Genomic DNA, 57671 nt, shown 5'->3' with positions numbered 1-57671 from the left:
AAGGGTGAGCTGATTTTAAAATATGATGCTTGGTAGGATTGATCAATAGCTCTTTTTGCTGTGCAAACCGCCCCAGAGGATAAAAATCACACCTGAATGCACTGCTGCAATTTTAGAGATCACTGCATCTGTAAACTCCATCCAACCAATTTTAGCATGGCTATTTGCCTCAGCAGCTCTTACCGTAAGTGTTGCATTTAATAGCAACACGCCCTGTTTGGCCCAAGAGGTCAAATTTCCATGACTAGGCATTGGAAGGCCGATGTCTGTTGCCAGTTCTTTAAAAATGTTTTTAAGAGAGGGGGGAAGGGCAATCCCTTTATTGACCGAAAAAGCAAGTCCATGCGCTTGTCCTGGTCCATGATAGGGATCCTGACCCAGGATCACCACCTTGACGTTTTCAAAAGGTGTTTGTTCAAAAGCATTGAAAATGAGTGGCCCTGAAGGGTAGATGGTTCTTTTAAGTTCCTTTTCTGCTTTTAAGAAATCCACAATCCCTGTAAAATAGGGCTTATCAAATTCTGATTGTAATACTTTTTTCCAGCTAGGGGCGATCTGTACATTCATATTCCAAAAGTAGGTAATTCACAGATTAAAATGGGGCTCAAGTGCCAGAATCCCTTTAATATTTACATTTTGCTATGCGGGCACTTCCCCCTATGACACCCAGTATTTAACAAATTAGCCGTACATTTGCGGTATTAGAATCATTAACAAAAAACTTTTAATACGTCTACTGCATGCAGGTTCCTACAATGGCAGAAATGGTGATGAATAGTGAGACACCGGAAGTTCTTTTCTGGGTTGGATGTGCGGGTAGCTTTGATCAGCGTGCACAAAATATCACCAGAGCATTTGCAACAATATTAAATAAGACAGGTATCAAATATGCAGTGCTTGGCAAAGAAGAAAGCTGTACAGGGGATCCTGCCAGAAGGGCTGGCAATGAATTCCTGTTTCAGATGATGGCTTATGGAAATATCCAGATACTCAATGGATATCAAGTAAAGAAAATTGTAACGACCTGTCCCCATTGTTTTAATATCCTTAAAAATGAATATCCCGCATTAGGTGGTCATTATGAAGTCATCCATCACAGTGTATTTTTACAACAACTCCTAGATGAGGGCCGTATAGTACTAAAAGAGGGTGGCAATTTTAAAGGAAAAAAAATAACTTACCACGATAGTTGCTATTTAGGCAGAGCCAATAATATTTATGAAGCACCCAGAAAAGTACTGGAAGCCCTGGATGCTGAACTGGTAGAAATGAAAAACTGTCGCAGCAAAGGCATGTGTTGCGGTGCCGGTGGTGCGCAAATGTTTAAGGAGGAGGAGAAAGGCGATAAACGTATTAATATTGCCCGGGCAGAACAGGCCCTTGAAACAGAGGCGAGTATTGTGGCATCCGCTTGTCCATTTTGCAATACGATGATGGTGGATGGCATTAAAAGTAAGCAACAGGAAGAAAATGTCATCGTAAAAGACATTGCCGAGCTGATTGCAGAATCATTAAATTAGCTATTAAGATTACGAAGAAGATGGATGTAAACTATATACAACATATCCCTGTTACTTTCCCCGAAAGTTCCAAGGTGTGGATTTACCAGAGTAGCAGAAAGCTGACCATATCCGAAGCACTGGAACTTGAGAATGATATCCAGGTATTTGCCGCAGACTGGAATACCCACGGAAGAGCCAATAGTGCCTATATCAACTTATTCTTTGGTCAGTTTTTGGTTATTATGGCCGATGAAACGGGGGGGCCGATTAGTGGTTGCAGTACCGATAGCTCTATCCGGTTTGTAAAACAGTTGGAAAAGAAATTTGGGGTACAGTTTTTTGACAGGCAACTGCTGGCCTTTATTATAAAAGACCAGGTGCAGCTATTGCCCATGAATCAATTGGATTATGCAATTAGTCAAGGGTTTCTTACCAAGGAAACACTTTATTTTAATAATCTGGTGGCCAATAAAAAAGACTGGACAGAAAAATGGCTGGTTCCTATTAAGGATAGCTGGCTTGCGTCCAGATTGCAATTAGGTTAATTGTATTGGTGCTAATTTATCAATTAAGAATGCTATTGGTCCACTGAGCGAGCCGCTTTTAATCCTTTACCTAATGGGCAATTTGTGCTACTTAGTGAAAATGTTTAGGGCTTCCCCTTTAGACATGTCCTTATAATTGACAAACCAATCGTTTAAGGGTTTGCCCCCAATAGTAAGGTGATCGATATTTTTGCCACTGCCTTTTTTATTGATGGTAAAGGTTTTCCCGTTGCCAAGTTTTATTTCGATTTTGTCAAATATAGGCACTGATACAATATATTGTGGATCTGCAGGAGAATAAGGATAGATGCCCATCGCATTAAAGACATACCAGCCTGTTAGAGAACCGTGGTCATCCATTCCCGGAAGGGCAAGGCCTTCTGGGCCCATCCCGAAATAATCTGACAATAGTTTGGAGAGAATTGCCTGGGATTTTTCTGGCTTATTTACAAAGTAATAAAGATAGGGATAGTTAAAGTCCGGCTGATTGCCCATACAGAACTGTCCTAGAAAGCAGGATAGATTATCCTTGGCATATCCGCCCCAGGGAATGGTGAATAGGGAGTCGACTTTACGTTCAAAATCTGCAGGACTTTTAAAGAGTGAAATTAGGCCTTTGGTGTCCTGTGGTACAAAAAAGGAAGCCTGCCAGGCGTTTGCCTCCCGGTACATGAATTCGTAATAAGGGTATCCCGGATCAAACGGGGCATACCAGGAGCCGTCGGCCAGACGGCCTCGCATCAGCTCAGTCTCGGGATCAAACACATTTTTATAGTTTTGACTGCGCTTCAACATTGATTTATACGTTGAAGAGTCTCCTAATGCCTTTGCCATAAGTGCGATAGAATAATCCGAATAAGCAAATTCAAGCGTTTTGGTAGTTCCTGCAGTGGATACAGTCTCTGTTACCGGATTAAGAATATTGGCTTCAGGAACGTAGCCTAATTTAAGATACTGGCCGTTGTGAGGTCTGGGACCGCGCACCCCTTCACCCGTTGGCGTATTGGCATTATCTAGCATGAGCTGATAGGCTTTTTTGACATCATAGTCCTTAATGCCACGCAGATAAGCACCCGTGATAAAAGAAGAAGCAAAATCTCCATGAAAGGAGGTGGGCAGAAAGCCGCCTGAATGTTCACCGGTCAGAATAAGGGATTTGATGATGTCGTTACTGACTTTAGGCAATACCATATCAAGCATTACAAGCTGCGTGCGAAAAACGTCCCAAAAAGCAGGACTTGAGTATGTATCAAATCCTGGGATTGTATCTTGTTTTTCAATGGAAGGCTTAGAATGATTACCTGGCTCTCTTCTGCTTCGGTGGTAAATAGCTGTTTTGCCGTCCGCATCACTGGTGATACTTGGGTACCAGAATTGGCGGTAAAGACAGGAATAGAAGAGCATCTTTTGTCTTTCGGTGCCACCTGTCACTTTTACCTTATCAAGTAGCTTTTCCCAGCTATTGTCAGCATTTTTGTACACTTCGGAGAAGCTTTTGTTGGCGATTTCTGTCGTATAATTGAGCTTTGCTCCTTCAGGACTTACTCTGGAAATGCCTATTTTGACTTCTAAGGGTTTATTTGATTTTTCAAAACTAACAACTGGGATATCAATATCGCCTGTTAGTTTATGCTGACCACCTGCGCCTTGGCCGCTACGTGGAATATCTGGCTGGGTTGGATTACGTTTGTAAATATTAAAACTATCAATCTTAAGATTAGTGACGGCATAAAAATACAAGCCTCCCTGCCTACCCGTCACAATATTATCCCCCGTTTTATTAAATTTCCAGATGCTACTGCCTCCTCCTGAATGAACAAGGTCGAAAGCGAGTTTTTTATCCTGGCCATCCAAGTAAGTATATTTATGAAAGGCGCATCTTTTAGTGGCCGTTAGTTCAGCTTTGATATGGTAGCGATCCAATACCACGCTATAATAGCCCGGGTGGGCTGATTCGTTGGAATGGCTATATTTGGATGCGAAATCATCTGCCGTAAAATTATTGCCTTCTAGCGGCATAATAGGAATATTAAGTTGTCCCCAATCTGTGCCGCTCGTTTGGGCGAAGGCTTTGATGGTATTTACTTCATATTCATAGCCGCTACCACTGCCATAAGTAGTAACAGGCACGACCTGAACCATAGCGAATGGTACTGTTGCTGCTGGACCAGTGAGGCCGTTCCAGGTTCGCCAAGGAGGATTATAACCAAGTTCTGCGGAGTCAGTAAGTGCAGTAGTACCTAATAATGGATTTACGTATTTAGTTAAATGCAGACCTGGCTGACGACAGGATAATGCGGTAATTATGAAAAGAAAGTAAATGATATAGGGGGATTTTTCATTTTTATTTTGTGTTGAGGTCAAATCTGGAATGGATCGTTATATCAATAATTATGGTCAATGGAAAATGCAATTCTCTTGCTATATTAAATCTTCTTCTGTTTTTTCTTATCAAACCTGCACTGAATTGTCGTACTGTTCTTTTATGTGTACCCTTTATATAGGCTAACCTCTATTGGCCTAATGTATTTTTATTTTCACTTCGATTAACCTAAAACTAGACAAAGCCTGAAATACAGGCTGTCAGCAACACGCAATGAATTATACCAGGTCATTGTTAACGAAATGGGAAAAAATAGCAAAGAGTAGCGGTCGGTCAATTGTAGGGGGACATATTGAGTATCTTTAAAACTTCTTTAATGCAAAGGTTTGCATTAAAGAAGTTTATGATTTGGCATTTTTTCAGTATACAACATCCATCATTATGTTTTTAAAAAGATCTTCATCTAAACAAAATCAAATAATGCACATGCCCTCAAATAAGGTTCAATTGGGTCGGTTGATAACTGCACTTTTATTGGCCTTAATTTGTCAATTAAGTTTTGGTCAATCAGGCTCAAAGAGCCATTTGTTTTCCAAAACAGACACCGCATTTGTGCCCAAGGAAATCCAAGATCCTGAATGCCTGGGGATCAACAAAGAACCTTATCATGCGACATTAATGCCATATGCATCACAAAAGAAGCATTAGTCGCTAATAGACGTAAATCTTCTTTTGCTATTAGTTTAAATGGTACCTGGAAGTTTAATTGGGCTTCCTGGCCACAGATGCGCCCGGAAAATTTCTATAAACCAGATTATGATGTATCCAAATGGGATAATATTGCTGTGCCTTCCAATTGGGGATTAAAAGGATATGGGACACCAGATTATAGCAACTTCACTTATATCTTTAAAAAGGACTTTCCTAGGGTAATGAGCACGCCGCCCGTGAGTTATACAACTTATGAACAAAGGGATCCTGTAGGAAGTTACAGACGAGATTTTGAAATTCCTGCAAACTGGAATGGAAGAAGGATATTTGTAACCTTTGATGGCGTGGATGCGGGCTTTTTTCTTTGGGTCAATGGACAAAAAGTTGGTTACAGTGTGAACAGCCGCAATGCGGCCGAATTTGATTTAACCAAATATGTCCATCCTGGCAAAAATATGATCGCAGTTGAAGTTTACCGGTTTACCACGGGAAGCTACATGGAGGATCAGGATATGTGGAAATTAAGCGGTATTTACAGAAATGTTACCCTATGGAGCAGCCCGCAGGAACATATTAGGGATTTTTTCATCAAAACAGACCTGGATAAAGAATATAAAAATGCAGTGGTAAAAGTGGCTACTAAGGTAAAAAACTTTGGAACTGAGACTATTCCAGCAAGACAGTTAAAAGCTGTTTTATATGATGGGAATAAAGAAGTAAAGGGTGCGAGTGCTACAGTTAATATTCCTTCTTTGGCTCCAGGCCAGGAAGTAAAACTGTCAACTTCCTTTGATGTTAAAAAGCCAGAAAAGTGGACAGCCGAGACGCCTAAATTATATACGACCGTTTTGACTTTGAAGGAAGGAAGTGAAGTAAAAGAAACCATCTCCTCCCGTACGGGCTTTAGAAAGATTGAAATAAAGGGTCGGTTATTTTTGGTTAACGGTGTTCCAATTAAATTGAAAGGGGTTAACCGCCATGAAAACTGGCCTGATGATGGACATGCCATTACAGAAGATCAGATGGTCAAGGATATACTACTCATCAAGCAAGCGAATTGTAATCACGTAAGAACCTGTCACTATTCTGATGATCCCAGATGGTACGAACTATGTGATGAATATGGTATTTATTTAGTAGCTGAAGCAAATTTGGAAAGTCACGGATCTTGGGATGAGTTTAATGAAGATCCCCGAGTAAAAGCTGCATTAATAGATCGCAATGTGGCTAATGTTGAGAATTTTAAAAATCACCCTTCAGTTATTATTTGGTCCTTAGGGAACGAATGTGGGAGCGGAGGGAGCAATTTTAGGGCTATTTTGAAAGCCATCAGAGATATTGATCCAACCAGACCGACGCATTATCAAGGGTTTGGAATTGGTAAAAATAATCCTGCTGATATAGATAGTGAAATGTATACTGGTGTGGGAGATCTAGAAAAGCATGCAAAAGATTCTACTTTGACCAAACCTTTCTATTTGTGTGAATATGCGCACGCTATGTTTAATTCCATGGGTGCAGTAGCGATATATAATGATCTCTTTGATAAATACCCTTCCTTATTAGGCGGCGCAATATGGGAATGGCAGGATCAAGGTATTTATAATGATCGTGATCCTAATCATCATATTACAGCCTATGGCGGTGGATTTGGAGATGTTCCAAATGACCGTTACTTTATACACAAAGGTGTAGTGTTTTCTGACCGTACTTTAAAACCGCATTATCCTGAGTTGAAACATGCCTACCAATGGATAACCATTACAGAAAAAGACCGTCAGAAAAAAGAATTTACCGTCAAAAACAGATATCAGTTTACCAATTTGGACAGCTTGACCGCCAAGTGGCTGTTGAGTGAAAATGGTAAAACCATTGCTTCAGGACCATTAAAAGTAGGTAGTATTGCTCCTGGACAAGACAAAGTGATCAAAGTACCTTATTCAGTCAATCCCAAACCTGGAGCGGAATACTTTTTAAGGATTTCCTTTGATTTGTCGGATAATCAGCTTTGGGCCAAAAAAGGTTTTGAAGTCGCTGAACAGCAGTTCGAGTTAGGAACACCAGAAGCCGCTCCCACACAGGACCTGGGTGCTGCTTTGACCTTACAGGATGATCAAAATAATATTAAGATCAAAGGAGCAGGTTTTTCGGTTGTCTTTGATAAGAAACCAGGTACTTTCTCACAGATGCAGCGCGGTGGTCAACAATTATTAAAAGACAATGGAGGACCAATGTTGCATTTGTGGAGAGCTCCACATCGCAAAGATGATATGTGGGCCTATCCTGACTGGGAGAAAAACGGACTCAATCATATGAGGTGGAACGCTGACAAGGTGACTGTCAAACAAGTGAAAGATAATGTCATCAAGATTGATGCACAATTGACCGGAAATGGCAGAAATAACTTCGTTGTACATCAGCATGTAATCTATACGGTAAATGGCAATGGAGTCATTAAATCTGACAATGATATAAAATTCAGTGATCAAAATGTTGTATTAGCCAGATTAGGGGTTAGATTGTTTTTAAATAAGGATTTAAATGAATTTAATTATCTGGGTCGAGGTCCTATGGAAAATTATGCGGATCGAAAAAGAGGCTCGGATGTGGGCAATTTCGCTAGCACTGTTATGGCACAGATGACAGGGTATGAGAAGCCAATGGAATGCGGCAATCATGAAGATGTACGTTGGGCGAAGGTAACTGGTGCAAGTGGCTCAGGTATAGAAGTTCGTGAACTTGAAACGAATCATTTACAAGTATCTGCTTTGCCTTACAGCGATGAGCAAATGCAGCCGGTTGAATATAAAATTGATCTGCCTACGCCAGATGCAACTGTTTTATGCGTGTCTAAAAAAACGTTAGGTGTGGGTTCATATGGTTGTGGACCGCGTCCATTACCGCAATTCGTCGTGCATTCAAAAGATACCAATTTCAGTTATGAAATTGATTTGTTAAGCAAATAGGTGGGATGTCAAAATGGAACTCCGCCTCTAATTATTTAGTGGCGGAGTTTTATTCTTGGATATGCAAACAATATAATGGTGCTAATTTATTTCAGGTTTTGGTAAAGATTTATTGAATGTCTTCTCTTTTCGATTTATTGGAATAGATAGCGATTTGAATCATATTTTCTTTCCGTTAGAACTAAATATTACCAGCGTTTCTAAATAGCCCGTTTTCGATGTTTTGCTTAATTAAAAAGTATTCCATTACAAATGCACTGTCTTATTAATTTAAGTTTCTCTAATTATGAAGTTATTAAACTTGTTGTTTATCAGTTGTTTATTTCTACTCCTTCAACCGCATTTGGCAGTTGGACAGTCCCGCTCGATACATTCAGGGGATATTTATAGTCTAGTATCTAAGGCAAATAGTAAGGTGGTAGACGTAAGGAATTCCGCCATGGTTGAAGGTGCGCTGGTAGATGACTGCGCAAATACGGGATCAGCTGCGCAGCGGTGGGTTGTCAGGGAACTAGGGAGCAATGTGTATACCTTTACAAATGTCGCAAGCGGTCTGCTTTTACATCTGGCTGGTCATTCCGGGTCTTCAGTATTGCAGGTAGATCAGCAAAAGGACGTCAATAATAATGGGAGCAAATGGCAACTTAAAAAAGCCGGCAAGGGGTATTATTATTTACAGCCTGAAGGGGCAAAACTAGCCATGGGCGTGAGCGCAAATGGCGATAGTGACGCGGGCAGTTTAACAGTCTCTGACTTTTCCCGGCAGGATGCTGAGAAATGGAAATTAGAAAAGCAATCTTCACAAGACGCCCCACCTACTGCTGCAATAGCAGATAAGATTTTTGATGCGTGGTATAAGACCTATAATGTTCAAAGTCGTAAAGGATTCTGGGATAAAGCGGAGATGATGGAGGTATTACTGGACGCCTTTGAGGTGACAAAAAATGAAAAATATATACATCTTTTTGATACTATGTATACTAATTTTATAGGTCATAATAAGGAAGATTGGATGTATAATAATTATAATGATGATATCACCTGGGCTGTACTATTTAGTGTCCGAGGATATCTGCTGGGAGGCAATAAAACGTATTTAGAAAAGGCAAAAGATCAGTTTGATAAGATGTACGCCAGGGCTTTTACCAATACTTATGGTGGCGGATTGATCTGGTATGAAACCAAAACGTCCAAGAATGCCTGTATTAATGGTCCTGCTATTGTAGCCTGTTGTTATTTGGCCCGAGCTACCGGAGACAGCACTTATTACAATAAAGCCATTGCCTTATATTCCTGGTCAAAACTATATCTATTGAATGCAAAGACCGGGAAAGTCAATGATGCAATTGACTTTGACAGGCAGGGGAATATCAAAACCAGTTATTGGAGTTCCACCTACAATCAAGGTACTTACCTGGGAGCTGCAACTATGCTGTATCAGTATACAAAGGAAAAAAGCTATCTTCAGGAAGCGGAAAACATTGCCAGGTATACCAGGGATAGCATGTTTAACGGCCAGGTTATAAATACTGAAGATAATGGTAATGATTTACCAGGTTTTAAAGGCATTTGGGCCAGGTATGCGCGTATGTATACAATGGAACTCAAAAAAGATGATTTGAAAGACTGGATGCTGCTAAACGCAAAAGTTGCCTATAACAACCGTAATTCCAGCAATCTGATTCAAACCAAATGGGGAACCAGGACACCGGAAGGGAAACCACGCTCTGCCTTTGGCTGCTCAACTGCAGTATCCTTATTATTTAATTGTTTGCCTTTTCGCCGGTAAAACAAAGTGACTCATATAATGAAATGAAAAAGGTCCGTAGACGGCCCTTTAGTCCGCAAAGCACAAGAGGTCCATCTTTTTAAAGGGACCTCTTGTGCTTTTGGCAGGCAATTACCGGTTTAGGTAAAATATAGGGGGCTTTATAGCTATACTGGTGCAATGAATTAATGCGGCTCTAATAATTGAGCTGTTGATTGATCATTGGTTAATTATTGATAGAAATATCTGCTTTATCTGCCTCCATACTGTCTTCCTTTTCCTGTTCACTTTCCTGAAGTTTTCGATAAGCCATATAAAAAACGGCGCCTAAATTTTCATAAGGTGGTACATAATCCACAAATCGGTTGTCACTGCTTAGTTTCTTTTCAAAACCACTCCACATTTTCACCCAATTGAGGTCCTGTCCCTTTTTAAGGGTATTGAGTATGCCCATGATGAGTGTAAGATTCAAATTACCCACACCGGTTTGCTTACTGGAGATAATCTGGGCTTCGGGGGCTTTGTTTAGTACATCACTGAGCGATTGAAAGCTCCCGCAGCTACCCAGAAGTACGACTCTGGCAGAAGGCACTAATTGTTTAATAGTGGTTGGTAAATAATAACTATGGCCTCTGTGCAGGACCATGGTCGGATGTAGATCCTTTTCAATCAGGTAATCATCCAGTGCCTGTTGTGCTTTATCATCCAGTGCCTGGAGTTCATCCAGGGGTTTATTGGTATAAATTGTAATTGGGGTGCCGGAGGTCGACGAGACCGTTGACCAGTATTTATTGGAGGTGGATTTCCAGCCTGCTCTGTTAACCGCACTCATAAAGTTCCGATAATTTGCGTTGCCATCTGCATCGCCGTAGGTGAACTGTTGGATAATGATACGGCCACTGGTGTCTTCCAGGTCCTTGATAGGCATAAAATACACAGGCCCTATCCCAAGGCTTGTGGAAAGATCAATTTTATTTTTCGGATCCATCGAAAGAAAGAGCGTTTTTAGAATCTCATAAATATTAAATTTCTTTGAATTGCCCACAGTTTTGGCTTGCTGCAGCTGGTTTTGCACTTCATGGACCACGAGTTTGCTCATTTTAGGGTCATCAATAGAGGCATAGCTTCCTGCCACATCTACGGCGTCCTCCAAAGAATCTTTTCCCACACCTTTATCTAAATTACGAACAAAGGCCAGCATTAGCTGCTGCGCGCTTTCTGGGGCCATCCGTCCCAAAAAATCATCCAGAGTGTTGTAGTTGGCGGCCATTTTGATCCATTTCTTATACTTGTCAAAGTGGACGCTGGTTAGCAGGCTGTCGCTGGTAAAGCCTTTACCAGCTTTTGCCAGAGCAGGTTATAAATCCCATAATCTTTTCCATTGATATAACTGGAAGTATAGATTTCCAGTTCACTGTTAACAATGAGGTAATACAAGTCAATTGCGGACAGAGGTCTCAGACAGGCATACCGGACTGAATTGGATCTTTCATGCAAGCCATTGACCTTATTGATAAAGGTGTTGATACCTACTGCATGTAATCTGTCCTGCATTTGCTGCAAGGCTAAAGGGGTGTCTTTATGTTGCAGCATGGCCGCATAATGGATCTCTGTTTGTACCAGCAGCTTATAATATTTAACCTGATTGTCCAAAACCCCACGAATCTGATCCAAATCAATTTTGCCAGCCAGAATATCATCCAAAAATGGCATTAACTGTGGCCCGCTTAATTTTCCGGACGCGTCATGAGCGGTGGCCATGCGGGCAATTAAATTAACCAATGGATCCTGACTTTTGCGGATGATTTCACCCAAAGGGGTGGTAGAGCCTGCATAATCATATAAAGAACCGGCATCTTTTCTGGCAATGACACTGACCATGCTATCTGTCGCTGGAAAATCATTATTCTGACTGAGAATATATAAAGCTTTACGTGGATGGGCATGGATCTCTTTGCCCAGCAGGATGTATTGAAAATGATCCTTACCCACATTGTCCTTTAATGCAAAATTAAAGGCAAGTAAAGTACCTACCTCCGGTTTATTGGCTTTTAAAATTGGACTGATATCCCTTTGTTTGATTTGTAGTGCCATGCCGTCCTGATAACCTTTAATGGTGTTAGCCAGTAAGGCACCTGTGATATCCCTGGCTAAATAGGCGGTTTTGTAGTTTTGCAGCAGCTCCTGCAAGCCCCTTAAAAACCGGATCTTGCTATTGTTATCCAAATCAGCCTTTTCAATAGCTTGTTGTACCTTATCTACCTGCTGGTTAATTGCCTTCGTCGCTACCTGATTTAAGGCCTTATTATCCTTATAGGGAGTGAACTGATCATCTTTAATGCCATCGGCTGCACATACAGATAATTGCGCCTGATCTACTTTGCTGTGGAAGCTCTGTCTGGAAAATGGAATCTTTTGCGCACGCGCCAGGGCGAGACCTGTCAAAAGAAGCAAAGGCACGGCAACTACTGAAATTACGGAGCCTGTATTGAATTTACGCATGATCTCGTAATTTTTAGGTGTTTATTTATTTAGAGGTGTTATTTAGCTATTTAAAGATACGTGTTTTGTAAGAAAAGAGGGGCATTATGGAGTTATTCGGCTAAATCTTATTTTGAGGTGCCAGTTATATTATATTATGTAACTTTGGCATATGAAAGCGAAAAGTCCTTCAGATCCAAATGAAGTTCTTTTGGGTCTGACCCGGATGATGGTTCCCCGGGATCTATTAGAGTTTTTCGACGTGGTCGAAGTAAAGGAACTACCTTCAGAATGGCAACTCTTACTTGAAGAGAAAAAGGAATTAATACCAACAGCTCTTAAAGATGAGTTTCATGTTGTTCTTGATGGTTTTTGTAATCCACTGCACATATTGAGCCATGGATTCAGTTTGAAGCCAGTGTATTTAGTTTTACGTCGTAGGCGATGGAAGGTAGCAGGGACAGATACTCATTTCAGTAATGAATATGGTATTACTGATAAACCAGCCAAGATTACAAACGAAATGGCAGGCTTTTTTAAAAGGTAGAATAGAAGCCCACCCAATAAACATCAGTTGTGTTGCTTTTATGTTTGGCATAAAGCCGCGGACACCTCATTTTTGGTACAAGCATTATTTTAGTGGCTTTCCCGAAAAAGTAGCCTCAAAAACCTGGTGGGAAAAGACGATTAAGATTGCTGATAAATCTACGGGAGAAGTTATAAAGGAAAAGCAAGTCCCTTTGGCCAAGCAAGAGAACGTAGGAACTCATATGACTATAGATGAGAAGATGATAGGTAAAAAGATGTATACGGTCATGACCAATCTTAAGTCAACGAAACTTGCATTTATAGCGGAAAGTCAGAACGGGGAAGAGCTGAAACAGGCTATACGCGAGTATTTCCCTGAAACCAAACGGCAAGAAGTCACTTCCATCAGTAGCGATATGAGTCCAACTTATAAAAGGATAAGCAAGGAATTATTCCCCAATGCAGTTGTATCGATTGATAAGTTCCATGTTATTATGCACATACTGGATGCATTACAAACGGTCCGCAAACAAGTCAAAGCAGCAGTAATTTTGGAGCAGGAGCAGCGAGAGGCTGCGGCAGCACAAAAGGCGAAAGAAGAGGCAAAACAGAAAAATAAGTCAGCGGCCAATAGCAAAACCGAGGCCGTTTCAAACGAATCTCAGATGAAAGAAGTACCATCTAAAGAGTCCATAGAAGAGCCAACAGCCAATGGCCCCATTGAAGGCGTTTCTGAACTGGAGTATCTGGAGAGATCCAGATATATACTCTGTAAAAGAGAAGCTGTTTGGGAGTTAGAAGATAAAGCCATCATGGGCTATCTCTTTGATCGTTACCCCATATTGGGGAAAGCATATGCGTTAACTGAAAAAATAAGAAACTGGTACGACAAAAAGAATATCAGAAAAGACATAGACTTCGTAGAACGTGATCTTTATGACTGGTTTGACGACGTAATTGCGTCAAAAATTCCTGCATTTAGGGCCGTTCGCAGGATGATGGAGAAGCATTATGATGACATCATAAACTACTTTAGGGAAGGACATACTAATGCTAAAGCTGAGAATATGAATGGCAAAATTCAGCGGTTTATGGCTAACAACTTTGGAATCCGAGATCGAAGTTTTTTCTTTTTCCGATTAGTTGGCTATTTTTCTTAATATAACTGGCACCTCAAAATAAGATTTAGCCAGTTATTCGGGTGGTAGCCGGTCAGGTTGGTTTAAATAACAGGGCAATAACTAGCATAAACGCCCGCTCCCAAAAAAGCATCCCTGTCGCAGCGGTTAATCTGCAGCAGGGATGCTTTTGATACTTTTATTTGGAGCGAATAATTAAGTGTTAATTCATGGAATATCACTATTGGCCATTCATAGAAATGGCTGCTTTGTCCGCCTCAATACTATCTGCTTTTTCCTGTTCTTTATCCTGTAATTTACGGTAGGCCATATAGAACACAGCACCTAAATTTTCATAAGGAGGGACATAATCCACGAAACGGTTGTCACTGCTTAATTTTTTGGTAAAACCTGTCCACATCTTAACCCAGTTAAGATCCTGACCCTGTTTAAGCGTACTTAGCATCCCCATAATTAAGGTAAGGTTAAGATTACCCACGCCTGTTTGTTTGCTGGAGATAATCTGCGCCTCAGGTGCTTTATTGAGCACTTTACTGAGTGACTGGAAACTGCCGCAGCTACCTAGTAAAACGACTCTGGCTGTAGGCACCAGTTGTTCAATGGTACTCTCCAGGTAATAGCTATGCCCTCTGTGCAGCACCATGGTCGGATGGATGTCATTTTCAAGTAAATAATTATTTAATTCTTGTTGTGCTTTATCATCCAGCGCCTGTAATTCATCGAGGGGTTTATTGGTATAAATCGTAATAGGGGTACCAGAAGTGGAGCTCACCGTAGACCAGTATTTATTAGAAGTTGATTTCCAACCAGCGCCACTGACGGCATTCATGAAATTGCCGTAATTAGCTCTTCCGTCCTCATCACCATAAGTAAACTGTTGAATGATAATTCGTCCGCTACTGTCTTTAAGGTCTTTAATCGGCATAAAATAAACCGGTCCAATACCCAGACTGGCAGACAGATCAATTTTATTATCCGGATTCATAGAAAGAAACAAAGTATTCAGGATATCATAAATATTGAACTTCTTTGTATTTCCTTCGGCCTTGGCCTGCTGGAGTTGTCTTTGCACTTCATGGAGTACCAGTTGGCTCATTTTGGGATCATCGATAGAAGCGTAACTACCCGCCACATCAACAGCGTCCTCTAAAGAGTCCTTACCAACGCCTTTGTCCAGACCCCGAACGAAGGCCAGCATAAGCTGCTGGGCATTTTTTGGTGCCATACGGCCCAAAAAATTATCCAGCGTGTTATAGTTGGCGGCCATTTTGATCCATTTCTTATACTTATCAAAATAAACATTCATTAAAAGACTGTCGCTGGAAAAATCCTTGCCTGCTTTTTGCCAAAGCAGGTTGTAAACTCCATAGTCTTTACCATTCACATAGCTGGAAGTGTAAATAATATCCTCACTGGTAATGGTCAGGTAATACAGATCCAGGGCAGATAATGGTTTTAAGCAGGCGTAGCGAACCGCATTGGGCTTTTCATGCAGCCCATTAATTTTATTGATAAAATTATCGACACCTACCTGGTGAATTTTCTTTTGGATCTGAACCATCGCCATGGGCGTATCGCGTTTCATGACACGGGCAGCATAATGAATCTCTGTTTGTACCAGAAGTTTAAAATAGGCCACCGGATCATCCATTTTTTTCTCAATGTCCTCCATTTCAAGATTGCCTGCATTGATTTCATCTAAGAATGGCATCAGTTGTCTGCCGATAAACTGACCAGATGGGCTTCTGGCAGAAGCAATGCGCGCAATCAGATTGACCAGCGGATCCTGGCTCTTGCGGATGGCTTCTCCCAGGTCGGTATAAGAGGCGGCATAGGTATAAACGGCGTCAGCATCTCTTCTGGCAACGACACTCACAACGCTGTCGGTAGCAGGAAAATCATTGTTCTTGCTCAATATATATAATGCCTTGTCTGGATGAGAGCCAATTTCCTTATCCAGTAAGATATATTGAAAATTTGGCTGGCCCGGATTGTTTTTAAAGGCAAAGTTAATGGCGAGTAGCGAAGCGACCTCTGCCTTGTTTTCTCTCAAAATGGGCCCAATGTCCTTATGCTTGATTTCGAGTTCCATGGCATCCTGGTAACCGCGTATGGTATTGGCTAACAGGGCACCTGTGATATCTTTTGACAGAAATGAGTTTTTATAAGCATATAATAGTTCATACAGTCCTCTTAAAAACCGGATCTTGCCGTTGTTATCCAGATCTGCCTTTTCAATGGCTTTTTGGACTTTATCCACTTGCTTCGTAATCGCCTTGGTTGATAGTTTATTTAATGCTTCGTTATCCGAATATGGAGTAAACTTATCATCTTTGGTGCCGTCTGCTGCACATACGGATAACTGTGCTTTATCCACCTGGGCGTGAAACCCTTGCCTGGAAAAAGGAATCTCCTGAGCAGATGCTTTATGTATAGCGCTCAAACTCAATAGGGTTGCAACAAACAAGGTTAGCGTTGTATCTGAACATGTAAATAATCGCTTCATCTAAATTGAATTGTTCTATTGTATTATATATTATATTAAAATTATTTTTAAAAAACAGTAGCATCTGTTTAGGATCGTTAATTAACAAGACGGGGAGAAAGGAAAAGGTTAGCAGCAGAATAATCCGAGCTGTTTACAATTTTATATCCTACTATCCCAGTCAAAATGAACCAGAAAGACATAATTCAGACCAGAAAACACCAAAAAAGTTTAGCTTTCAGGTTATTAGTGGAAAAGTACTATCCAAAAATATCCATTGCGTCAAAAGTTCTTTAAGAATACTGCTTTTTAGGCAAATTTATATTTTCCCGATTACTGCAAAAATACGACCAAATCAGCGTATATGCAATCATAGCAGGGCAATTAACGATCCAGGTCTCAAAATGAAGTACTTTAGATCGATTAACAATTAGATAATACCGAATTAAGTGCCATTCATGAATTAGCTTTTAATTTTGTATCAATAAATTATAAATAATGGAGACAACAGGACGAAAGATTTTAATCGTAGATGACGAACCGGATATCCTGGAAATCATTGGTTACCAATTGAAAAAAGAAGGATTTGATGTGTATGAGGCAACGGAAGGTAACAGAGCCATTGAAATGGCTAAACAAATAAAACCGGATCTCATCATACTAGATAGAATGATGCCCGGTAAAAACGGGCTGGAAGTGCTGGAGATTCTGCGGGCCCAACCAGCATTTGAGGATACACTCATCATTTTTCTGACCGCCGTAGGCGGGGATATCCATGAAATTGAAGGTCTTGAAGGGGGAGCAGATGATTATGTGACCAAGCCGATTAAGCCTAAGTTGTTGATTAGTAGGGTAAACGCATTGCTTCGGCGGAGCCCCAAGGTAGAAGATGATAAAGTTCTGGAAATTAACCATGTAAAAATTGATCCTGTTCAATTTATTGTGTATATTAGTGGGCAACCCAAATTATTGGCTAAGAAGGAATTTGCATTATTATATCTGCTGGCTTCCAAACCGGGTCGGGTTTTCTTAAGAACGGAGATTCTCCATAAAGTGTGGGGAACGGATGTTATTGTAGGAGACAGGACCATAGATGTACATATTCGCAAAATTCGTCAGAAACTGGATTTGGATTGTATCACAACCGTCAAGGGAGTCGGTTATAAATTTGAACTTCCGTCTTAATCACCTTAAAATGCGCTTAAGATAGCGTCAAAATATGGCACGCACAAAGAATTTTACGCCAGCGCAGCTGGCTTTATTTACGGCCCTTCTGATCAGCGTAGCTGTTGGTATTTGCTTTCTGTTTTTCAGGATCCTTTGGTGGCATGCAGCTATTGCAACGCTCTGTGTATTCCTGTGTAATTATTTTATTTTCCGGGAAGTGCTACGGCGCTTTGTGTTCAGAAAGATCAAGCTGATTTATAAATTAATCTATCAGACCAAAGCCAGTAAAAGGGAAGAAATGTATTACAAGCATATTCTGCCCCAAAAATCCATCCAGGAAGTTGAAGATGATGTGACTGCCTGGGCCAATAAGCGAAGTGAAGAGTTGGAATCCCTCCGTTTTATGGAACAGTACCGGAAGGAATTTTTACAGAATTTCTCCCATGAAATCAAAACCCCCATATTTGCGGTGCAGGGCTATCTAAATATTCTGTCTTCTGGCGATATCGAGGATCCGGAGAAAATAAAGGAATATTTGGCTAAGGCCGAACATAATGTGGATAGAATGGCACATCTGGTCAGCGATATTGATGAAATCTCCAAACTCGAATCGGGGCAGCAAAAGCTGGAAAGGTCAGATTTTATTATCCAGGACGTGATTAAAGAAGTTCTGGAGAACCTGCATTTGCATATTGAAGGCAAAGAACTTCAATTTGGGATTAAAAGAGGCTGTGAATCACCTGTTCACGTCTATGCGGATAAAGAAAAGATCCGTCAGGTGATTATAAATCTGGTTACCAATGCTGCAAAATATGCCAGCAGCATCGGGGAAGTGACCGCCAGTGTTTATAAAATGGATGAAAGCAGGGTGCTGGTTGAAATCTCAGATAACGGGATAGGTATTGCAGAGGAACACCTGCCACGTATATTTGAAAGATTTTACCGTACAGATAGTGGCCGCAGCAGAAACAGTGGTGGTACAGGTCTTGGCCTGGCGATCTGCAAACATATTATTGAAGCCCATGGTCAGACCATCCATGTGCGCAGTAAACAAAATGTAGGTACAACGGTAGGCTTTACGCTGCCTGCCAGAAAAGAGGATGTCCAGACTTTTAAGATGCAGCGAGGTGAAAATGAGGGGTAGCATAAGATAGTTGTCCGCTCAGGCTGCTAATATCTGAAAATAAAATGCTCAAAAATGGATCTTATATTAATAAAGGTTAATTACAGCCCAAATAATTAACAACAACGAAAATGATCATAGGACAGGCGCGCTAATCCAGATGTAAGAGTCTATTTTAGCGCGCCTGTCCTATGGTGCTTATTTAAGTTAGCCTTCAAGAGTGAAGCGCAGTGCAATTAAATGGCACATTCAAATTATTGTGCATGCTGTTCACCCTGATTTCTATGAAAGGCTTCTTTCATCGCCTTAATCTTCTTTTCAAACTGTTCAATACTTAAAGCCTGATCCACCGTAAATTCACCAATTCTTGTACGTCTAAGGCTACTGAGGTAGCCACCCGTTTGTAAATGAGCACCAAAATCATTTGCCAGCGTCCGGATATAGGTTCCGGTTGTACAGACGACTCTAAAATGAACGGTCGGTAATTGGACATGATCAATATCTGTCATCTCAAATGCCTCGATGGTGATTTTTCGGGGATCCAGTTTAATCTCTTCCCCTTTCTGGCAGCAAGATAGGCGGGTTTGCCGTCCTTTTTGATGGCAGAATGTATCGGCGGGGTCTGGAAAATTTCACCGGTAAACGCTTTTGTTGCAGCTATTAAATCCTCTTTTGTGATATGTTGATAATCTTTAATATTTTCCGGAGTGCTTTCCAAATCGTAAGTTGGGGTAGTGGCCCCTAGTTCAAAGCTACCAGTATATTCCTTGATCTGGGCCATAAACGTATTGATCCTTTTGGTAAAAGCGCCGGTGCAGATAATCAGTAGACCTGTGGCCAAGGGATCCAGCGTTCCCGCATGGCCCACTTTGGAGACGCCCGTCAAAATACGGATCTTTTTGACTGCATCAAAAGAAGTCCAGTGTAAGGGCTTATCTAGTAAAATAACCTGACCATCCAAAAATGGCTGCATGGCCGGGTGAATTGGTTTTTGCCGCATAATAATATTATATAATCGCTTAATTGAATTTTATTGCTTTGACTGGCTGGATTTTTTTGACGAAAAATGTAGGAATGAGTAATGCCAGATAACAGACGACAAAAGTGCCGCAGGTGATGACTATAACCTGATACCAATTGATCATAACGGGGCTATCCGAATATAATAGGCCGATTCGTCCAGTTTTAGCAGTCCTGTGTACTGTTGCAACCAACAAATGCCCACACCGAAAATAAGCCCAAAGAGCACACCACGAATGGCGATCAGCGAAGAGTGGTATAAAAATACTTTTTGGATAACCCAATTGCTGCTGCCAAGTGACTTTAATATGCCAGTCATGGGGTACGTTCAAGAACCAGGATTAGCAGACAGGTAATCAGGTTTATCACAGCTACAATGGCCATGATAATATAAATAACCTGTTTGTTAACATCCTGAATATTCAGCCAATCAAAAATATTAGGGTAGACTTCCTGAATGGTTTTGGCAACCCAGGTATCTGGCAGTGCCCGGTAAAGATCAGCTGCCGTACTGTTCATGAGCCCAGGGTCTTTTAAGAAGACCTCATAACCGCCAATCTCGTTTTTATTCCAGTTATTAATTCTGCGAATGAGTCTGAGATCTGCCAGGGCAAAGAGTTTATCATACTCCTCGATGCCGGTTTTGTAAAAACCAACTACTTCCAGATGGCGTTTTTGGGCCGGCTGGTTAGCACTGGATATAAAATAAACGGAAACGGTATCACCTAGTTTGATTTTTAGTTCTTCTGCAATCGGCTGAGAAATAACGATTTGTTTACTGTATAAACTATCTGTAAAGGATAACCACTTACCTCCGGTCAAAAATCGTTGCAGATTGGAAAAATCATAATCTGCCCCTACGCCTTTGATCAGGATGCCTTCAATGTCTTTTTTGTGTTCTATGACCGCAGACTTAGTGGCAAAGGCCTGGTATTGTTTAATATTGGGGTTTTGTTGCAAAATAGAATCTACGCTTTCATTTTGCTCCAAAGGGGTCTCTTCGGCAACTAGTGCTTTTAAGGGCTCGAACTGCTGAACCCGGATATGCCCCCAGAAATTATAGATCTTGTCGGAGATCGCATGTTGGAAGCCATTAACGAAGGAAGAGGAGATAATCATGGCCGCTACACTGATGGCAGTAGCCACCGTTGCCAGCCGGATGATAAATCTGGAAAATGACTTTTGGTGGTTAAAGGCAATACGCCTGGCTATAAAAGAGGCTACATTCATGTAGATACTTGCTTGGATTGACTTTGTTGAATCTGATTTAAATTAACGCTAAACTAAACTTAAACTAAACCTAAACTAAATCCTTAAACTTAAACGTTTCTAAAGTAAAATAATTTTATATTCGTCAGGCCGGTGCGAAGGTAATAAATATGACAGCAAAGCGTATAATTAGCTTCCGGCAAATTTTTCGCTATTATTGCCTAGAAATGTAGATCCTGGCATTGTATCACAGGACCGATATTTCCTCGCTTTTTTGTTGAAAATATAACGTGAAACAAGCCTAAAATAGCTTATTTATGTATTCAATATATAAAAAATATTTATAAATACGCTGACTATCAATCAAGTGAAAGGGATTGTCATGCAGCGACTAAGGCCACTGTTTTTAATCGGTACGCTGTTATTTATTGCTTTAAATGGCAGGGCGCAGGTTAAGATCGGTGGATATCCGTCCCTTTCAGCGGATAACCCGGATATCCATGGGGTTATTTTCTCTAAGGCCGGCAATCAGCTGAGTTACCCTGAAATGACCCTAGGTAGCACAGAGGCGTTAGCACTAAGCTTTGATGATTTTGACGCACGCTTAAAAAACTATAGCTACACGTATATTCGCTGTGATCAAAACTGGCAGCCAGTCTTACAATCTTCCTTTGATTATATCCAGGGATTTACTGATATGCGAATAAGGGACGCCAAGTTCAGCTCCATTAGCCGTACCAGATATGTACATTATGCGGCTACGCTTCCTACCAGCGAGTCCCAGATCAAAAAGAGTGGCAATTACTTATTAAAAGTATACCTGGATGGAGATACTTCCAAACTGGCCTTTGAAAGAAGAATGCTGGTAGTAGCGCCCAAAGTGAGTGTAGCGGCAAGCGTCGTGCGGCCTAGTGGGCAGTCGCCCACAGGCGATCAGCAAAAATTAAACCTTTCTATCAGTGTAAACAGACTTCGTTTACAAAACCCAGGGATCAGATTAAAGTGGTGGTTTTGCAAAATTACCGTTGGGACAATGCCGTTCATGAGCTGCAACCGGCCTTTATGCGTGGCACGACCTATGAATACAATAGTGAAAGAGATTTGCTTTTTGCAGCAGGTAAGGAATTTCGGTGGGCAGATCTTAAAAGTTTTCGTTTTCAGAGTGATCGGGTAGCCGGGGTTAGCGTTTCTGACGGCAAGCCTGCAGGCTATGACGTCCTCTTAAAAACCGACCCGAGTCGTAACGAGTCCCAGTATATGCCTTATGTAGATTATGACGGGTTTTACCAGATCGCTTCGACTGAAAATATTCAGGTAGCTTATCAGGGAGATTATGGACTCGTACGTTTTAGTTATAAAACGGCTACCGGACAGCCCTATAGTGGCCGGGATCTGTATGTATTAGGCCAGTTTAACCAGTATAGAAAGGATGATAACAGCCGTTTGGTGTATAATCCGGCAAAAGGCCTATACGAGAAAACCCTGCTGTTAAAGCAGGGTTATTATAGTTATTTATATGGGACGGCTGAATCCACGAACCAGCCTTCTAAAACTGATCTGACAGAAGGCAATTACTGGGAAACTGAAAATAAGTATACCATATTGGTTTACTATCAGTCTTATACAGATAGAGCACCAGAGCTGGTCGCCTGCACAACGGTTAGTTCCAGATAGGCGCACAGGTTAAAAAAGCAAGGTAGCAAAGCAAACAAGACTTCATGTCTTGTTTGCTTTGCTACATGTTATAATCCTTTTTCAGCACGCTCTTGATAAACTGCATGTTCCATTCCACAAATCTCAGCCAGTCCTTTCATTCTTCCGACAAATGAATAGCCCGGAAAACTGTCAATGGCTGCATCAATTTGCAATTGATGACCATGGTCAGGCCGCATGGGGATAGATCGATTTTCGACATGCTGCAGCTCTGTGGCCAGCTTTATGATGGTATAAAGATTGGCGTCTCCCGCCAGATGGTCGGCCTCAAAGAAATTGCCGCCCTGGTCTCTGGCTGTGCTTCTTAAATGCAGAAAATAAATTCTGGAGCCAAATTCTTTGAACATTTTAGGTAGATCATTCTCTTTGCGGGCACCAAATGAACCGGTGCAAAAACAAAGTCCTACATGTTGAGAAGTCGTATTTTCCAGCAGCGCCCTGATATGGTCCGCATGACTCATAATACGAGGCAGTCCCAGTACAGGAAATGGAGGGTCATCTGGGTGGATAGCCATTTTTACCCCGCTTTTTTCAAGAGCGGGGCTGATCTCATTTAAGAACTGGAATAAATGGGATTGTAAGGTCTTTTCATCGATCCCTTCAAATTCTTTGAGTAAAGCAAGGATGTTTTCTCTGGAAAAGGCCTCTTTGCTGCCGGGTAGTCCTTGCATGCAGCTGCTGGCCAGCCGGGCTTTGTTTTCTTCAGAGAGCTTTTCAAAATAAGCCTTAGCTGCTTCTGTCTGCTCGGTCGTATAGTCTTTTTCTACACCTGGCCTTTTAAGAATAAAAAGGTCAAAAGCGCGGAACGCATCCCACTCAAATCGTAGGGCGGTTCCCGTTTTTGTTGGATAATGCAGGTCTGTTCTAAGCCAGTCCAGTACCGGCATAAAATTATAAGTCACCACCTGGATGCCGTTTTCGCCCAGATTTTGGAGGCTGATTTTATAATTATCGATCCACCTTTGAAAATTGCCGTTTCTTCTCTTTATATCTTCATGAACAGGTAAAGACTCCACCACTTGCCAGACCATACCGGCAGCTTCTACCTCGTGTTTGCGTTTTTTAATTTCCTGATCCGTCCAGATTTCCCCTACGGGAATATGATGAAGTGCTGTTACGACGCCGGTGCAACCGGCCTGAGCGATGTCTTGTAAGCTTACCCCATCCTGAGGGCCGTACCAACGCATTGTTTTTTGTAACATAATGGCTTTAAATAAATAGTAATAATAAAATAGTCAAACTTGAACCCATAAAATCCTACTAATCAGGCAGGAAGTGTGGTCAATGCAGGGTTGCCCTATTTAAAGGACTGTCCCTTATTGGCCTTATTAGATCCCGCCATAGACGGTGTAACCACCATCTACAGTAACGGTAATGCCGGTTACAAATTTAGAAGCATCGCTGAGCAGATAAATTAAAGCACCATTTAACTCTTCAGGTTTACCAAAACGACCATATGGGGTGGCCCGGATGATTTTCTCACCACGCTCCGTCAGGGAGCCGTCCTCATTGGTCAACATTCTGCGGTTTTGTTCTGTTAGAAAAAAACCTGGAGTGATGGAATTGACCCTGATTTTGCCAGCATGCCTGGTGGCAGCTTCTACGCCCAGCCATTCAGTATACTGATCTATGGCCGCTTTGCCCATACTATAGCCCAGCACACGCGTCAGGACTTTTTTGGAACTAACGGAGGATATATTGACAATGCTGCCGCCTTTTTCCAGCATGGAAGCGCCCAGGATATGGGTAGGAACGACACTGCCCCATAAATTTAGATCCATGGCTTTTTTTGTCGCTGCTATATTCAGATCAAATATGTCCTGATCTGGAGTTAAAAGCGCTTCAGGGACATTACCGCCAGCGGCATTGACCAGCCCGTCAATCGTGCCATATGTGGCCAGGATCTGGTCGCGGGCATTGATTAGCTGGGCTTCTTCCATCACGTCTGCCTGCAAGGCCAGTGCCTGGCCGCCCAGGGCCAGCACCTCATTTTTTTTCTGTTCCAGACGCTCCTGATTGCGTCCAATGATCACCACACGGGCTCCCGCCTTGGCAATTGCCAATACAAAAGAGCCGCCAAGAATACCGGTGCCGCCAGTAACGACAACCACCTTATCTTTTAATGAAAATGCATTCATAATAATACTTAATTTGTTTGAATAGTTGTTTGGATTTAATAATAGTTTTGTTTGAAGGCAGGTTGCCATCGTTTAAAGAAGTGGGGGACAGGTACTTCCAATTCAATGCAACGACTGCTTTTTAATGATTTATTTAGTTGCTTTAGCGATCAGTTTATTGTGTTCCAGCCAATGTTTGAGTCGCTTCATCCAGTCATCGGGAGACTGCTTATTATGGCCGCCAAACCCATGTCCGCCGTTTTGATATATGTGTAGCTCCACGGGTACGTGATGTGTCTGTAAGGCTTCAACATAACGCAGACTATTGGCGGGTGGGACGCCATTGTCATCATCTGCCAGTACAATAAAAGTCCTGGGTGTGCTGTCAGTAACCTGTAATTCACAAGAAAACTGGTCGACGAGTGCCTGATTGGGGGTATTGCCAAGTAAGGCCTTTCTGGACCCCATGTGCGTGATTTCTTTTTGCATAGAAATCACCGGATAACCCAGTATGGAAAAGTCTGGTCTAAGGCTGGTATGTAAAGGGCGGGCATTACCTAGCACGTCTTTGTTATAAAGCGTTGAAAGACTAGCGGCCAGATGGCCACCTGCAGAAAAGCCCATAATGCCGATTTTGTCAGGCGATACATCCCATTTACCCGCTTCACTTCTGATGAGGGCAATAGCCCGCTCCGCATCCATCAAAGGGCCAACAGACTTATCCTCCATTATCTGATCAGCAGGCAGACGGTATTTTAAAACGAATGCCGTCAGTCCCCAGCTAGCCATCCGCTTTGCGATGGCTGTGCCTTCCTTATTAAAAGCCAGTATGCCATATCCGCCACCAGGGCAGATGATGACAGCCGCATGGGCATTGATGCCAGAAGTCGGTTTAAATACCGTTAGCGTAGGCGTAGTGACCTTACTCACACGGATTACACCGTCCTTGCCGGTGGTGGCGACTTCCTTATAATCTGTAGCGGTTTTACTGCCAGGTATACTATTGGTATAAAGCGTAATCACTTGTTGTGCTTTTGGTCCATTGGAGCGCATTAGACTGCTCCCTAATGTCATGGCCAGCCCCATGGCTGCCGAGAGACAAAAAAGGGAATCTTAGGTCTTTTCATGATTTTGTCATTAATAAGAAAAGCGTCCCGGGCTATATATAATTACTTAAAAACCGCCCGGGACAATTTATATTTTTATATTTAAAGATCCGTAATCAATTTATAACGTGGAACCAGGGCTTTCATGCAAAGCCATGCGATCAGATAAGCTACCGAGCAAATCGCAAACATGATTGTATAGCCAGTTGAAAGGTGACCTGCCTTGTCGTAGGCATCAAAAATCCAGCCGCCAATCTTACTGATCACAACGCCGCCCAGGCCGCCAGCAAGACCACCAATACCAGTTACTGTACCTACTGCTTTTTAGGGAACATATCCGATACGGTGGTAAAGATATTCGCAGACCAGGCCTGATGGGCAGAGGCGCCGATACCGATAAAAATACTGGAATCCAAAATCCGTAATGTCCCAAGGGTTGCGCCAGCAGTACCAATAAAGGAAATAATGCAATAATAAACATAGCCCGCATACGACCATCATAAGGTGAATACCCCTTATTAATAAAATATTTTGGGAAATAACCGCCGCCAATGCTGCCAAACATGGTCATCGTATACAGTACGGCCAGTGGCAGCATAATGGCTTCGCCATTGATGCCGTACTGAGCGTCCAGATAGGCTGGTAGCCAAAATAGGAAAAACCACCAGACGCCATCCGTCATAAATTTGCCAATGGCAAATGCCCAAGTCTGCTTGTAACCCAAAAGCGTGGTCCATTTGACTTTATGGCCGGCATTTTCTTTAATTTTCTCCACACCTTTTTCAGCGTCATCACTGTTGATATATGCCAGTTCGGCCTGAGACAATCTTTTTTGTTTTTCAGGCTTGTCATAATAGACCCACCAGAATATCAGCCAGAGAAAGCCCATGGCGCCAATAGAAATAAAGGCTGCCTGCCAACCCCAATGCGTCTCAATCCAGGGCACTGTCAAGGGTGCCAGTACGGCACCGATATTGGCCCCTGAATTAAAGATTCCGGTTGCATAAGCGCGGTCTTTTTTAGGGAAATATTCGGCCGTTGCCTTTATGGCTGCCGGAAAGTTACCTGCCTCGCCAATGGCAAGTACAGAGCGGGAAACTAAGAAACCAAATACAGAGATAGGGAAAAGTGTCAGTCCTACAAAACCAAAGAAACTAACCAGGGCTTCACCCATAGGTATGGCCAGCGCATGCAGCATGGCGCCAAGCGACCAGATAATCAGCGCCCAGCTATATCCTTTTTTAGTGCCTATTCTGTCGATAATTCTGCCGGCAAATAGTAAGGCAAAGGCATAAACAAACTGAAAGATGGCCGTAATATTGGCATAATCAGTATTGGTCCAATGGTATTCTTTGGATAAGGTCGGTTGTAATAGACTAAGAACCTGTCTATCTAAGTAGTTAATTGTGGTAGCTGCAAACAGTAGTGCACATATTGTCCACCGGTACTTGCCCACTTGCTTCTGTACTTGACTTGTCATTATAAATTGTTTTTAATCGTTTGGGTGAGTGCCAGAATTTTTTAGTTGTATTGGTTAAAGTTGCATAATCTTCATTTTCTAATACATCGTTGGTGATCAGCTTACTGCCCATTCCAACCGCAGTAACACCTGCCTTAAACCAGCCCTGAATATTTTCCTGTTCCAGTGATACGCCGCCGGTGGGCATAAAGAGCAAATCTGGAAATAAGGGCTTAATGGCGGAAACATAGCCAGGTCCCAGCAAATTTCCAGGGAATAATTTGACAAATCCAACCCCGTTTTGCGCTGCCAGATTGATTTCTGAAGCGGACATACAACCAGGAATCCAGGTTAGGTTATGCTTTTGGACATAATCACTGATTGGTTGGTAAAAACAAGGGGAAATTAAAAAGTCTGCACCTGCCTCGTGATAATCCTTTGCCTGGTGCTCATTTTTAATTGTGCCAATGCCCAGCAGCATATCCGGCATAGAGGCATTTCTGAGCGCCAGCATTGCTTTGAAATTTTCAAGTGCTTCCTGGCCGCGGTTGGTATATTCCACTACCCGGATACCTGCAGCATAAAGCGCCTGCAAGGCAGATAAGGAAACTTCCCGGCGCTTATGAAAATACAGGGGCAGCATTGCTTGCTGGCTGATTTTTTCAAAAACTGCTTTTGCATTGTTAGAAATAGTAGACATAATTTTAAGTTCGTTCTATTTTTATAATAATTAAATTCAATGTATAAGCTAACTGCTTTTTAAGGACTGCATTCTTTTTTCCACCATTTGCAGACTTTGTTTGGTATGGTCGCCATTTTCATAAAATTTTCCAGTGGCGGCAGCCGTTGCAAAATCTACCTTGTCCTGGCCGGTCAGCCCGGCGTACTGGCCGTATAATAAGCCAGCCATAAAACAGTCCCCGGAACCGGCCCGATCAGTAATGCCGCTATAATCCTTTTGCGGGGAACAAAAAAGTGTACCCTCCTGATAAAGCGCGCCAAAATAACGCACAGCTGCCTCGTTCTCAGGTGCATTGAAGCGGAAAGTATATCCCACCTTTTTACAATTGGGGAAGGCCTTGATTACGCGCTCGGCGCTGTCTTTGGCGAAGGCTGCCAGAGGCTCAGGATCCATGGTTTGATCAGCTTTGGGGGCTGGACGAATGCCCAGCATCTGGCCGGCGGCCCAGATGTTGCCCATGATAAAATCTGCATATTGGGCAATTTCTGGCATGATGTCAATAGGTGATTTGCCGTATTGCCATAACTTGGACCGGTAGTTCAGGTCCAGTGAAACAGGAATTTGTCGATGAGCAGCTGCTTTTACCAGCTCCAGGCAGAGTGCGGCCGCTGAACTGGAGACGGCTGGTGAAATAGCCGTTAAATGTAGATGTCGAGTGTTATTTAGATAACTGTCAAAATCAATATCCTTTGACTGCAAAAGGGCAAAAGATGAATAAGCTCTGTCATAGACGACCCCCGCACTTTTAAGATCTGCTCCTGGAGTCAGATAATAAGTGCCGATTCTTCCTTCTTTTGTGAGGATATAATCGGTACTTACCTGGGCAGATTTAAGATAATTTCTGACTAAATCACTGACTGGATTTTGAGGAAGGGCAGTGCCGACCGCTGCTGGTAATTGCCACCCGGCAAGTGCCATGGCAACATTGAGCTCTGCACCACCCACGTAAGAAGACATGTTCCCCTGACCGGGCCAGCCGGTTTCAGGGGAAAGCCTGAGTAAAAGTTCTCCAAAACAAAGAATCTGCTGCATCAATAATGGGGCGTTTTAATGATGGTGTGTGTTTAATTTATTTATTTTCAATGAGATGAGACCAGCCAAAATAATTGGCTGCATTATTAAAACAGATATCTTTGATGATCTGGCTAATCCAGTTTAACTGTTCAGCTGGTAATTCGCCGTTTTCAACTTCTGTGCCGAACAAATTACAAAGAATTCTTCTAAAATACTCATGTCTGGGGTAAGAAAGAAAACTTCTGGAGTCGGTCAGCATGCCAACAAAGCGGCTGACTAGTCCCATATTGGAAAGGGCGTTGAGTTGACTTATCATGCCGTTTTTCTGATCCAGGAACCACCAGGCGGCGCCGAACTGAATTTTACCGACAGTTTTGCCATCATTAAAATTACCGGCCATGGTCGCAAAAATCTCATTGTCCGCCGGATTTAGGTTATAAATAATGGTCTTTGTTAATTGGTCGGCATCATCCAGGGTTCTTAAAAATTTGGAGAGCGCTACTGCTTGTTTAAAGTCTCCAATTGAATCGCATCCAACGTCGGCACCCATTTGCTGTAATAGACGGGTATTGTTGTTGCGAAGGGCTCCTAAATGGAATTGTTGTACCCAGCCTTTTTCATGATCCCACTTGGCAAATTGCAGTAACATGGCGGACTTAAATTTACGGTTTTGATCCAGATTAATGGTCTGACCAGCGCGTAACTGCTTGAAAACGATTTCAATCTCGTCGGTTGTAAAGTCCTCTGCATAGATTTCTTCAAGACCGTGATCAGAGACACTACAACCCATACTGGCAAAGAAATCATGGCGGCTTTTAAGCTGCTTAAGATAATCTGGATAGGTATTGATCTTGCTGTCCGTTACTTTTTCTAATAAGCTGACAAAATGATTAAATGCTGCCGGATCTTCTGGCGCCATGGCTTTATCTGGCCGAAAGGCAGGTAGAACCGGGATTTCAAAACCGTCGTCTTTTAATTTTTGGTGCCATTTCAGATCATCAGTCGGGTCATCCGTCGTACAAACAGTCTTGACGCCCATTTTTCTGAGCAGATTCTTTACGCTGTATTCGGGGTTCTAAGCAGGGCGGAAGCTTTTTCATAGATGGCATCTGCCGAATTTTCGTTTAAAAGATCGGTAATGCCAAAATAACGTTGTAGCTCCAGATGCGTCCAGTGGTATAATGGATTGCGCATGGTATAAGGCACTGTTCTTGCCCACTGCAGAAATTTTTCTTTCGCTGGTTTATTACCCGTCATATAGGACTCATCAATGCCATTTGCCCGCATGGCTCTCCACTTATAGTGGTCACCACCCAGCCAGGCTTCGGTAATGTCACTGAATTGGTAATCTTCTGCAATTTGCTGAGGAGAAAGGTGACAGTGGTAGTCAATAATAGGCATATCCACCGCTGCCTCATGATAAAGCTTCTTTGCAGTTTCTGTCTCAAGTAAGAAGTCTTTGTCTAAAAAAGGTTTCATCTGTCTGTTTTTTTCTTTTTGAGATTCCTTTGCCTTTTAGCGGGCTTAAATAATTTTAAATTTAAGATCCTTTGAATACATAGTATATATTATAGTATATAATAATGCACCGCTCTAGACGCTGGAATGGTCTGAAAATTAAATGATGCTCAATAACTAAATACTATTCGTTATTTTATTATGGTCAGCAATTTACAAAACATCATAGAACAACAAGGTGGTGCACTTGTATTTATTTACGCAACCGTTACCGGAAAACCAGGGAAGGGGCTTATATTTGGGCATAAATCTGGTGAATCTAAGGAGTAATAAAAATAATATCATGAAATTTGAACCTGTTACGATCAAGCAAATGGCCCGGGATTTGAATCTGGGTATTTCTACTGTATCCAGGGCTTTGCATGATAGTCATGAGATCAGTGAAGAAACCAAAAAAAGGGTAGTCGCTTATGCTAAGAAGCTAAATTATATTCCCAATCCTATTGCCCTGAGTCTGAGGGAAAAACGCAATAAATCCATCGGTATCGTGATTTCTCAGTTCAATAACCCCTTTTGTTCTCAGGTCGTGCACGGGATGGAATCATCTTTTTATAGCCAGGGATATCAAGTCTCTATTGTACAAACAGATGAATCTGCAGAAAAGGAAATGAAAGCGATCCAGTATTTGTCCTTCAGGGTGGACGGCCTCTTGGTTTCTATTTCTTCTGAAACGAAAAACATAGACCATTTAAAAGATTTATATGAAAAGGGGATGCCGATTGTGTTCTACGACCGGATTTGTGCTGATTTGCAAACACATATGACTATTTCTGATAATTATAGGGGCGCCTATGAAGCGACCAGACATCTTTTGGATCAGGGTTGTAGAAGAGTCGCTTTTGTGGGCGGTGCTGTTACTCAGTCCATTGTACAGGAAAGAAAAGCAGGCTATTTACAAGCCCTAGAAGATGGCGGTATTAATGTAGACCCAAAATGGATTCATTATTTACCCAAAGGAGGCGTCCATTATGTGGAAACGGAAGTGGCTATGGATCGACTGATGCGGTTGCCCAAAAATAAAAGGCCCGACGGGTTGCTCACTGCCTGGGATAAGGTAACGGCAGATGCTTATAGATATCTGCGGCGTCATGACATCTCTATGCCAGGTGAACTGGCGCTGATAGGATTTTCTAATTTTCCACTGACGGACTTTGTTTCTCCCTCCTTGTCTGTGGTACAGCAACAATCTGAAAAATTGGGTGAAGTGGCAGCAGGGCAATTGCTTTCCTTATTACAATCCAAAAGAAAACCGGCAAAGTTCCACACAGAGGTGTTGATGCCGGAGATTATTATCAGGGAGTCTTCCAGTAAATTATCTTCCGGTGAAAAAGAGCCATTGAAGGTAAAGAACAAGGATTAGGAATATTTAATTGAGCATTGTAAAGTCGTGGTCAACCTTAGGCAGGGAAATTCCAGCGAGTGCCACAAAAAAATATTGTAAATCGGCGAGGATAGTGCCCTTCTTTTAAACCAGAAAGTAAGTTTGAACCAGGAATTTAATGTGATTAATTAAGCCCTATAACGTACCATTTGATTCGGTTATTTTAATGGGGATTGCTCGATATGGATCATTTTGGTAAATACATCTCTATGAAAATCAAAGGACTATTTAATGTAGAACATTATTTCCCGAATTGGTAAATGATTGTAAATAGTTCGTAGGACCTTTGTAACTTATTTAAAGTATAAGGTGGACTAAGAATTCATGGAGAAATCTACACAAGGATATTTACATTGCAGGGGGCATCATTATGCACATTGGGCAAGAAGGCGTGTATTTATTATTATGTTGGGGTGTTTTCTTTTAGCCGGGGCTCTGAAAGGACAATCAAAATTACAATTGCGGGGCACTGTTTTGGATATGGATAATAAGCCATTGGAATTTGCCACGGTTATTCTACCCGAACATAGTGTAGGGACTCATACAGATAATAAAGGGAATTTTACGCTGAACTTTTTCTCCTCTGATTCTGTTTTTAATGTTGAGTTTCGGTATGTTAATAAAGCAACGGCATACAGAAAATTATATCTGACTGATTTACAAAAGCCCGTTAAAGTTCATTTAATACAACAGAGTCTGACCCTCAAAGATGTACAGGTACAGGCTGTCCGTGAAAGGCTGCATTCCAATACCTCTATAGTTATTGATCGCGAAGCGATTGAGCAGTCTCAGGCTTTTTCGCTCGCTGATATTTTGCAGATGCTGCCAGGAAAGAAAACGACTGCGCCAAATTTGCAGTCGCCACAGACCCTGACCTTGCGCACAGATGCTGACGGGCAGAATGCTTTGAATAATTCATTTGGTATCGCTATTTATATTGACGGAGTCCGTATCAGCAACGATGCCAACATGCAGGCACGCAATGAATCTATAAGAGGTATTAATGGTGCCAGTATCTCAAATCAGAAGTATGGTGGCTTTGATGTAACTTATAATGGGTTTGATTTAAGGGATATTCCTGTTGAACGTATTGAACGAATTGAAATAATTCAAGGAGTAGCGGATGCCAAATATGGAGAAATGACCAATGGAGCTATTCTAATAACGACCCGGGCAGGTAGCACTCCGCTGGAGGTATCCTTGCGGGCAAATGAGGGCTCCACGCAAATTACAGCCTCCAAAGGTGTGGCGCTTGGCGGCAAGGCTGGTGCATTAAATCTTAGCGGCGGATATACTTATAGTAATGCTGACCCTACGGATAAAATTAAAAGTTATAAGAGGATTAATACAAGCCTGCAGTGGTCTGTGGATCTGGCCAAACAACTCAGTAATACTTTTGGTTTTGGATATGACACCCGTTTGGATAATGTAAAAATGGATCCGGATGATGATGCGGAGAAAAGAACATTTCAAAAGGGGCATACGATTAACTTGAGCAATCGCCTCACCTGGCAGCCAGTAAACGGATTTCTACAACAAATTGTCTTAGGTGCAGCCTACTCCAGAGGTCGCCAGGAAACTTATAATCAATGGTTGTTAAATGGGCCGCCCAAGGCCGTTGCTGATAAAGACACGACAGGTATTTATGAGGGATATTATATCCCGGGCGCTTACCTTGCAGTGGAGCAGATTCTGGGAGTGCCGGTTACATTTAACGGATCATTGGACCTTAGTGCCCGAAATTTCAATACGGGTGGTTTTAGCCACCGACTCGTTGCAGGAGCGACTGTTGCCGGTTCTGGAAATAAAGGTGCTGGTATAATTATTGATCCAGAGCGTCCTAGATGGGGTATTTTTAATAATCAAACAGAACGGCCTGTAGATTACAGTAAGCTAGTGCCTTTTGCGACAAATTTCGGCTTTTATGTCCAGGATAATCTATCAGGAAAAATATTTTCAAGAAAATATAATCTGAATCTAGGATTCAGAACAGATATTCAAAATGGCTTTGCAGCCTATCAGCCAAGGCTAAGTGGTCATTATCAATTGACCAAAGGCTGGGGAATTTCGTTGGCTTATGGTGTGAGCACTAAGGCACCCTCCCTGGCGCATTGATACCCGGCACCGAGTTGGCTGGATATTCCATTACTTAATCTTTATAATGGCAATGCAGATCAGAGTCTGTTTCTGGTTTACACTAGAAAGGTTCCGACCGATAATGCCGATTTAAAGCCAGCCAAAAGCCAAAGCCTGGAATTTAGTATTGATTATAAGGGGAAAGCAGGCAGTGGTTCCATTACATTTTATGCCAAGAAGAATAAAGACGGGTTTTCGAGCACAAAAGAATATATACCCATTATCCTGCCGGTATATGATTATACAATTAACGCAGATCATACCTATAATTATTATCCAACGGATGCGTCAACTTTTTATGCCGGAGTAGGTAGAAATGTGATAGGCAATGGCCTTTATTCAGGGGATTATGGGATTGAACTGATTTACTCCACAGTAGAAATCCAAAAATTAGCAACCAGATTATCCCTTAGCTCGGCAATCAGTTACTCCCAATTTGATAGTCGCTACTTACAAGATATGGAGCCTGTCTCTGAACAGGCTATCCGTGACGGCTCTGAGGCAGTATTTGCCGTATATAATGATAAATCCAGCAAAAATACAACCTGGAACAGTACCGTTTCCAGTATTACTCATATACCCCAATTGGGATTTACAGTGAATCTCTCCATGGATATTTCCCTTTTGCAAACCAGGGAAACCCCGGCAAGTGACAATCGTGCCATAGGCTATTATACGCGTGATATGACATTTATTGCTATTGCAGCAGATCAAAGATCAGATCCGGCGTATAGTTATCTTAAAAGGGACCTTGAGGTTAACTTAAAAGATAAGTTGCCTTTTATCTACTCGGCGCTTAACGTTTCCATTGCCAAGGAGATCAAAAAAATATTCGACTAATGGTAAGAGGATATAATCTTTTTAATATCAGACCTCGGTACCGAAAACCGGGCACCAATACTTATACAGTATATAATAGCCCTGCAAGTATAACAGCCAATTTTTCTTCTGTACCTCTTATGTATAAGAGTATAGGGGATTTTACGCCAATTTTAACCTGACAATAATGTTAAAGAATATATATTTATAATATTTACAACTAATTAACGATTTGTTTTATATAATGAGGTATTTTTTCATTATATGAACTTAACTTTGTTAATGTAAGTTATTTTTAAGATCTTTAAAATTTTCAAAATGGAAAAATTAAAATTAAATGCTTGAACTTGGCGATACAGAAATACTTACAAGAGAGTAATTTAAAAAGTGTTATGGATGGTAGTGGAAGTGAAGAAAGTGGGATTTACATTCAGCAATCTGTACTTATGAACGGCAATAGGTTTGTTGCTTTTGATTATAGTGTTTCTAGAACGACAACGATGAAGTCATGTCCCTCCTCTGTTTAGTAGGACTTATATCTTTTTTTTACGAAGTAAAAAAATATGTTGGATATTAAATAGGGAGGAAACTTTGTAGTACCTATTCTGTTAGTAACAATAGCAGTTAATGAATATGAAGCGTTTCTCCTTCTTGTTTCTTTTTACCCGTATCTACTTATGATATTTATTATTAAAAAAAGCGAAAATATTAACCTGAGACCATTTAAAGAGTTTATTAAATGAATCTGCTACGCTATAAACGCATTTTTCTCTAAATCCGAAATAAATTAAAATGGTTATTAATGGTAATCGATTTTATAAACACATCTTAAAAATAACCTGCCGTATTAGCATTCTTAATCTCTCTTTAAGATCATTCATCGTCTGTGTAGTTATACTGTTTATTTTACCTACCTCGCTTTTATCTCAACAGAATTTTGATGTATCAATAGTATCAGATACAAGCGTTAATCTAAAATCGTTAGTAGTTCAATATGATAATGGGCTAAATCTTATTCCTATTTTAAATAAAACGGATACCCTACATTTGGAAGGAAAATTCTTTTCAAGGTATTTAGCATTGGAACTTTACTATTCAGATTCCGGAAGATATTCCCGTCTCGATTTTTTTATTGATAGATGTCCAGCAACTATCAATTTATTCAAAAATAAGCAAAACAAATTGGATTACAATTCCAAATCACAAAATGTAAAACCCATTTACGACACAACAAACAGAATTGTATTAATATTCAAATCATTAAAAGAAACCAAATTAATCAATGAATTTTTGCAGCAATATGGGAAACAGCTATATAAAACAGATTCTGTGACAAATAGATTTTTTCAACTGACAAAATTGAGAAATGCATCTATAATGCAAGCCGCAAAAAAAAATCGCGAAGACTATTTTTCTTTTTGGTACTTTAAAAATGAAGTTATTACACAAGCAATATCATTTTTTGTAGATGATACAACCTACTTTAATTCTTCATACCTTCACTTTTTGCTAGTTTTCCTGCGCTCTAATTTTCCAAAAAGATATGTCGATAGCCCTGAGGGGATTCAAATCATTAACCGCTTAGAGGGTTTAATTGCTCCCCCAAAAGAAAAAAATATTGCCCCTCTCTTTGTTACTAAAAATATAAAAGGCAATAATGTTGTTTTGAATAACTTGAAAGGCAAATACGTTTTACTTGACTTTTGGGCAACCTGGTGTGGTCCGTGCATGGCTTCAATTCCTTTAATAAAACAAATCAGGGCAGATTTCTCTTCGGATAGCTTGGTGATCATCGGCGTCGATAAAGATCGGGATTTTAACCTATTTAAGAAAGAAATTGCACGCAGTGAAATGAATTGGGTACATATTTTCGATGTAAAAAATAAAATTACAAACTTATATGGCATAACCGCATTCCCTACGACGATTCTTATCGATAAGCATGGAGCAATTATTTATAGGCATATAGGCTTGTTAAATAATGATGATAAAAAGAAAATAGAAGGTTTAATTATTGGAAAACATTTATTATGATATTGGCATTGTCTATCTCACTCACTCACTCACTCACTCACTCACTCACTCACTCACTCACTCTCTCTCTCTCTATATATATATATATATTATAGATATATAGATCTGACAAGAGTGTTCGTTATTTAGTATTTTTATAAACACAAAACTTGTATTTACATATATGCTCAAAAATATTTATGGAATTCCTTTTATCATTATTGCATTGTTTTTATTCCATGCTAAAGCTTGGTCCGCAAATTCTTTTGATATACTAATTAAGATAGATAGTTCAATTAACCCAAAGAATATTCGTATTGAATATTTTGATGGTAAAAATAAAAATATTGTTTCCGATAATTTCTCAAAAAATATATTGAGATTACATGGAGTTTATTATTCTGAATATGTTACATTTACCATATCAATTATAAATGGTGTCTTTGAAAAAAATAAGATCATATTTTTTGTCAATAATCATCCGGCAAAAATTTGTTTGTCCCAAGAAAATAAAGATCATGAAACATTACTTAAATATCATTCTTTGAAGGAAATACTCCCAGCTTTTGATACTGTTTATAATAGACTTTTTAAAGAATTATCAACAAATAGAAGAAAAGAGGTAGCTTCAATGAACAACTTTTGGAAACAAAATTCCAAAGGCCCTACAAATGATTCCTTGCATCGACTTTTCAAAAAAATAACTCAAGCATTAAATGACAATACGATTTCTTTTTTGCAAAATCATTCAAATAGTTATTATTCATTTTAGTTTTTTAAAAATCAAATCGTTGATTTTTCTTTAACTTTTTTAGCCAAAGATACTGCTTACCTACGATCTTTACTTGTATCATTAAAGTCTATTTTTCCAAAAAAGTTTATCAATAGTTTTGAAGGTATTCAACTTATTAATCGTTTAAAGAGTTATGTAATTTCTCCTCCTAAAGAAGGTCAAACAGCTCCTCTCTTTGTTGCGAAGGATGTAGAAGATAATGATGTTGACTTAAACAAGTTGAATGGAAAATACATTTTACTTGATTTTTGGGCAACCTGGTGCGGACCATGCATGGCAGCAGTTCCTTTAGTAAAAAAGTTAAGAGCTAATTTCTCTTCTGATAGCTTAGTAATCATTGGTATCAATAAGGACAATGATTTCAATAAATTTAAAAAGGAAATTGAACAAAGTAAAATGAATTGGAGGCAAATTTTTGATAATAAAAATATAATTTCAAGTTTATATGGAGTCACTGCAATCCCTGTAACTTTATTAATAAACAAGCATGGGGTGATTATTTATAGATCTTTAGGTTTAAGCATAAATAATGAAAAGCAAATAGAGAGTTTCTTAAAAAATAATTAATTCCAATTCTGTTTTTAGCCGTTTAATGACTTCTGAAATTCGTTTTTTGTACTAAAATCGTGTCCGCTTTTAAGTGGTTTGGCAAATTTGGAAATGCAACTTTTGTTGGCTCTAAAAGGTAGCAGACACCTGCATTAATAATACCAGGAAAAACGGCAGTGAAATAGATATATTTGAATATCATAGAAAAAGTCCGGATACAATATGGCAGACTGTCCACATAAATGGTTATGGCGCTTCTCATAAAGCGGAATCTAAACAGATTAAAATTGCCCATATAGATAGTGGGTTTCATACTTTTGGACTTTTATGGACAAAAGATGCTTATACGTTTTATGTAGATGGAGTGATTACATCTACAACATCTTTTGGGATATCTAATCGTCCCGAATATATTATTCTCAGTACAGAATTGACAGGTTTTGGTGGAGACCCGACTCTAGGGAAATATCCTGATAGTGTTGTATACGATTATGTGAGGGTCTATCAGGCTAAATAAATATGTGGATATCAAATATAGCATACCTTGGATGGCAATTATACAAACAAATAAGCTATTTTTGGTTTACTATAATTTTAAACAAGGTTGACAATGGCCTTGTAAGGGAGTAGGCATAATGGCAAAAGATTTTATGTAGCCTATTATACTCCATTATGATGGTCGGTATATTTGAATATGCCTCTATTTTGATTTTAAAAGGTGATTTAAATAATGCAAAAAATATATATGAGGGATTTCAATAATAGGTTTTTGATAGGCGGTGAGTTGCCTGGTTGTCGTTATTTGGCTATGATAAAGGCTGTAATTGCTGTTTTTATATTGGTAATGGCCTTGCCAAATCCAAGTAGCGCAATAATTGTAAATAATTGGGAAAACGATTTCAAAATAATAAACTCGGAAAAGGTCTTACAATTTGAGGTGTTAGCAGATAAACAAGTACAGGACACTTGCCCGGCGATTATCCCATTGCCTAACAAATACAGTTTGTTGGTGGTCAATAGGAGTAAGTTTTTTTATTTAAAAACAAATACGGTTATTATATTGGACAAAGGTGCAGCAAAGATAATTAATCCCAGGTTGCGCAATCAGTGGCAAACTCTTTTTAAAACTAATATCCAAAGGCTTTTAGATTTAGACCTGGACTTTTCCTTTAATGAGAATCGCAATCAATCTTTGAATGAATCAATTCCAAGTATTATGCTGAATTTAGCTAGACCTGGCGATAAGCTAATTAGTGATGCAGCCATTGCCACGAAGACAGGTAGTTATAGATTAAGCATTTCTCCAAATAGGGTTGTCATTACAGCTAACGATCAATCAGGGTTTCTATACGGACTTATAAGTCTTATTCAATTAGGGATTCATGAAAATATTAATAATCAAGGTTCTATGCTGAATTCTGCTCAATTAAGGATTCCTTGCTGGCAGATTCAGGATCAACCAAATTATGAGTGGCGCGGTCTTATGCTGGATGAATCCAGGCATTTCTTTGGTAAAGCTGAGGTAGAAAAGCTTTTAACCTGGATGGCCTATTATAAACTCAACCGGTTTCATTGGCACCTGACCGATGAGCCTGGTTGGCGGATTCAGATGAATACCTATCCTAAACTTACGACAATTGGAGCCATTGGTAATAAGACGGATTCCACAGCTCCTGCAATGTATTATACGCAGGCGGACATTAAAGAGGTGATTACCTACGCAAAGGCATTAGGCATCACTGTCATCCCTGAAATAGATATGCCGGGACACGCGACCGCTGCTAACAGGGCTTATCCTGAAAATAGTGGTGGTGGGGTAGGGAAATTTGCCAATTTTACCTTTAATCCAGGTAGAGATAGTACTTATAGCTTTCTGACCAACATTCTAAGAGAAGTACAAGGATTATTTGGTAGCAAAATGGTGCATTTGGGAGGGGATGAAGTCTCTTTTGGTAATGGTAGTTGGGGACAATTACCAGCTGTCAAAAACCTGATGACTAGCCGGCATTTAAAAGACAATAAAGAAGTAGAGGCCTATTTTTTAAGAAGAATGGCAGATTCTGCATTGCAGTATAATGACAAAATTTTAACCTGGGACGAGGGCGTGGATGCTGGGTTAGATGCTAATAAAACGATTATTTTTTGGTGGCGCCATGATAAGATTGGTGCGTTAAAGCATGCCATTGAGAAAGGGTATGATGTTGTGATGTGCCCCAGGATTCCATTATATTTTGATTTTGTGCAGGACAGTTCCCATAAAGTGGGTAGGAAATGGGCTGGAAAATATGCCTCCCTTCAGCAGGTCTTTGATTTTGATCCCGCATCATATACTATCAATATGGAAAGTAAAGGAAAGGTGCTTGGATTACAGGCCAATCTTTGGACAGAAACTGTGCACACAGTACAAAGATTGGACTTTATGCTTTTCCCAAGAATGGCAGCGCTCGCAGCTGCAGCCTGGACAAAAAAGACCGTCAGACAGATTGATCATTTTGAAAATACGCTTAAATCTGAACTTTACTTATATAATAAGGCGGGTATTGATTATTATAATCCATTTGATCCTGCTTATACACCTGAGGTGAAAAAGTAGATTTATCAGCATTAGCAGGTGCATAAGAAATATATATAAAAAAATAATATAATCATTTTGTAATGAAAATAACAGATACCTATAAATTGAAAGAAAAAAAATGTGGTCGCAATATTAAATGGTTGGTTTTTACACTGTTTATGGCGACAGTGGCAACAACTGGCTGGGGGCAGGCATTTGCTCCCAAAAAGGAAATCTACCATAAAGGTTGGAATGATCTGAATAAAAATGGCAAAAAAGATATTTATGAGGATCCAACAAAGCCTGTTGATGCGCGTGTTCAGGATCTTTTATCCAAAATGAATTTAAATGAAAAGTCTTGCCAATTGGCTACCTTATACGGTTATCAACGTGTCCTCAAAGACTCTTTGCCCACAAAAGATTGAAAAAATGAAATCTGGAAAGATGGGATCGCCAATATCGATGAAGAATTTAATGGATTTATCCAATGGGGACATATTGACAAGGGGCCATTGGCCAGTAATATCTTTCGTCATATCTGGGGCATGAACGAAGTCCAGCGTTTTTTTATTGAACAAACAAGACTCGGCATACCCGCTGACTTTACCGATGAGGGTATTCGCGGAGTTGAAGCTTATAATGCGACAGGTTTCCCGACTGCACTTAATATGGGGATGACCTGGGACAAATCTTTGGTTCGACAAATGGGGATTATTGAAGGACAAGAAGCAAAGGCCTTAGGTTATACCAACGTTTATGCACCCATTATGGATGTAGTACGTGATCAAAGGTGGGGGAGGTTGGAGGAGTCTTATGGAGAATCCCCCTATCTGGTGGCCCAAATGGGTATCCAGATGGCAAGAGCGATGCAGCAACAAGGCATTGCCAGTACGCTTAAGCATTTTGCCGTTTACAGTAATAATAATGGCGCCAGGGAAGGGATGGCCAGGACAGATCCACAAATTCCAGAAAGAGAAATGCGCGACCTGTTGCTATATTCATTCAGGCATGTGCTCGATAGTGTAGACGTAATGGGAATTATGTGTTCCTATAATGATTACGATGGCATTCCTATTACAGGTAGTCATTACTGGTTGACAGATGTGTTAAGGGACAAATTTAAATTTAAAGGGTATGTCGTCAGTGATAGTGATGCCATGGAGTATCTGTTTTCCAAGCATCATGTGGCCAAGGATTTTAAGGATGCAGTTTATCAGGCTTTGATGGCTGGGATGAATGTTCGTACGACCTTTGCACCGCCAAATAATATGATTGAGGCGGTAAGAGCCTTGGTTAAAGAAGGGAAATTGGCAGAAAAAATACTCAACGAAAGGGTGGCTGATGTGCTACGTGTAAAATTTAAGCTGGGCCTCTTCGATCATCCTTATGTCGAAAATCCCGAGCATAGCAAGGAAATTGTTAATAGCGAAGCGCATCAGAAGGTTGCGCTCCAGGCATCCAGGGAGAGCATTGTTCTATTGAAAAATAAGGACAATATATTGCCATTAAATAAAACGATAAATAAAGTGGCTCTGATTGGGCCTAATATTTTGGATAATGATTATGCACATACACATTATGGACCTTTGATGGCGCCAAGTGTAAATATATTGCAAGGGGTTACGGAAAAATTAGGGACAAACAAGGTCGTATATGCAAAGGGCTGTGACCTGGTGGATAAGAACTGGCCAGAAAGTCAGATTTTACCTGAGGCGCCTGATTCAGCGGCAAGAAGGATGATGGACAGTGCAGTGGCTATCGCCCGGCAGGCTGATGTAGCGGTGGTAGCATTGGGCGGTAATACAAGGACTGCCGGAGAGAATAAAAGCAGTACGGATCTGGATTTGCCTGGATTTCAAAGACAGTTAATTCAGGAGGTCTATGCTACTGGAACACCGGTGGTGGTGGTGCTTATTGGTACGCAACCCATGACCATCAATTGGATAAATAAATATGTGAAGGGGATTATTTACGCAGGTTATCCAGGCGTTAAAGGGGGAACCGCGATTGCTGACGTACTATTTGGGGATTATAATCCTGGCGGAAAACTGACGCTTACTTTTCCTAAATCGGTCGGCCAGTTGCCGCTTCATTTTCCATCTAAGCCCAATGCTCAAAGTGATGCGGGAGAAGGTGCAAAAATTAAAGGGCTCTTGTATCCATTTGGCCATGGGTTAAGTTACACAACTTTTAGTTATAAAAATTTAAGAATTGCACCAAATCATATCAAAACAGATGGTACTACTACCGTCTATGTAGATGTGAGCAATACCGGTGATCGGGAAGGCGATGATGTTGTTCAGATGTATACCAGAGATATTTTAAGTTCAGTGACTACTTTTGAAAAAAACTTACGAGGATTTGAAAGAGTGCATTTAAAACCAGGGGAAACAAAAACAGTTGCGTTTAAGATTGTTCCGGATGATCTGATGCTTTGGAATAGAAAGATGGAGCATGTGGTAGAACCGGGGACCTTTGAAATTATGATCGGGCATAGTTCCGCTAATATCGCACTTAAGGAAAAATTGGAGGTAGAAAATTAATACGTAAATAAATTAATAGGAGAGATTAAATCGTATTTCGATGTCAGACCAGCTGTTCTTTGATTATTCAAGGGGCAACTGGTCTTTCTTAGTTATAAGTGAATTATGACAGAGGTATTGATTTTATTTGGATCTATTAGCCATTGCCAGTTTTGAGTTGTGTGCAATAGTAGAAGAAGCCTGAAAACCAGTGCAGAATTTAAATTGTCTGAGCAATGGAGAAGTCAAAATAATTCACGCCCGAACTTTTGCCTAATGGAGCAAACAGATCCCGATAATTGGGTTACAATAGACGAAAGGGTCAATTTCTCTTTAACCTTGGTTTTTTGATGAACGTTTATTTTAAATTCGATGTAGTAAATAGTCAATTTTTACTCAATGACGAAACTTTGGTTAAATACAAGATTATTACCTTTTCAAATCCTTTGATTTTACGGTGGGGCAAGACTTACGGATCATTAACTTTGTGGGGAGCACCACCTGCTCCTTTTCGTTGTGATGATTATTTGATAAACCATTACTTTCGCGAAGTTCCTTTTTTAGTAACTTAACGATGGTTGATGCGATATCCTCAATCGGCTGCGCAATGGCTGTTATTGAAGGGGAGAATAGTCCAAAATGTGTATTGTCATCAAATCCGATGACGGCGATCTGGTCAGGAATGCTTTTGTTCAATTCCTGTAGTGTTCTAAGTCCATTAATCGCTAAATAGTTCGTTGCAAAAATAACGGCGTCAATCTGAGGCTGTGTCCGAAAATAGTATTTGATCTGGCTGACCAGGACTTCCTCAGACAATGTATAAGCAATTTCCAAAATGCAGGGAGCGTAACTGTGGTCATCAATGGCCTTTTTATAGCCTTCTAAACGATCTGCCATTTGGCTTTGCACGGAAGATAGGGTGATAAAGGCAATATTTTTATATCCTCTATTAATCAACAGTTCTGTTGCTTCGTGTGTACCCTCAAAATTATCTACGCAGACCAGGTTGGCATTTGTATCTGGTAAATACCTGTCAAAAAGTACTAAAGGCACCTGGTCAGCAAGTAATACCTGAATCTCCTTTTCCGTGCCCGGTGTTGGAGCTATAATAAAACCATCTACAAGGCGGTCTCTAAAGGCTTTGATTAGAGACTTTGCTTTTTGTGGATCGTTTTCAGTGCTTGAATAAAAGAGCTTATAATCATGCAAAGAGGGATGTGTTTCGACCAAACGGGCAATACCTGCAAAAAAAGGGTCGGCAATATCCTCCACTAACATTGCAAGGATCTTGCTTTTGCCCGTCCTTAGGCTCTGCGCAATTAAATTGGGTTGATACCCGCACTTTTTAGCATGTTCCAGAACCCGGTCTCGCATTCGATCACTAATGCGTCTTTCTTCTGTTTTTCCATTTAGCACCGCAGATACAGTGCTAATGGCGACGCCCAGATCTGCTGCAATGTCCCGAATTGATATTTTTTTCTTCATCTTTATAGAAGGTTTCTTTGCTTGTTTATGCTTGTTTCCTGATACAAGGATATCCAGAGAGCAACATTAATTAACTGTTTAAATAATGTCACAATAGTAATATTTTTTTTAATCTTTACTTAAAAACGCTGTTAGTAAAGGGCCAGAAACGCATTTTTATTAGATTAATTGGCTTTGTGAATTGGTGGAGATTGTTGCAAATTAAATGATTTTTTAATAAATCTGCAATAAATTGATAATATGTCTCCCAATCTGCCATCACCCCACTTATATTTGTCACCTATATGTCAATTTCCCGCCATTGATTATTTATTTTTTTAACCAATGGCGGGTAATCAGTTCTAAGGGGACTTATAGGTTATTTAGTGAAAGGACAATCTTAATTATCAATGAATAAAAGTTTTATTGTGAATGTATTTAAGCAGATTAGAACAAGGAGATTTCTTGCGATATTGCTAATAATGGTTTTTGGTACTGTACATAATAGTTATGGCCAATCCATAAATTATAAGAAGGAACTCCAAAGTCTATATACTGCAGTAGAGCAAAATTTTTATATGCCTGATAGCGGATTTTATAGAGAACATGCCGTTCGGGAAAAGGAAGATCATGCTGTGTCTTATCTGTGGCCCCTTTGTGCACTTATACAGGCTACCTGTGAAATGGAGCGTGTCCGGCCAGGTAGTAATTATATGGACCAGATTTATAATGTGATTGAAAAGTATGACGATCCGGCCCCTCCCAGTCCTGGATATGATTCCTATCCAGGTATATTTAAAAGAGAAGACAGGTATTATGATGATAATCAATGGATCGGTATTGCTGCAATGGATGCCTATTTTAGAAGCCACAAGAAAAGAGACCTGAAGATGGGTAAGAAAATCTGTGCATTTATGATGACAGGATATGATACGGTTTCTGGCGGAGGCTTATATTGGCGCGAAGGCGATAAGTCCACTAAGAATACCTGCAGCAATGGTCCCGGAATTATTGTCCTAATGCAACTTTTTCAGGCAACCCACAAAAAAGATTATCTGGACAAGGCGCTGGGACTTTATAAGTGGACCAATAAACATCTGAAATCCCCAGATTTTCTTTTTTACGATAACCTCAATGTAAATACCGGTGAAATCGCAAAGCATCAATTTTCTTATAATACTGGTACCATGTTGGAATCGAATGTGTACTTATTTGAGGCGACCAAAGATAGCAGCTATTTAATTGAAGCGAAAAGGATCGCAGCCAGTGCGGCAACTTATTTTTTGGATAGCGGTCAATTTAGAGATGATATTTGGTTTAATGCAGTACTGCTCAGAGGATTTGAACGCCTGTACAAACATATAGGTGATAATGCTTATTTGAAAGCATTTGCAAAATGTACGGATTATGTCCTGAATCATGATAAGAATATAAATGGACTGACTGGTCAGAAAAAGGCTCAAAACCTGGTAAATCAGGGTGGAATGTTGGAGATCCTGGCAAGACTTTCCGTTTTGCAACAGAAAAGATCATTATAAATAAAGAACAGATATGTTGAGAACTGTATTTATCTTTTCATATTGAGCAGGGAAGAAGTAAAATTTTGTAGCAACCTGCTGAAAATCTGTTTGCAATTAGTTTATAAGCTACAGAATTCAACGGATGTGATTTTATTGACTAACCCCCATTGATCGAAATAATTATTTCTTAAAAATTATTATTTCGATCAATGGGGGTTGTTGCATAGATACGGTACTTATAAGGCGGAGTCAAGATGAATTGTGTCTAAGGCTTTTATATCAGTGTAAAGGTTTTAAAGATAAATTATGCAATTATTTGATTAATAAGGATGTATGGTGATTTTAGTTTGTGGAGGCACCTGATATATAATTAGCTCCAATTTTAATTTGATAAAGTTCAAAGGGTAATAGATAATCTTTAAGTGCTTGATATATACCAAATAATGTAAAAGAAAAGGTCATATTAATTGAATGTGTCTCTTTAGATTTAGGTTTGAGGATTTGATAATTGTAGTTGGGATGTACATTATTCGGGTAGTCTAAATCCATCAAAGTGCTTATTGTTTTACCTGTTTATTGTGGGTCATTGGATAATTAAACCTTGCAAATGGAGAATATTTTTAAAGATGACGATTATATTTTGGTCAGTATATCAGAAGGAAACGAAAGAGCTTTTGAAAGACTATTTTATGCGTACAAAGATAAGGTTTATGGTGTTGCGTTAATTTTTATGAAAAATAATACGGATGCAGAAGAAGTATTGCAAGACGTTTTTTCCAGGATTTGGAAGTATAGAAAGAAGCTTCCTGAAATTAAAAATTTTTCTGCATGGGTTATTACTGCTACTCGTCATCGCTGCTTAACACTATTAAAGAAAATTGCTGTAGAGCATAACAAAAGAGCTGCGATGCAAATTATATCTAAGAATCAAACAATGAAAGATCCTGAAAATGAAATCCAACAAAAGGAACTTCAGGATTTATTGCAAACTGCTTTATTGTGTCTGACTCCCCAGCAAAGGAAAGTATTTGAGTTGTCTAGGTTGCAAGGATTGGATAGGAGAGATGTTGCTTCTACCTTGGGATTGTCTCCTGCCACAGTAAGTGTGCATTTAACGATTGCTCTTCGAAGGGTGCGTTCATTTCTTTTTGAACATAGCTATGAAACCCTTTTAATCTGCGTTTTAATAAATATTCTTTAGTTTTTTAAAAAAGAACTAATAACATTTTCCAGAAGCGGAGTCTTTTATAAAAGTAAAAGTGCGGATGGATAGTTTAAGGCTGAAAGAATTATTTCGGAAATATATTGATAATACTATTTCTGAAACAGAACGGCAGGAGTTTTATAATCTTGTCGCAAAGCCGCAGTCCATTAAGCTGTTGCGCAAATATTCTGAAGCGTTTCATGATTTCCCTAGTATAGATTTGCCAAAGGATATTGCCTCAAAGATATTATCGGATATTTTATTGGCTGATAAACAGGATAGTAATGACAATGGAAATTTGTTTAAAATACAATATAAGCCTAAGAATAGAAGTGTAAGGAAGAAGAAATATTTGAATCTATTTAGTGTTGTTTCAATAGCCTTGTTTTTTATCGCCATTTATTTTAATAATGGAAGGCATAAGAAACAATCAATCGTTTTTGATAATCAAGTTATTAAGGATGCAAAGCCTGGTCACCAGGGAGCTGTTCTTACTCTTTCTAATGGGATGTCTTATCTGCTTGATACAGCTAAAGATGGAATGATAAGGCCTGGGATTAAAAAATCGGAAAATGGAATTAGTGTAGTAAATGAAGATGAAATATATTATGCTACGTTGGAGACCCCTTATGGGCGTACACAGAAAATAATCCTTAGTGATGGGACCAGAGTCTGGCTTAATGCAGGGTCATCTATTCATTTTCCTTCTGAATTTAAAGGAACTGAACGCCGGGTGGTATTAACTGGTGAAGCGTATTTTGAGGTGGTTCATAATGAAAATCAGCCTTTTATTGTACTGGCAGGCAATGATGAAATTAAGGATCTGGGAACACATTTTGAAGTTAAAGCTTATTGTGATGAATCGGAAGTTAAAACAACTTTATTAGAGGGAAGTGTTCAAATCGGTGATATTGTTCTAAAACCAGGACAACAATATGCAAATGGACAGATTAAATATGTTGATACAACTGAAGCGATAGCTTGGGTTTCTGGTTTCTTTCATTTTGAAAATGCTGGTATTAAAGAAGTGATGCGGCAGTTGAGTCGTTGGTATAATGTACAAGTGGATTATGCATCATCAGTGCCGTCCCAGCAGTTTGAAGGAGAAATCCAGCGGAGTTTGAATCTGTCACAAGTTTTGAGACTTATTGCTGGCACAGGAATACACTATACTTTGAATGGCAATAAATTGACGATTCGTCCTTAAGATTTATTGTTTAACCTGAGTTTAGCTGGTATAGAGGAGTGATTTTAATTTTATTAATAGCGCAAGGGTGCGCAATGGTTTTTTATTGTTTAACTCAAACATTGCAAAGGTATGATTATGCATTTATCGTCTAAAGGGCGAAGGCAATTCCTTTTATCCATGAAGTTTGTCTTTTCATTGCTTTTTGTTGCTGCTTTACAAGCGAGCGGCAAGGCGAAATCACAAAATATTAGTTGTTCTTTTAAGGATGCTCCGTTAAAAAGTGTACTCGCTAAATTCAAAGAACAGAGTGGCTACGTGTTTTTTTATAAAAGGGGTGCCTTGAATTCGGCTCTTCCAGTATCTTTGAGTTTGCAAAATGCCAATATCGAAGATGCTTTATCTGTGTGCTTTAAAGGACAGCCATTGGATTATCAAATAGAAGACAAAACCGTCTTAATTGTTCCCAAAAAGTCTGCTCTTGCACAAACGGATGTCAAAAGATATATTGTGCAACAAAGTCAGGTAAGCGGTGTCGTTACTGATTCTACGGGCAATCCTCTATCGGGTGTATCTGTTTTGTTGAAAGGATCAAAGACGGGGACTATTACTGGACCAGATGGTAGATTTCAGATCAATGCAAAGAAAGGAGATATCTTACAATTTAGTTTTGTTGGCTATTTAACAAGCGAAATTGAAGTAGATGATAGGACGGAATTTAAAATTTCCCTACGTAATAAGCCAACGGCATTAAATGATGTTGTAATTATTGGTTATGGTACAACAACTAGACAAAAACTCATTGGTGCTGTGGATCAGGTGTCTTCAAAAAATATTGAAAACAGACCTGTAGGTAACCTGACACAAGCGCTCCAGGGGGAAGCCCCAAGTCTGGTGATTCAGCAAAAAAGTATGGATCCAAATAATAATGCCATTAATATTAATATCAGAGGTTTGAATACCAAGACGAATGCACAACCTTTGGTGGTTATTGATGGTATGGTTTCAGATATAAGCCATATGAATAGCTTGAATCCTAATGATGTTGATAAAATATCTATTCTAAAGGATGCTGGAACTGCGGCTATTTACGGATCAAGATCAGCTAGTGGTGTTATTTTAATTACGACTAAGCATGGCGCAAAAAATATGGCTCCCAATATTCGGCTTGGAGCGTCAGGAGGTGTTCAAACAGCAGATATTTTATATCACCCGGTAGAAGGCTGGCAAAACGCGACTTTATTGAATGTTGCTTTAGCCAATGGTGGTAATAGTCCCGCATATACGCCTCAACAAATACAAGATTTAAAAGATCATAAGGATGCTCCTTGGATGATGGATTATATTTTTAAAAATGCGCCACAACAACAATATGATGCGAGTGTCTCAGGCGGTTCAGCACATAGTACTTATATGGTTTCTGGAAGTTATTTTTCGCAAGGAAGTAACTTTATAGGACCTGGTTATGGTATTCAACGATATACACTTCGGACTAATTATACTGCAGAATATAAGCGATTAAAAATAAACGTCATTTTAGGATACGTTCGTAATGATGGCAAAGGGGATCAGGCAAATGCAGGCTTTAAAATTGCGGATGCCAGTAGAACACCTAAATATTATACAAATCAGCCTATGACGCAAGATGGCAGATACTTGATTAGTTCTGTAGGTACCAATACTGCAGCAGCTTTAAAGCTAGGGGGATTTAATAAACATAACAATGATTGGGTGACTGTAGGAACAGCCTTAGATTTTAAAATTACGAATGATTTGAAGGCAAGAGGGGTATTTGGATATGATTTAAATTCTGATTGGAATTTTGTAAGGAATCTGCAATATCCAACCTATAATAGTGCAGAAAGTACAGAGCCGGTACTGAATAATACAGATAGAAATACGGAAAATTATTCCTCAAAGAATGTTTATGTAAATGCGCAGTTTTTGTTGGATTATAATAAACAAATTGGCAAACACAATATATCTGCCATGGCTGGTGTTTCACAAGAAGTCGTAAATAATAGGGGGATCAAAGTTATAACCAAATTTACGGATGAGGAATTAGGTACTCCGGTTTCTGATGGTGATAATCAAACCACTTTTGACCAAAGTAGAACACAGGTAAATGGAACATTGAAAAGAGTGATTCAATCAGTTTTTGGACGCGCTGATTATAATTATGCGGATAAGTATTCAGCTGAATTTACTATTCGTTCTGATGGGTCTACAAGATTTCCTAAAGAAAATCAATGGGGCGTATTCCCCTCTGTTTCATTAGGGTGGATGGTGTCCAAGGAGCCTTTTATGAAATCTTATCAGGAAAATGTTGGTAATTTAAAATTACGTGGTTCATGGGGATTTTAGGGAATCAAGAAATAGCGGATTATCAATATTTTACAACTTATACTGTTTATTCTAACATTGCAGGTTTTGATAATAATATTTATTCTGGGACAGGATTTCAATTAGGGAGCCCAGACTTGAAATGGGAGAAGGTTAATACGAGAAATATTGGAGCTGATCTCAGTTTTTTGAATGACAAATTATCGGTTAATCTGGATTATTTTTATAATAAAACCAATGATATTCTTTTAAGTCCGATTACACCAACTGTTTTAGGAACGACGCTTGGAGACGTTAATATTGGTTCTATGGAAAACAGAGGTTGGGAAGTTACTTTGAACTACCATTTTAAGACAGGTGATTTTAATCATTCAGCATCTTTTAATATTGGCAATACTGAAAATAAGGCATTAGACCTTGGTAATCCACAGATTAGAGTAGTGGACAATGTTGGTTTTATTCAGCAAAATGGATTGCCTTTAGGCGCTTATTATGGATTGAAAACCGATGGCCTTTTCCAAAGTTATGATGAAATAGCCAATTCTGCTATACCAATTGGTGTGACACCGCAGCCGGGCGATGTTAAATTTGTTGATCGTAATAATGACGGTGTAATAGATGATAATGATCGTTATTATCTGGGCGACGGTTTTCCTCATTATAATTTTGGATTTTCTTATAATTTAAATTATAAAGGATTTGATTTATCCGTTCTTATTCAAGGTGTAGGCAAAAGATTGCAATCTTTAAGAGGTGATATATATATGCCTTTTCATAATGGGGCATGGTATCCTGTTATATTTAAACACGAGTTGGATACTTGGACTGTTACCAATACAGATGCAAGGTTTCCGAGGTTGACTACCGATAATTCTTCTTCCTTCTCTAATAATTGGGGCAGGCCTTCTGATCTTGTTATTCTCAATGCTAAATATATTCGGGTAAAAAATATACAACTCGGTTATACTTTACCTGAGAAACTTGTTTCAAAATGTGGTTTTAAATCGGTACGGGCATTTATTAATTTGCAAAATCCTTTCACTTTCTCGCCTAATTCCTTTATAGATCCCGAATCTACGGAGTTTGATAACTTATTGAATGCTAGTGGTGGAAATAGTGGCAGAAACTATCCTACACTTAAATTTTATGGAGCGGGCGTTAATATCAATTTTTAAAAATTATAAACATGAAGAAACTGATTTATATTTTGCGGGAATTATACCTATTGTATATTTTCTGTCTTGCCAGAAATTATCAGTCAGTCCTACTGATAAATTTACCGATGAGAGCTATTGGACATCGGTAAGTAAAGCACAATTGGTGTTAAATATGGCTTATAACCAGATGTACAGTGCTAATACCATGTGGCAGGATGAACAGTTAAGTGACAATCTGGTGCATACCTATGGCGCAAGCGATCCTTTTTCAATTCGTAGGGGAGAAGCTACGCCGGCTTTGGGTTTATTTGCCAATGAGTGGAAAGGCGATTACGGTGGCATAAAGACTTGCCTTGTTTTTTTGGATAATATTGATCGTATTACTGATATACCAGAAGCGACAAAAGCTAGAATGATCGATGAAATTCGGTTCATAAGAGCTTTTATTTATTTTCGACTTGTGAATTATTATGGTGCCGTTCCTTTTTTTACGGATGAAATCACATTAGATGAGGCATATAAGGTTTCTAGAACCCCCAAAAGCGAAATTATGACATTTATTCATTCTGAATTGGATGACATTATTAAAAACGGAAATCTTCCCACTTCTGATAATTTGGCCCAAGAGGAGAATGGAAGAATTACTTTAGGGGCTGCGGTGGCTTTTCAGGCGCGTGCCTATTTATATGAAAATAACTACCAGAAGGTTAAGGATTTGACGACTGAAATGATGAATGATCAGGATAAATATGGGCATTATAGTCTGTTTACCTATGCTGCAAAAAAAGATATGAGTTATTTTATGTTATTTACTCCAGAGAGTGAATATAACAGCGAAGTAATTCTCGATGAAACTTATGTTCCTAATTTGAAGACCTGGACTAATATGACTTCAATGGCACCTATTTCCAAGAAAGCACAAATTTCTGCTGATAATCCTACACAAGAATTGGTGGATTGTTATTTGACTATGAACGGGCTTCCAGTAAAAGGTGCTGATAAGGATCCATCTTATAACGAAAAAGATCCTTATGTTAATAGAGATCCCCGGTTGTATGCCACAATTGTTTATGACAATTATAAATGGCTGAATAAAGACGGTTCGACAGATATTATTCGCACTGCAAAAGGAAGTAATACCGAAGATTCTTACATAAGTCCAGTCGATAGACAAACTAAAACTGGGTATTATGTTCATAAATATTTTGATTGGACTATGGGGGATAATTTTCAATCTGGACTCAATATTATAATGTTTCGTTATGCTGATGTGTTATTAATGAATGCTGAGGCATGTAACGAAATTTCAAAAATAACTGAAAGTCAATGGAATGAGACGATTAGGCCCATAAGAGAAAGAGCAGGTTTTACTGCCGCTGCAGCATTAAATTATCCAGCAAACAAATCACAAGCTGAATTAAGGGATATTATCAGAAATGAACGTCGCGTGGAATTGGCAATGGAAGGATTACGCTGGTTTGATATTAAAAGATGGAAGATTGGACAGCAGGTGTTAAATGGCTATATGCATGGATTTAAATTTGGCGGTAGTGATGCAAATGTAGATGGAGGCTATCTGCGTGTTGCTCAATATCAATTTAGTGATAACAGAGACTATTTATGGTCTGTACCATTGGATCAAATGGACTTGAATGCTAATTTAAAACCCAATAATCCTGGATATTAATAGTCGCCTTCTTTCGCGTTGTCGAAAAATAGGGTAATTATAATATGGAACTTTAAGGACGGAATGGTTTTAAGATATTATGGAGCATTCCTTCTGAAAAATAATTAATTTAAATAATAAACAGATGAAAACAATAATGACAAAAGTTTTTATTGCGCTTTCTTTCTTGCTTGCATTGCAGGTTGTAAGAAAAGTGATATGGAATATAAAGATCCAAAAGTTAGTTCTGTGGATGAATTGTATGCGCCAGTGGATAATCAACAAATAATTTTGAGTACACAACCTGATGCACATTTACTTTTTCAATGGGCCCCAAGTCATGCGCAGGATGGACAACTTGTGTCTTATGAGGTGGATTTTTATTCGGATGCTGATACAGATAAACCGGTTTATAGAGTGGTTTCCGAAAATACTGGGAAAGAGTTATATGCGAATATTTCGCATATAGATATAAATAAGGCCTGTTCAGCCGCAGGAATTCCAACTGGGGAAACAGGGACGATTTATTGGACTGTATCCTCTTGGCGTGGAATAAGTTCTGCTACTTGCCCTGTTAGAAATAAACTTGTCGTTAAACGTCTAGAAGGATTTGAGGTGATCCCTGATAATGTTTATTTAACTGGAGATGCATCGGAAACCGGTGATGACTTGGCAAAATCGATGCAGATGCAAAAAATTAGTGATGGTAAATTTGAGATTTATACGAAATTAAAAGCTCAAGGTGGGTATGAATTTGTAGACCGAGTGTCTGGAACGCCTACTACTTATTATATAGATGGATCTGGCAAACTTGCAGAAGCCGATAATGGCGAGAGTTCTAAAGTTAGTGAAGATGGTATTTATAGGATTACAGTTGATTTTACCAATAAAGGAACCTCGATAACGACTATTCAAAGTGTAGGTGTATTTTTTAGTCCAACTAATTCAATTATGCTAAATCTTGATTATAAGGGCTTGGGAGTATGGTCTGGTTCCACGGTTATTCATTTGAAACCTGAAAGCTGGGGACTTGATGAGCGTTACAAATTCCAGATGGAAACATCTTCTGGTACAGAACAATTAGGTACAAAAATAGATAGTGATAGTCCGCCTGATGCTAATTCCCCGGCTTCCTACTTTTATGTAACCTTATTAGATGCGGTTACACAGTGGGATCATAAATGGAAATTTGACCACAGTTTAGATGGACAAAGCACCACCGTTACACTTTTGTTACAAGGCGGAGCTCCTTATACGCATACTGTTAAGAAAAATTAAATTTGGCGCTGAATATTAAATTTTTAATATGATAACATTTTATTGTAATCGAGATCAAGAATCTGGTACCTTTAGAAAGTACAATGATTTTGAGTGGATTAAGACATGTAAATCCTTGATGGTATCTATTATTGTTTTGTTGTTTTTACCTTTGATTTCCTGTGAGAAATATCTTGATCCATATAATGGGGATCAAGGTTTAAAAACCAATTTTTATAAAGTTGATTGGGTCGCAGCAGCAGATAGCAGTACGAATTCCTTTATTAATAGATATTGGAATACGACCAGTCATGTATTCAACAATACTTATGATGGAGAAATTGCGTGGAATGATTATTGGCCTGAGGCCCATGGTTTGGATGTTATGGTAGATGCTTATTTGCGCACTAAATCAGAAAATTTTAAACAGGATATTTATGATTGGTATGAAGGTGTTAGAAAGAAGAACTGGTATAGTGATGACTGGGAAAATGTTTTTTATGATGACATGGGCTGGCATTGTTTGGCGCATATGAGGGCATTAGAGGCTACAGGTGACCAGCGTTATGCCAAATCCTCCAAGGATTTATGGACGTGGATTACACAAGGTTGGTCAGATTATGATGGGGAGGCATTAAGTGGAGAAAAGAATCAGATGATCTTGGTGAAGGTAAAGGTATTCCCGCTAATGGACCTGCAGCTATTATTGCTGCCAGGAGGTATAAATTATACCCAAATGAAGTTGTTGGTGGACTGAATGATCTTCAATGGGCTAAAAAGATTTATGATTGGATTAAATACAATCGGACAATTCTGTCCTCTGGAAGAGTATTCGAGGCAATTAATAATACGAATAATGATTATTCTTATGACGTGGGAACTGACCTTGGTGCTGCCCTTGAATTGTATGATATCACGAAAGATTCTGTTTATTTTAATGATGCTATTCGGATAACCAATTATCATATTACACATAATATTAATAGAACTTATGGCGTAATGACTGATTATGGCGAACAGAGTGGAAATGGTGGCGGAAATGACGTTAATCTTTTTAAGGGTATTTTTGTACGCTATTTTACTATATTGATTCAAAACCCTGATTTGCCTGCTGAAGATAGAGACCGGTACATTGCTTTTCTGACTAATAATGCAGAATATTTGTGGGAGGTAGGTACACAGAAAAGTCCGGATATTAAATTCAGTTATACATGGTGGAAAAACCCTGGGGATACTGAACTTTGGGGGGATTTAAGATCTGCCATTAGTGGAGCGACAACCATTGAGGCGATGGCTTTATTACAGAAAAAGGGTTTTATAAAGTAAATAAAAAGCAATTCTTTGATGGGGTATACGTAGCCTTTTCAATTGGATATATGCTTTGCCATGTAGTACATTTTTTTAGGATTTATTACTTAATGCATTTTTGATGTCTTTAAATTTATAATAACTTGTCGTACAACATAAAGTTCTCTTTGTCAAAGCACACAAAGAGAACTTTATCAATTTGATCCTGCCTGCCTAAAAATTCACGCACGGTATCCACCGCTATTGTAGCAGCCGCTTCTTTTGGATAACCATAAATGCCAGTGCTGATATTGGGAAAAGCAATACTTTTGGCGTCATTTTTTAAAGCTAGGAATAGACTATTGCGATAACAAGCGGCGAGTAAAGATGCTTCGTTACTTTGTCCGCCATTCCATTTAGGACCTACTGTATGAATAACATATTTAGCGGGCAGATTACCCGCAGTGGTAATCACCGCCTCACCCACTTTGCAACCGCCTTGTTTATTTTTGATTTTGATACAGTCTTCTAAAATGGCTTTTCCGCCAGCCCGGTGAATCGCTCCATCAACGCCACCACCTCCCAGAAGTGAAGTATTCGCCGCATTGACAATCGCATCGGCAGCGATTGTTGTTATATCTCCTTTGATGACTTCTATCATGTGATAGTTATTAATTTATTTATTTAAAATGATGCCTTTGTGTTTATCAGTTTCGGACAAAAAGCGGACCCAAAAACGAATCACAGTAATCCATCAATTGCACAACCCGGCGCAAAAATATTCAAAAACTTATTATTTCACAAAGACACCCATCTTACTGTAAGTGAATGTCGCGTTTATATTCTTACTTAATGATTTAATAAACATTAATTGTGGGTCTCTATGAGCTTCGTCCAACCCAGACAAAACATGGTAATCATGCAATGTCAGGCAATCAAACTAGCTAGTAGAAGGCGTTTTGTTTTAATTTATCTCGGAACTTTTATCAATATGGCGAAAATGTTTACCTTTCGGCAATAAACTGGTGCAAACGTTTGTAACAATTAATTTTTAAATCTGCTTTAAATGTACCCCACACATAGAAGAAGGAATCTTTGGGTTATCGTGGCTATTTTTGCCTTGATTTGCGGTTTCAATGGTGTTAAAAAAAAGACGCTTCATATTGTTTTTATAGGTGACAGTA

The 57671-nt window shown here is 39.6% G+C and carries 46 protein-coding genes and 2 pseudogenes (2 of these 48 running past the window's edge); 29 read left to right on the top strand and 19 right to left on the bottom strand.

Annotated features, from left to right (window positions below):
- Together FSB73_RS27885 and ung are read right to left on the bottom strand one after the other, a co-directional pair.
- Positions 1-46, bottom strand: partial view of a hypothetical protein gene (locus tag FSB73_RS27885; protein WP_317132821.1) — the 5' portion only. 110 nt of this gene lie to the left of the window's left edge; the window shows 46 of its 156 coding nt (coding positions 1-46); it begins with the start codon at positions 44-46; its stop codon lies off the left edge, out of view.
- Positions 43-567: a uracil-DNA glycosylase gene (gene ung / locus FSB73_RS01490; RefSeq protein ID WP_317132820.1), complete on the bottom strand. Its 525-nt coding sequence runs from the start codon at positions 565-567 to the stop codon at positions 43-45. The genes FSB73_RS27885 and ung overlap by 4 nt, the downstream gene beginning before the upstream one ends.
- A 173-nt stretch (positions 568-740) precedes the next feature.
- Between ung and FSB73_RS01485 the strand changes: the two genes are divergently transcribed.
- Both FSB73_RS01485 and FSB73_RS01480 read left to right on the top strand, forming a co-directional pair.
- The gene (locus FSB73_RS01485; RefSeq protein ID WP_146779837.1) at positions 741-1520 is read left to right on the top strand and encodes a (Fe-S)-binding protein; all 780 of its coding nucleotides are present in this window, start codon (positions 741-743) and stop codon (positions 1518-1520) included.
- A 20-nt stretch (positions 1521-1540) separates the two neighbouring features.
- Entirely contained in the window at positions 1541-2047 is a 507-nt protein-coding gene (locus FSB73_RS01480; protein WP_146779836.1) for a hypothetical protein, read from the top strand.
- Between the two features lie 87 nt (positions 2048-2134).
- Here FSB73_RS01480 and FSB73_RS01475 read toward each other — a convergent pair whose 3' ends face one another.
- The gene (locus FSB73_RS01475; RefSeq protein ID WP_225974360.1) at positions 2135-4411 is read right to left on the bottom strand and encodes a GH92 family glycosyl hydrolase; all 2277 of its coding nucleotides are present in this window, start codon (positions 4409-4411) and stop codon (positions 2135-2137) included.
- Positions 4412-5008: 597 nt separating this feature from the next.
- Here FSB73_RS01475 and FSB73_RS01470 point away from each other — a divergent pair.
- On the top strand, positions 5009-8047 hold the full coding sequence (locus FSB73_RS01470) for a glycoside hydrolase family 2 TIM barrel-domain containing protein (protein WP_225974359.1): 3039 nt from the start codon (positions 5009-5011) through the stop codon (positions 8045-8047).
- A 286-nt stretch (positions 8048-8333) separates the two neighbouring features.
- A complete protein-coding gene (locus tag FSB73_RS01465; protein WP_146779835.1) occupies positions 8334-9836 on the top strand; it encodes a glycoside hydrolase family 76 protein in 1503 nt (500 codons plus the stop codon).
- Between the two features lie 205 nt (positions 9837-10041).
- Here FSB73_RS01465 and FSB73_RS01460 read toward each other — a convergent pair whose 3' ends face one another.
- Both FSB73_RS01460 and FSB73_RS01455 read right to left on the bottom strand, forming a co-directional pair.
- On the bottom strand, positions 10042-11085 hold the full coding sequence (locus FSB73_RS01460) for a hypothetical protein (RefSeq protein WP_146779834.1): 1044 nt from the start codon (positions 11083-11085) through the stop codon (positions 10042-10044).
- A 38-nt stretch (positions 11086-11123) separates the two neighbouring features.
- Positions 11124-12317, bottom strand: a complete 1194-nt coding sequence (locus FSB73_RS01455) for a hypothetical protein (RefSeq protein WP_146779833.1) — start codon at positions 12315-12317, stop codon at positions 11124-11126.
- A gap of 151 nt (positions 12318-12468) precedes the next feature.
- On the opposite strand from FSB73_RS01455, the gene FSB73_RS01450 reads away from it, so the two are divergent.
- On the top strand, positions 12469-12843 hold the full coding sequence (locus tag FSB73_RS01450; RefSeq protein WP_146779832.1) for an ISAon1 family transposase N-terminal region protein: 375 nt from the start codon (positions 12469-12471) through the stop codon (positions 12841-12843).
- A 40-nt stretch (positions 12844-12883) separates the two neighbouring features.
- Complete coding sequence (locus tag FSB73_RS01445) at positions 12884-13984, top strand: transposase (RefSeq protein WP_158639369.1); 1101 nt, start codon at positions 12884-12886, stop codon at positions 13982-13984.
- Between the two features lie 199 nt (positions 13985-14183).
- On the opposite strand, the gene FSB73_RS01440 is transcribed toward FSB73_RS01445, so the two are convergent.
- Complete coding sequence (locus tag FSB73_RS01440) at positions 14184-16469, bottom strand: hypothetical protein (protein ID WP_146779830.1); 2286 nt, start codon at positions 16467-16469, stop codon at positions 14184-14186.
- Positions 16470-16946: 477 nt separating this feature from the next.
- Between FSB73_RS01440 and FSB73_RS01435 the strand changes: the two genes are divergently transcribed.
- The gene (locus FSB73_RS01435; protein WP_146779829.1) at positions 16947-17633 is read left to right on the top strand and encodes a response regulator; all 687 of its coding nucleotides are present in this window, start codon (positions 16947-16949) and stop codon (positions 17631-17633) included.
- A gap of 34 nt (positions 17634-17667) precedes the next feature.
- A complete protein-coding gene (locus tag FSB73_RS01430) occupies positions 17668-18759 on the top strand; it encodes a sensor histidine kinase (protein ID WP_146779828.1) in 1092 nt (363 codons plus the stop codon).
- Between the two features lie 233 nt (positions 18760-18992).
- On the opposite strand, the gene FSB73_RS23670 is transcribed toward FSB73_RS01430, so the two are convergent.
- From FSB73_RS23670 to FSB73_RS01420, 4 genes are all read right to left on the bottom strand, one after another.
- The gene (locus FSB73_RS23670; RefSeq protein WP_225974358.1) at positions 18993-19247 is read right to left on the bottom strand and encodes a pseudouridine synthase family protein; all 255 of its coding nucleotides are present in this window, start codon (positions 19245-19247) and stop codon (positions 18993-18995) included.
- Positions 19244-19738: a pseudouridine synthase family protein gene (locus tag FSB73_RS01425; protein ID WP_225974357.1), complete on the bottom strand. Its 495-nt coding sequence runs from the start codon at positions 19736-19738 to the stop codon at positions 19244-19246. The genes FSB73_RS23670 and FSB73_RS01425 overlap by 4 nt, the downstream gene beginning before the upstream one ends.
- Before the next feature lie 141 nt (positions 19739-19879).
- Positions 19880-20077 carry an FtsX-like permease family protein gene (locus tag FSB73_RS23665; protein ID WP_225974356.1) on the bottom strand — a complete coding sequence of 66 codons (198 nt, stop codon included), beginning with the start codon at positions 20075-20077 and terminating at the stop codon, positions 19880-19882.
- Positions 20074-20988: an ABC transporter permease gene (locus tag FSB73_RS01420; protein WP_225974355.1), complete on the bottom strand. Its 915-nt coding sequence runs from the start codon at positions 20986-20988 to the stop codon at positions 20074-20076. The genes FSB73_RS23665 and FSB73_RS01420 overlap by 4 nt, the downstream gene beginning before the upstream one ends.
- A gap of 361 nt (positions 20989-21349) precedes the next feature.
- Between FSB73_RS01420 and FSB73_RS27880 the strand changes: the two are divergent.
- A pseudogene (locus tag FSB73_RS27880) lies at positions 21350-22641 on the top strand (type IX secretion system plug protein).
- 68 nt (positions 22642-22709) lie between these two features.
- On the opposite strand, the gene uxuA reads toward FSB73_RS27880, so the two are convergent.
- From uxuA to uxaC, 7 genes and pseudogenes are all read right to left on the bottom strand, one after another.
- Positions 22710-23882 (bottom strand): mannonate dehydratase, encoded by a 1173-nt coding sequence (uxuA, locus tag FSB73_RS01405; RefSeq protein ID WP_146779825.1) that lies wholly within the window; start codon positions 23880-23882, stop codon positions 22710-22712.
- A 126-nt stretch (positions 23883-24008) separates the two neighbouring features.
- Positions 24009-24818, bottom strand: a complete 810-nt coding sequence (locus FSB73_RS01400; RefSeq protein WP_146779824.1) for an SDR family oxidoreductase — start codon at positions 24816-24818, stop codon at positions 24009-24011.
- A gap of 129 nt (positions 24819-24947) precedes the next feature.
- Complete coding sequence (locus FSB73_RS01395) at positions 24948-25871, bottom strand: alpha/beta hydrolase (protein WP_225974354.1); 924 nt, start codon at positions 25869-25871, stop codon at positions 24948-24950.
- A 288-nt stretch (positions 25872-26159) separates the two neighbouring features.
- Complete coding sequence (locus FSB73_RS01390) at positions 26160-27383, bottom strand: MFS transporter (RefSeq protein ID WP_225974353.1); 1224 nt, start codon at positions 27381-27383, stop codon at positions 26160-26162.
- Complete coding sequence (locus FSB73_RS01385) at positions 27304-28062, bottom strand: bifunctional 4-hydroxy-2-oxoglutarate aldolase/2-dehydro-3-deoxy-phosphogluconate aldolase (RefSeq protein WP_146779822.1); 759 nt, start codon at positions 28060-28062, stop codon at positions 27304-27306. Before FSB73_RS01385 ends, FSB73_RS01390 begins: the two co-directional genes overlap by 80 nt.
- A gap of 48 nt (positions 28063-28110) precedes the next feature.
- Positions 28111-29136, bottom strand: coding sequence for a sugar kinase (locus FSB73_RS01380; RefSeq protein WP_225974738.1), 1026 nt, complete (start codon positions 29134-29136; stop codon positions 28111-28113).
- A gap of 37 nt (positions 29137-29173) precedes the next feature.
- A pseudogene (uxaC, locus tag FSB73_RS01375) lies at positions 29174-30597 on the bottom strand (glucuronate isomerase).
- A gap of 322 nt (positions 30598-30919) precedes the next feature.
- On the opposite strand from uxaC, the gene FSB73_RS01370 reads away from it, so the two are divergent.
- The 10 genes from FSB73_RS01370 to FSB73_RS01330 all read left to right on the top strand — a co-directional run bounded on the left by FSB73_RS01370 (position 30920) and on the right by FSB73_RS01330 (position 43424).
- The gene (locus FSB73_RS01370; RefSeq protein WP_146779820.1) at positions 30920-31996 is read left to right on the top strand and encodes a LacI family DNA-binding transcriptional regulator; all 1077 of its coding nucleotides are present in this window, start codon (positions 30920-30922) and stop codon (positions 31994-31996) included.
- A gap of 345 nt (positions 31997-32341) precedes the next feature.
- Complete coding sequence (locus FSB73_RS01365; protein ID WP_146779819.1) at positions 32342-34132, top strand: TonB-dependent receptor; 1791 nt, start codon at positions 32342-32344, stop codon at positions 34130-34132.
- A gap of 339 nt (positions 34133-34471) precedes the next feature.
- A complete protein-coding gene (locus FSB73_RS01360) occupies positions 34472-34993 on the top strand; it encodes a hypothetical protein (protein WP_146779818.1) in 522 nt (173 codons plus the stop codon).
- A 771-nt stretch (positions 34994-35764) separates the two neighbouring features.
- Positions 35765-37006 carry a TlpA family protein disulfide reductase gene (locus FSB73_RS01355; protein WP_146779817.1) on the top strand — a complete coding sequence of 414 codons (1242 nt, stop codon included), beginning with the start codon at positions 35765-35767 and terminating at the stop codon, positions 37004-37006.
- Between the two features lie 163 nt (positions 37007-37169).
- Complete coding sequence (locus FSB73_RS01350) at positions 37170-37757, top strand: hypothetical protein (protein WP_146779816.1); 588 nt, start codon at positions 37170-37172, stop codon at positions 37755-37757.
- A 15-nt stretch (positions 37758-37772) separates the two neighbouring features.
- Positions 37773-38345 (top strand): TlpA family protein disulfide reductase, encoded by a 573-nt coding sequence (locus FSB73_RS01345; RefSeq protein ID WP_146779815.1) that lies wholly within the window; start codon positions 37773-37775, stop codon positions 38343-38345.
- Between the two features lie 133 nt (positions 38346-38478).
- Complete coding sequence (locus FSB73_RS27345) at positions 38479-38844, top strand: glycoside hydrolase family 16 protein (RefSeq protein WP_146787961.1); 366 nt, start codon at positions 38479-38481, stop codon at positions 38842-38844.
- 213 nt (positions 38845-39057) lie between these two features.
- A complete protein-coding gene (locus FSB73_RS01335; RefSeq protein WP_146779814.1) occupies positions 39058-40920 on the top strand; it encodes a beta-N-acetylhexosaminidase in 1863 nt (620 codons plus the stop codon).
- Between the two features lie 62 nt (positions 40921-40982).
- On the top strand, positions 40983-41306 hold the full coding sequence (locus tag FSB73_RS23655) for a hypothetical protein (protein ID WP_225974352.1): 324 nt from the start codon (positions 40983-40985) through the stop codon (positions 41304-41306).
- Between the two features lie 120 nt (positions 41307-41426).
- Positions 41427-43424, top strand: a complete 1998-nt coding sequence (locus tag FSB73_RS01330) for a glycoside hydrolase family 3 N-terminal domain-containing protein (RefSeq protein WP_225974351.1) — start codon at positions 41427-41429, stop codon at positions 43422-43424.
- Positions 43425-43832: 408 nt separating this feature from the next.
- Here FSB73_RS01330 and FSB73_RS01325 read toward each other — a convergent pair whose 3' ends face one another.
- Complete coding sequence (locus tag FSB73_RS01325; RefSeq protein WP_146779813.1) at positions 43833-44888, bottom strand: LacI family DNA-binding transcriptional regulator; 1056 nt, start codon at positions 44886-44888, stop codon at positions 43833-43835.
- Between the two features lie 557 nt (positions 44889-45445).
- Between FSB73_RS01325 and FSB73_RS01320 the strand changes: the two genes are divergently transcribed.
- From FSB73_RS01320 to FSB73_RS23645, 9 genes are all read left to right on the top strand, one after another.
- The gene (locus tag FSB73_RS01320) at positions 45446-46405 is read left to right on the top strand and encodes a glycoside hydrolase family 76 protein (protein ID WP_158639368.1); all 960 of its coding nucleotides are present in this window, start codon (positions 45446-45448) and stop codon (positions 46403-46405) included.
- Positions 46406-46994: 589 nt separating this feature from the next.
- Positions 46995-47588, top strand: a complete 594-nt coding sequence (locus tag FSB73_RS01315) for an RNA polymerase sigma factor (RefSeq protein ID WP_146779811.1) — start codon at positions 46995-46997, stop codon at positions 47586-47588.
- A gap of 64 nt (positions 47589-47652) precedes the next feature.
- Positions 47653-48798: a FecR family protein gene (locus FSB73_RS01310; RefSeq protein ID WP_146779810.1), complete on the top strand. Its 1146-nt coding sequence runs from the start codon at positions 47653-47655 to the stop codon at positions 48796-48798.
- Between the two features lie 111 nt (positions 48799-48909).
- Positions 48910-51141 carry a SusC/RagA family TonB-linked outer membrane protein gene (locus FSB73_RS01305; protein WP_146779809.1) on the top strand — a complete coding sequence of 744 codons (2232 nt, stop codon included), beginning with the start codon at positions 48910-48912 and terminating at the stop codon, positions 51139-51141.
- The gene (locus FSB73_RS01300; RefSeq protein ID WP_146779808.1) at positions 51129-52295 is read left to right on the top strand and encodes a TonB-dependent receptor domain-containing protein; all 1167 of its coding nucleotides are present in this window, start codon (positions 51129-51131) and stop codon (positions 52293-52295) included. The genes FSB73_RS01305 and FSB73_RS01300 overlap by 13 nt, the downstream gene beginning before the upstream one ends.
- Positions 52267-53964 carry a RagB/SusD family nutrient uptake outer membrane protein gene (locus FSB73_RS01295; RefSeq protein WP_146779807.1) on the top strand — a complete coding sequence of 566 codons (1698 nt, stop codon included), beginning with the start codon at positions 52267-52269 and terminating at the stop codon, positions 53962-53964. Before FSB73_RS01300 ends, FSB73_RS01295 begins: the two co-directional genes overlap by 29 nt.
- Before the next feature lie 198 nt (positions 53965-54162).
- A complete protein-coding gene (locus FSB73_RS01290; protein WP_146779806.1) occupies positions 54163-55221 on the top strand; it encodes a SusE domain-containing protein in 1059 nt (352 codons plus the stop codon).
- A gap of 28 nt (positions 55222-55249) precedes the next feature.
- Positions 55250-55957, top strand: a complete 708-nt coding sequence (locus tag FSB73_RS23650; RefSeq protein WP_225974350.1) for a hypothetical protein — start codon at positions 55250-55252, stop codon at positions 55955-55957.
- Entirely contained in the window at positions 55879-56526 is a 648-nt protein-coding gene (locus FSB73_RS23645) for a glycoside hydrolase family 76 protein (protein ID WP_225974735.1), read from the top strand. Before FSB73_RS23650 ends, FSB73_RS23645 begins: the two co-directional genes overlap by 79 nt.
- A gap of 115 nt (positions 56527-56641) precedes the next feature.
- Here FSB73_RS23645 and FSB73_RS01280 read toward each other — a convergent pair whose 3' ends face one another.
- The gene (locus FSB73_RS01280; protein ID WP_146779805.1) at positions 56642-57148 is read right to left on the bottom strand and encodes an O-acetyl-ADP-ribose deacetylase; all 507 of its coding nucleotides are present in this window, start codon (positions 57146-57148) and stop codon (positions 56642-56644) included.
- A 405-nt stretch (positions 57149-57553) separates the two neighbouring features.
- Here FSB73_RS01280 and FSB73_RS01275 point away from each other — a divergent pair, with 405 nt between their 5' ends.
- Positions 57554-57671, top strand: partial view of an SGNH/GDSL hydrolase family protein gene (locus FSB73_RS01275; protein ID WP_146779804.1) — the 5' portion only. The gene runs 701 nt beyond the window's last position; 118 of the gene's 819 nt are visible here — the first part of the coding sequence; it begins with the start codon at positions 57554-57556; its stop codon lies beyond the right edge, outside the window.

This window comes from Arachidicoccus ginsenosidivorans (assembly GCF_007971385.1).
Lineage (GTDB): Bacteria > Bacteroidota > Bacteroidia > Chitinophagales > Chitinophagaceae > Arachidicoccus > Arachidicoccus ginsenosidivorans.
This window is presented reverse-complemented; position numbering and strand designations above follow the sequence as displayed.

What these genes read in the sequence shown, in the direction of transcription:
- FSB73_RS01370 (WP_146779820.1), top strand. Translation starts at nt 30,920, where the DNA reads ATGAAATTTGAACCTGTTACGATCAAGCAAATGGCCCGGGATTTGAAT.
- FSB73_RS01385 (WP_146779822.1), bottom strand. Translation starts at nt 28,062, where the DNA reads ATGTCTACTATTTCTAACAATGCAAAAGCAGTTTTTGAAAAAATCAGC.
- FSB73_RS23670 (WP_225974358.1), bottom strand. Translation starts at nt 19,247, where the DNA reads ATGACAGATATTGATCATGTCCAATTACCGACCGTTCATTTTAGAGTC.
- FSB73_RS01440 (WP_146779830.1), bottom strand. Translation starts at nt 16,469, where the DNA reads ATGAAGCGATTATTTACATGTTCAGATACAACGCTAACCTTGTTTGTT.
- FSB73_RS23650 (WP_225974350.1), top strand. Translation starts at nt 55,250, where the DNA reads ATGATAACATTTTATTGTAATCGAGATCAAGAATCTGGTACCTTTAGA.
- FSB73_RS23665 (WP_225974356.1), bottom strand. Translation starts at nt 20,077, where the DNA reads ATGACTGGCATATTAAAGTCACTTGGCAGCAGCAATTGGGTTATCCAA.
- FSB73_RS01365 (WP_146779819.1), top strand. Translation starts at nt 32,342, where the DNA reads ATGGAGAAATCTACACAAGGATATTTACATTGCAGGGGGCATCATTAT.
- uxuA (WP_146779825.1), bottom strand. Translation starts at nt 23,882, where the DNA reads ATGTTACAAAAAACAATGCGTTGGTACGGCCCTCAGGATGGGGTAAGC.
- FSB73_RS01295 (WP_146779807.1), top strand. Translation starts at nt 52,267, where the DNA reads ATGGAGCGGGCGTTAATATCAATTTTTAAAAATTATAAACATGAAGAA.
- FSB73_RS01280 (WP_146779805.1), bottom strand. Translation starts at nt 57,148, where the DNA reads ATGATAGAAGTCATCAAAGGAGATATAACAACAATCGCTGCCGATGCG.
- FSB73_RS01400 (WP_146779824.1), bottom strand. Translation starts at nt 24,818, where the DNA reads ATGAATGCATTTTCATTAAAAGATAAGGTGGTTGTCGTTACTGGCGGC.
- FSB73_RS01320 (WP_158639368.1), top strand. Translation starts at nt 45,446, where the DNA reads ATGCCTGATAGCGGATTTTATAGAGAACATGCCGTTCGGGAAAAGGAA.
- FSB73_RS01290 (WP_146779806.1), top strand. Translation starts at nt 54,163, where the DNA reads ATGGAATATAAAGATCCAAAAGTTAGTTCTGTGGATGAATTGTATGCG.
- FSB73_RS01485 (WP_146779837.1), top strand. Translation starts at nt 741, where the DNA reads ATGCAGGTTCCTACAATGGCAGAAATGGTGATGAATAGTGAGACACCG.
- FSB73_RS01325 (WP_146779813.1), bottom strand. Translation starts at nt 44,888, where the DNA reads ATGAAGAAAAAAATATCAATTCGGGACATTGCAGCAGATCTGGGCGTC.
- FSB73_RS23655 (WP_225974352.1), top strand. Translation starts at nt 40,983, where the DNA reads ATGAAAATAACAGATACCTATAAATTGAAAGAAAAAAAATGTGGTCGC.
- FSB73_RS01445 (WP_158639369.1), top strand. Translation starts at nt 12,884, where the DNA reads ATGTTTGGCATAAAGCCGCGGACACCTCATTTTTGGTACAAGCATTAT.
- FSB73_RS01335 (WP_146779814.1), top strand. Translation starts at nt 39,058, where the DNA reads ATGCAAAAAATATATATGAGGGATTTCAATAATAGGTTTTTGATAGGC.
- FSB73_RS01305 (WP_146779809.1), top strand. Translation starts at nt 48,910, where the DNA reads ATGATTATGCATTTATCGTCTAAAGGGCGAAGGCAATTCCTTTTATCC.
- FSB73_RS01300 (WP_146779808.1), top strand. Translation starts at nt 51,129, where the DNA reads ATGGGGATTTTAGGGAATCAAGAAATAGCGGATTATCAATATTTTACA.
- FSB73_RS01480 (WP_146779836.1), top strand. Translation starts at nt 1,541, where the DNA reads ATGGATGTAAACTATATACAACATATCCCTGTTACTTTCCCCGAAAGT.
- FSB73_RS01350 (WP_146779816.1), top strand. Translation starts at nt 37,170, where the DNA reads ATGCTCAAAAATATTTATGGAATTCCTTTTATCATTATTGCATTGTTT.
- FSB73_RS01425 (WP_225974357.1), bottom strand. Translation starts at nt 19,738, where the DNA reads ATGCGGCAAAAACCAATTCACCCGGCCATGCAGCCATTTTTGGATGGT.
- FSB73_RS01310 (WP_146779810.1), top strand. Translation starts at nt 47,653, where the DNA reads ATGGATAGTTTAAGGCTGAAAGAATTATTTCGGAAATATATTGATAAT.
- FSB73_RS01390 (WP_225974353.1), bottom strand. Translation starts at nt 27,383, where the DNA reads ATGACAAGTCAAGTACAGAAGCAAGTGGGCAAGTACCGGTGGACAATA.
- FSB73_RS01395 (WP_225974354.1), bottom strand. Translation starts at nt 25,871, where the DNA reads ATGACATTAGGGAGCAGTCTAATGCGCTCCAATGGACCAAAAGCACAA.
- FSB73_RS01460 (WP_146779834.1), bottom strand. Translation starts at nt 11,085, where the DNA reads ATGGCCGCCAACTACAACACTCTGGATGATTTTTTGGGACGGATGGCC.
- FSB73_RS01435 (WP_146779829.1), top strand. Translation starts at nt 16,947, where the DNA reads ATGGAGACAACAGGACGAAAGATTTTAATCGTAGATGACGAACCGGAT.
- FSB73_RS01380 (WP_225974738.1), bottom strand. Translation starts at nt 29,136, where the DNA reads ATGCAGCAGATTCTTTGTTTTGGAGAACTTTTACTCAGGCTTTCCCCT.
- FSB73_RS01470 (WP_225974359.1), top strand. Translation starts at nt 5,009, where the DNA reads ATGCCTGGGGATCAACAAAGAACCTTATCATGCGACATTAATGCCATA.
- FSB73_RS01455 (WP_146779833.1), bottom strand. Translation starts at nt 12,317, where the DNA reads ATGCGTAAATTCAATACAGGCTCCGTAATTTCAGTAGTTGCCGTGCCT.
- FSB73_RS01430 (WP_146779828.1), top strand. Translation starts at nt 17,668, where the DNA reads ATGGCACGCACAAAGAATTTTACGCCAGCGCAGCTGGCTTTATTTACG.
- ung (WP_317132820.1), bottom strand. Translation starts at nt 567, where the DNA reads ATGAATGTACAGATCGCCCCTAGCTGGAAAAAAGTATTACAATCAGAA.
- FSB73_RS01355 (WP_146779817.1), top strand. Translation starts at nt 35,765, where the DNA reads ATGGTTATTAATGGTAATCGATTTTATAAACACATCTTAAAAATAACC.
- FSB73_RS01315 (WP_146779811.1), top strand. Translation starts at nt 46,995, where the DNA reads ATGGAGAATATTTTTAAAGATGACGATTATATTTTGGTCAGTATATCA.
- FSB73_RS01420 (WP_225974355.1), bottom strand. Translation starts at nt 20,988, where the DNA reads ATGAATGTAGCCTCTTTTATAGCCAGGCGTATTGCCTTTAACCACCAA.
- FSB73_RS01330 (WP_225974351.1), top strand. Translation starts at nt 41,427, where the DNA reads ATGAACGAAGTCCAGCGTTTTTTTATTGAACAAACAAGACTCGGCATA.
- FSB73_RS01465 (WP_146779835.1), top strand. Translation starts at nt 8,334, where the DNA reads ATGAAGTTATTAAACTTGTTGTTTATCAGTTGTTTATTTCTACTCCTT.
- FSB73_RS01450 (WP_146779832.1), top strand. Translation starts at nt 12,469, where the DNA reads ATGAAAGCGAAAAGTCCTTCAGATCCAAATGAAGTTCTTTTGGGTCTG.